The following is a 57671-nucleotide window of genomic DNA, read 5'->3' as shown; positions in this document are numbered from 1 at the left end:
TCAGGGCCGGGTATGCAAGGTTAAGGTCGAAACCCTGAAGTTGGGCGAACCCGATGCCTCCGGTCGTCGTCGTCCCGAGTCAACCGGCGAGTTTCAGTGGATGGAGTTTGATACCGTCATTGCCGCGGTGTCACAAAAACCGGATGCCGAACTGCTGGCCTCCGATGCCGCCAAGCTGGGTGGGGAAGCCTTGCCGTTGACCCGCTGGACCACCGCCGATGCGGATCCATCCACCATGCACGCCGGCATTGGCAACCTGTTTGCCATCGGTGATTTTCGCCTGGGGCCGGCAACGGCCGTTGAGGCGATTGGCGATGGCAAAAAGGCCGCCATTGCCATTGACCGCTTCTTGCAAAGTGGCCTGGTTCAGGCCCCGAAAGCCCAGTTTAACTCCCAGAAAGCCAAATCACTGAAAGAGGTGGAAGCGCGTTTTCTGGATCATTGGCCTAAGCAGGCCCGCCTGGCGATGCCTGAATTGACCAGTGCTCAGCGTCAGGGCAGTTTTGACGAAGTGGAGCTCGGGTTTGACGCCGAGGCGGCCATTGCCGAAGCGGCCCGTTGTCTGGAGTGTGGCTGTCAGGTCAATACCCAGTGCGGACTGAGAGATTACGCCACCGAATATCGCATCAGCGATGCCGATCTGGACTACAGCAAGGCCCAGCAGAAACGCATCGACAGCAGCGCGCCGTTTATTAACCTGGATCCTAACCGCTGCATCAGTTGTGGTCAGTGTGTGGTGGCCTGTAATGAACGCGGCGTTCACGGGGTACTGGGCTTTAAAGACGACCAGCTCAGTCAACGGGTGTGCTTCGATGGCGGCGAGTTGATGGCCAACTCCAACTGCTCCCAGTGTGGTGCCTGCATTCAGGCCTGCCCGGTGGGGGCGCTCACCGATGCCCGCGATCGCAGTCAGGGACGCCAGCAAACCCTGAAAACCGTAGATACCATCTGTACCTACTGTGGTGTGGGCTGTGGCATTCGTTTGCACGTGGATGAAGACAGCAACCGCATCATCAAGGTGACCGGGGTCGACGAGTCGCCGGTCAACGAAGGCATGCTGTGCGTCAAAGGTCGTTTCGGTTTTGACTTCATTCAGTCCAAGGAACGATTGACTCAGCCTCTGATCCGCAAAGACGGTGAACTGGTGCCCACCACCTGGGCCAATGCCATCGGCTATGTGGCCGCCAGAATCGAAGAGATTACCGATGCCAAGGGGGGCAACGCCATGGCCGGTTTTGCTTCTGCCAAGGCCACCAACGAAGATAACTTCCTGTTCCAAAAGTTGTTTAGAAGTGTGATTGGTACCAATAACATCGATCACTGTGCGCGTTTGTGTCACTCCACCACGGTATCCGGATTGCGTGCGGCCGTGGGCAGTGGTGCCATGACCAACGACATTCCGTCGATTAAGGAATCGGACCTGATCTTTGTTATCGGTTCCGACACCACCGCTGCTCACCCGGTTATCGCCTCTCACATTAAGCAGGCGGTTCGTCACCATGGCGCCCGTTTGATTGTGGCCGACCCTAAGCGGATTGGCCTGTCTGAGCATGCTCAACTGTACGCCTGCCATCGTCCCGGTACCGATGTGATGCTGTTGAACGGCATTGCTCGAGAGATTCTGGTGAATGGCTGGCAGGACGACGACTACGTCGCTCGCCGTACCGAAGGCTTTGAGGCATTCAAAGCCGAGGTGATGAAGCCTGATTATACCCCGGAGCAAGTGGAACTGGTCAGTGGGGTTCCGGCGTCGCAGGTGCGTGAGATCGCCAGATTGATGGGGACGGCCACCAAGACGGCGGTGTATTACGCCATGGGCATCACGCAGCACACCACAGGTCACGATAATGTGCGGGCCATTGCCAACCTGCAGTTGCTGTGTGGCAACATCGGGGTAGAAGGGGCGGGCATCAACCCGCTGCGGGGCCAATCCAACGTACAGGGCGCCTGCGACATGGGGGCGTTACCAAACTACCTGCCGGGGTATCAGAACATCGAAGAGCCGGCCATTCGCGAACGTTTCGAAGCGCTGTGGCACACCGACTTGTCCCCGGTCAATGGCTTGGCGGTGACCGAGGTGATGGACGCCATTCTGGAGGATCAGGTTGACGGCCTGTACGTGATGGGAGAAAACCCGGTTCTGTCTGATCCGGATCAGAAGCACGTCATTAAAGCGCTGCAGGCACTGGATCTGCTGGTGGTGCAGGACATCTTCCTGACGGAAACCGCACAGATGGCCGATGTGGTGTTGCCGGCCTTTGCGTTTGCAGAAAAGCAGGGCCATTTCACCAATACCGAACGTCGGGTACAGCGACTCAACGCGGCAGTCAATGCACCAGGGCAGGCTCGTAATGATTGGGAGATCATTCAGTTGCTGGCCCAAGCGCTGGGTGCAAACTGGCGCTATCGCAATGAAAAGGCGATCTGCAACGAGATCAACCTGGCGGTGCCGCAGTACGCCGGTATTCGCTGGGAGCGTGTGGGCACCAATGGCATTCAGTGGCCTTGTGTCGATGATCAGTGTGACGGCATGCCGGTGATGCACGTAGATAAATTTGCCATTGGTGAACGTGCCTATATGGAACCGATTCCATTTAAGTACGCCGCCGAGCTGCCGTGTGAAGAGTACCCGCTGGTGCTGACCACCGGTCGACTGCTGGAGCAGTTCCACACCGGCACCATGACCCGTAAGACCAAAGGCCTGAATGATTTGGCCGGCCCGACGGCCATGTTGTCGGTGGCCGATGCCGAGCGCTTGGGGATTGGCAATGGTGATCCGATTCGCCTGACCACGCGTCGCGGTGACATTGAACTCAATGCCTTTGTGACCAAGCGGATTCAGAAAGGGGTGGTGTTCACGGCGTTCCACTTCGAGGAAGCGCCGGCCAACCGGCTAACTAACCCGGCCCTGGATCCCCACGCTAAGATCCCCGAGTTCAAGGTGTGCGCCGTGAAGGTTGAAAAGCGGGTGACCAGTGAAGTGATTGCCTGATCCACATCGGTTGATTACCATTAAAAGCCCGCCCCTGGCGGGCTTTTTGATGCCAGGGTGTTGCGTGGGCCTGGTTTTAGACCGTAGAAATGAGGAGTGGCAATGAGAAAGGCCATACTGTGGCTGTGTGTGCTGTTAGGCTGGTCGACAATGGTATCCGCGGTGGTCTACCCCTTGCCCGAGCCGGGTCATCGGCTGGTGGGATTTTCCGTGACTCATGTGGTCAAGACCGGTGAGCACCTGGCGCCGATTGCTAAGCGATACGGTGTCGGCCTGTTGGCTCTGATGGAGCTCAACCCCGGAGTGGATCCGTTTTTACCTGAACCGGGGACCGAATTGGAGATCCCCTCCTACATGTTGCTACCAGACGTGCCTCGTAAAGGGGTGGTGATTAACCTGGCTGAATTGCGCCTGTATTATTTTGATGATCACTTCGTCCATGTTTATCCCATAGGCATTGGCCGCATTGGCCACGACACCCCGCTGGGAGACACTGTCATCACCCATAAGCATCCCAACCCCAGTTGGACGCCTACCGCCAGTACCCGCGAGGAATACCTGGAGCAGGGCATCGAGTTGCCCAGAGTGGTGCCTCCGGGGCCGGATAATCCTCTGGGTCTGTTTGCGTTGCGGCTGGGGTTTGCCCAGGGACAGTATCTGATTCATGGCACCAACAAGGAGTTTGGGATCGGCCTGCGGGTCAGCGCCGGATGCATTCGGTTGTGGCCCAAGGACATCGAGGAGTTGTTTTCCATGGTGCCGGTTAAAACGCCGGTTCGGGTTATCAACCAACCTCTGAAGGTGGCTCGGGGACGGCAGGGGGAGATTTTGCTGGAGGTTCACGACCCGCTGAGCGTGGAGGCTCAGACCGATAAGCCGCTTAAGTTCAGTGATGACCAACTGAGGCTGATCCAACTGAATCATGTCAATCAGGAATGGGTGACCCGAATGTTGAACGAGCGTTCTGGGGTGCCTAAAGTAGTGGGCTGGCCGTAAACCAGCCCACTCGGAGCTTACTTCTTGTAAGAAGTCGCAATGTTGTCAATGCGCTGGTTGGCTCGCATCGCTTCTGCTGCGGCGTCATCGGCGGCCGCTTTGGCGGCACTGATGTCGCGATCCTGACGTTGCTGATCAGCCTGAACGTCAGCCTGTAAGGAGTCCACCTTATTGGATAAAGCAGATACCTGCGCGGCCAGGTCGTCGTTGTTGGCACAGCCAGCAAGAAACAATGCCGAGGCAGCGGTTGCTACCAGTAATACCTTGGATTTCATATCCTCTCCTATAATATTCAGCACATCAGAGTGTGCCGGTGACAGTTTGGCACATTTTTCAGCATTTGCATGCAGCTGCGATCATTTATAACTCAAACAAGGCCGTTGTTATTCCTCGTTAATCGTTATTTTTGCGTCTGTGTCGTGTGATGCTTTTGCCCGCGGCGTCACCCGGAGTCGGATGCGCTCAGTGGGCAATCTACACTTATTTGTGTGAGTCTGGGTTCGGGGAAGAGTATGCGTTTGATCCTGTTGCGGCACGCCAAGTCCTGCTGGAAGCAGGCCGGATTGGCGGATTGGCAGCGGCCATTAAGCCCTCGAGGTGTGAAAACCTTGCCGCAGATCATTGCCCAACTGATGCGCTGGCGAGTGGTGCCGGATCGGATTTTGAGCAGCGATGCGGTGCGTACCCGGTTAACCACAAGTGCCATCAGTGAGGCTTTTGAGGATGTGCAGGTCAGCTTTAAGCCGTCATTGTACCTGGCCAGTGAAGCACAGATCCTGGCGATGATGGCGCGCAAGTTTTGTGCCGGACAGACGCAGATATGGGTGGGGCATAATCCAGGGATACATCAGGTTGTCGAACACTTAGGTGGCGTCCAATTGGATAAGTTTGCCACGGGTTCGATGGCGATGATGAAGGTCAACAGCGATCTGCGGCTCACCTCAGAACTGAGGTTGTGGAGCCCGAAAGGGGGAGAAAAACGTCTAAGTTAAGCGGCTCGCTTTTGCTTTTTGATGGCGCAGGCACACAAGCCTCCCGTCAGTGCCGGGCAACGTTTGCAGGGGGTCTTCTTGTAAGGGCGACGGGCAAAGCTCATGGCGTCTTGAGTCAGCGGTCGAATCGCCACGACTTTAGGCTGCGGAGGCTGCTCACTCACCATCTCCTGCACCAGTTTGTCGGCCATCGCCTTTAGTTGCTTTTTGTCGAGTTCGATGACGCCGTTGGCGGCACTTTTCTTAACCTGTTTCAAGGAGTGCTTTAGGGCTTTTTTCAATGCTTTCGACTGGCGTTTCAGCTGCTTTTTTGTGCGCTTATCCATCATCGGTTCCTCATCGGTTTGCACCGATTCTAAATGATAACAATTCGCAGTCAATAGCTTTTCGAAAAGATGTGAACTGGAGAGGGATTGGGTTTGATCGCGTCTCCAGCCCTTGAAGGCAAAGCGTTTGGCGGAAATGGTTGTCCGGGTTTGAAAGGGGCTGATAAATCAAATAGTTTCGTCAGCCATTAGCGGAACCAGGTGCAGGCAGCCATTGAGAACGCCACTTTCACTGAGCTGAATGTTGGCAAACTGCTGCAGTTGCTCGGCGGTGCCTTCCAGGGCGATGGATTCCATTCGAAAATGCTCATCCAGGCACACCAGCATGGTCGAGCGGACAATGCGATTGAACATATGTTGGTTGTCCATCAACCGTGTCACCAGCGTGCGTTTGCGCGTATCAAACACGTAGCTTAACGTGGCAATGCAGGGCGTGCCGGGATCCGTCTCCAGCAGCTTGTCTTTGCGTTTTTCCCGAATCATATCCCGAAACAGCTCACTGCGGTTGCGATAGCCGCCGTCATCGGCCAGTTGGTCCAGTTCTGTCAGCAACTCAGTGTCCAGTGACACTGTAATTCGCTCTGTTCCCATGGTTTTTCTCCCCAAGTCTGCCGACATACTAATTTTAAATTCTTCACATTTTGTTGATTTTGATCATATCGTCAAGTTATGAACTTTATAAAGATCGTCATACTTTTTGGCGGGGCGATTTGATGCAGCATAAATACCTGATAACGTTATTTTTATTTTTTACCTCCTTAGCCGCGCAGGGCGAAGTGTCTTGGCAAAACTGTGGCCAACCGATGGACCAGCATCGGCCTGCCGAGCGAATCATTGCGCTGAACCAGCATGCCACCGAAGCGCTGCTGACCCTGGGACTGGGGCCTAAGCTGATTGGGACCGCCTACCTGGATGAAGCGGTAAAGCCGGAACTACAGCACGCCTATGAGGGCATTCCCGTGCTCAGTCGGGAGTACCCCAGTGCCGAGCAGGTGTTGTTGTCCGGGGCTGACTTGCTGGTGGCCGGGTTTGCCAGTGCCTACCGAGACATGGGCATTGGCCCCAGGCAGCGCTGGCAGCAAAGAGGCATGCAAACCTACCTGTTTGAATCGGTGTGTGCGCCGGAGGCGGTGGGCGTTGATTCTGTGTTTACCGATATGCGGCAGTTGGGTCGTCTCACTGGTACTGAAGATGTGGCCGAAGCCTGGATCGCCAGCCAGCGTCAGCGCCTGGCCGAGATTGCCACCACCCCACCGGCTCGGGCGCCGCGGATGCTGGTGTGGTTAAGAGAGTATGAACTGCCTTATGTGGCCGGCTGTTGCGGCATCGGCAATCTGCTCATTGAGGCCGCCGGCGGCGTTAATGTCGGTGCCGGTATCGGCCGTGCCTGGGGTCATCTCTCCTGGGAGGCGGTATTGGCCGCCCGGCCGGAGATCATCTTGATGGTGGACTCCAACTGGTCACCGCAACTCAAAAAACGCCAGTTTCTTCATCAATCTCCCTATCTGAAAAGTCTGTACGACTCTGGCCATCTGCACCTGGACACCCTGTCGTTCTCCGAGACGGTGGGGGGAGTGAGGATGATCGATGGCATCGACAAGGCTCACCGGGCCGTCATGGCGTGGCAGTCATGAGTACGGGTATTGGCGTGCATTGTCTGTGGTTGGTGCTGGGATTGTTGCTGGTGTCGCTGTGGGCCCTGACTCAAGGCGCAGTCTCCGTTCCTGTGGCACAGGCGTGGGAGGCAGTCTGGTCCGGCAGCGGCGATCCCTTGATTCGAGTCGTCATTGTCGAGATGCGTCTGCCGCGAGTGTTGCTGGCGGCATTGGTGGGGGCGGCGTTGTCGGTGGCTGGCGCGCTTACCCAGACGCTGGTTCGAAACCCGCTGGCGGATCCCTATCTGTTGGGGATTGCCAACGGTGCGGCCCTGGCGGCAGTCACCGGTCTGACCTTGGCCTGGTCATTGCCCACTCCGGTGCTGGCGACGTTGGGGGCCCTGGCGGCGTTTGTCATGGTGATGTCGGTGGCCAGTTATGGCCGTTTATCCCTGTCCCCCTATGCGCTGATCCTGTGTGGAGTGGCCATCAGCGCCCTGGGGTCGTCGCTCACCACCCTGATGATGCTGCTGGGAGACGATCGTGCCCTGGGGCAGATCCTGCGCTGGTTAATGGGCTCCATGGCTGGCGCCGACCTAGAGCGATCGTTGCCGCTGCTGCTGGCCTTGCCGCTGGCGATGATCTGGCTGAGATGGCGAACGGTAAAACTCGACTTGATGTTGCTGGGGCAGGACAAAGCCCGTTCCTTGGGTCTGCATCCCCTGTTTGAGCGCCGGGCGGTGGCGGTGGTGATTCTGGTATTGACCGCGCTGTCGGTGGCGGCCGCCGGTGCGGTCAGCTTCGTGGGGCTGTTGGTGCCGCACCTGGCCCGCATGTGGGTGGGCGGCTTGCACCGACGTTGGTTGCCTGTGGTGGCGCTGCTCGGAGCGATGGTGACGGTTGGGGTCGACGGCTTGTGTCGTTTGCTGCTGGCGCCGGAAGAGTTGCCGTTGTCCGTCCCCATGGCGGTACTGACAGTGCCATTGATTTTACTACTGATTCGCAGGCAGGCCGATGCTGGAGCTTAATACCCTGGAGTTAAAGCGTGGTCACCGCCAACTGGTGACGGATCTGAGTCTGCAGCTGCCCTCGGGGCAGTGGCTGGGGCTGCTCGGGGCCAATGGCTGTGGCAAAACCTCGCTGCTGAAGAGCATTGCCGGCTTGTGGCCGCTGAGCCGTGGCCGAGTCTGTTTCGCCGGCGCCTCTCTGGCAGAGATGGCCCCGCTGGATCGGGCCGAGCAGGTGTCGATTCTGGTGCAGCACAATCAGCCCAGCGGCGGACTGACGGTCGAGCAGACCGTGGCGCTGGGCGCCAGTCCGGCCAGGGGATGCAACCGGGGCACCTTGGAGCAGGTGCTGCACGAGTGCGAACTGCTGGCCCTGCGACAACGGCCGCTGGACAGCCTCTCTGGCGGCCAGGTGCAGCGCACCATGATTGCTCAGGCGCTGCTGCAGGATACGCCGCTGCTGCTACTGGACGAGCCCGCTAACCACCTGGATGTGTATCACCTCTATACCACGCTGGCGCGCATTCGCCAGCGGCCAATGTCGGTGGTCGCCAGTTTTCACGACATGAACCTGGCGGCCCAGTGGTGCGACCGCTTGCTGCTGCTGGGAGAGGGCCGAGTGCTGGCCTACGGCACACAGGAGCAGGTGCTGACGCCGCCCCTGTTGCGACAGGCATTTCGTGTCGACACCGAGATTCATACCGGCACCGACGGACAACGTCAGGTGCGCATTCTGGGCGCTGCCCGATAACTAACCCCTGGAGAAAACATGTTAACCCCCCTGTTGTTGGCTGCCTCGTCGGTGGCCATGGAAGTGGACGAAGTGGTCACCGTAGAGTATCGGTCGTTAGAGGAAAACCTGGCCTGGGATCAGGCCGCACTGGGTGCGGAGTTGGTAGTCATCGATCGCGACCAGTTTGAGTCCATCGGTGAGGGCGACATCAATACCCTGCTGAATCAGTTTGTTCCCGGCCTGTTTGCGGTCGGGGCCAGAGGGCGTTACGACGCCGGTTATGCCTCGCTGCAGGGTTCGCGCAAGCAGGACATTTTGTGGTTGATTGACGGTAACCGCATCAATAACCGCCTCTATGGTGGCATCTACCTGGACAGCCTCAACCCCAACATCATCGAGCGCATCGAAGTGCTCAAGGGGGGCCAGGGGGTGGTGTTCGGCACCGAAGCCATTGCCGGGGTGATCAACATCGTAACCCGAAACTACCAGGGCGAAACCGAAGGCACTGTCTCCGTGGGTGGCGATACCCTGGAGACCGCCAGCGGCTCGCTGTTCTACACCACCGCCGTGGATGCCCTGAAGTGGTCGGTGTTTGGTTCGGCCACCACCAGTGAGGGCTTCCAGTTGTGGCGGGACGAGGACATTCACTGGACCGCCGCGGGAGATAAAAAACGCGGCTACACCGTCGCCAATGCCGGGACCAAGTTGCGCTGGGTCATCAGCGATGCCAGCCAGTTGACGGTATTGGCCCAGTATAACCATGGCGACCTAGAGCGTTTGCGCACCTACGGCACCATCGACAGCAACAACGAGCGCCGGGAGCAGATCTACACCGCCGAGTATCAGTACCTGGCCAGCGATCAACTGCAACTGTTGCTCAAAGGCTATTACCACGGTTGGGACAGTTACTACACTCGCATCGACCAAGATGAAGCAGGCAAAGTGACTGTGGTGGACGACAACAGCTACTGGGGGTTCGAGGACTATGGTCTGAAGTTATCGGCCAAGCTGACCCAGGACAACGGTGACAGCTGGTTGATGGGCACCGAGTTTCAAAGTTACCGAGGCGAGGACGAGGTGATGGAGTTTGTCAGCGATACCGAGGTGGTGCGGTCGCTGTTTGCCCAATATCGGCCGCAATTTAAGGCCCTTGCCGACACGTCGATGGCTGTGGGGCTGCGCTACAGCGACATCGAGTCCGCCGGTGACAGCCTCAACTGGAGCCTGGGCGGCGAACATCGGGTCAATGCCCACTGGTTGCTGCGGGCATCGGCCGGCACCGGTTTTCGCCTGCCCAGCGCCGAAGAGCTGTACTCGGTGGAGCGGGAGGGGGGCTTGATTGGAAACCCGAATCTGGATCCGGAGCAGAGCCTGAACCTCAACCTGGGCCTGAGCTGGCAGCAGGATGCCTGGCTGCTGGAACCGACCCTGTTCTGGCGCCGGGTCGACGATCTTATCGGCGTTAAGGGCAATAAGTACGACAACCTGGATAACCAAGTTGAGACCCAAGGGGCGGAGCTTAACCTGGCCTGGCAGGGCAGCGACCTGTGGCATTGGCAGGGGCATGTGACCTACGCCGACAGTCGTGAGAAAGGCAGCAGCGAGCAGATTGAAGAGGTGCCGAAGTGGCTGGCCTCGACCCGGCTGGAGCACACCCCCATCGACGCTCTGTCCCTGTACCTGTTTGTCTCCTACACCGGCGAATTTACCGACTATGCCACCGATGCCGGCGACTATTGGTTGCTGGAGTTGGGAGGCAGTTACCGCTGGGGCCAGCACCACACCCTGAAGCTGAGGCTGGAAAATGCCTTGGATGAGGAGTACGCCGCCGCCGTGTTTAATCCCGGCAAGTCGGTGCCGGATTCGGAGCAGTCGCCGAAACAGACGCTGGGGATCCCCAGAAACCTGCAACTGAACTACCAATACCAATTTTAGGAGAGTGTCATGAGTCAACGAATCTTGCTGCTGGGCGTCTACGGCATGGAGATGGTGGAGTGCGGCGGGGCGCTGGCCATCAACGCCGCCAATGGAGGCCACTCGTTTGCGTCCATCATGCTGGCCCGGCCGGAGATGCAGCGCGACCTGCACCAGGCGGCGGAGGTGCTCGGCGTCGAGCGGCTTTTCTTTAATGGCTTTGAGCGCGGTGGAGTCGATCTTCGGCGCGACTACAAACTGGCGCTGTGCCGGGTGATTAGGGAGACCCGCCCGGACATCATCATTACCCAGGACCCGCAGCACAGCTTTGAGGACCTTGATCCGGATCGGCGTCCGGCCATGGGGTTGATTCTGGAGGCCATTGCGCTGGCCGGACGGGACTATGGGTTGGAGGCGATGCCGGAACTGTCTCCACACCCGGTGGCCACCCTGTACTACATGTCGCCGTCTCGCCCCAATTGCAGCGTGTCGCTGGCGACCGTGTGGCAGAAAAAAGAGCAGGCGATGGACTGTCTGACCAGCCAGATGACGTTCTCCGGTCAGCATTTCAGCCAGCGTCTGTCCGAACAGGAACAGCAGGCTTTATGCCCAGGGTTTGCCGAGCTGCCATCCGATTACCACAAGGGCAGGGAGGTTCAACGAGCCATGGACAAGGCCTTGCACCTGCACACCGGCCTGGGCAGTCACAGCCGTTTTGCCTTGGCGGAACCCTATCGCCGCCAGGGGTTGTTTGAACTTAACGAACTGATGGCGTGAGGTTGAGCGGCGCCACTGAACGCGGTGGTGCCGCCTGTCGCATTTTGCGGTGACTCTGTGATCTTGATTGCTGCTAAGGTGCGATTCAAACAAATCTTTACTATGTTGCAACTTGGTATTGAATGCCGTTTGAATCCACCTCGAGGCTCGTCTTTTCTCACCTTCTGTTAACAATTAATCAAAGGCATTTACTGGAATCGTTCTGTTTTCAATCAATAAAACCCCACCTATATCATGGTATTAGCCTGATCTGACCTGGCCTCTTCATGGTGCAAATTGAAATGGTAATGAGAGTTGTTACCATTCGCGCCAAATCAAGAAGAGGTTAGTGATGAAACAGTTTCGTTATTCAGTTTTGGCCGTTGCCTGTGCCTCGGCCCTGGCCGCCCCGGTAGCGATGGCACAAGAGGCCGCGACGGCCGAAGGTACAGAGACCATTACCGTGTATGGCCGTCAAAATCAGGTAGTGATGAACTCGGGTCTGGCCACCAAATCGGACATGTCGTTGATGGAAACCCCCGCCGCGGTGGTGGTGGTGGATCAGGAGCTGATTCAGGCTCAGGGGGCCGACAACCTTCAGGACCTGGTGCGTAACATCAGTGGCGTGACCCAGGCCGGTAACAACTATGGCATCGGCGACAACCTGGTGATTCGAGGCCTGGGGGCCAACTACACCTACGATGGCATGTACGGCGGTGCTGGGTTGGGCAACACTTTCAACCCGACTCGCTCTATGACCAACGTCGAGTCCATCGAGGTGCTCAAGGGCCCGGCAACCGGCTTGTACGGCATGGGCAGCGCCGGCGGCGTCATCAACCTGATTGAGAAGAAACCGGAGTTTGAGTCTGGCCACGAAGTAACCGTGGAAGCGGGGCAGTGGGACACCTATTCCCTGGCGCTGGACAGCACCGCCGGCATTACCGACAACCTGGCCTATCGGGTAGTGGCGAAAACCGCCCGCAGCGATGGCTATCGCGGCGTCGGAACCGACCGGGATGAAATCTACTCCTCGTTGAAATACCTGCTCAGTGATAATCAGGATCTGATGTTGTCAGTGGCCTACATCAAAGACGCCATTGCCGTGGATTCTATCGGGCATCCGATCCGCATCTACAACGCCGAGTCCGTCGGCGGCAAGGGTGCCGGAGAGGTCAGCTGGGAAGATCTGATTAACGATCCCGACGGCACCGGCCTGCAACTGACCGACGAACAGCGGCAGCAGTTGGCCGACTCGCTGGCGGCCACCGATGGTCTGGAACCCTTTAACCTGGGGGATGCCGATCTGATCTCGCCCATGGCCAAGGACAACGAAGGGGAAGAGATTCGCTTCAAACTGACCCATAACATCGATTTCACGCCGAATCTGTTTTTGAACCAGCAGTTGCAATACCGCAACTACGACTCCGGTTTTGCCCGCCAGACCGGTGCCTACAACTACGTCTATTGGGACCGTCGCGGCACCATCAACGCCGACCCTCGGGCGCCTTTGGTGGAAGACGGGGTGTTGTATCCCTACGCTGCCCGTCGCCAGGAATACCGCAAAGTGGAAGCGGATGAGTCATCCTGGCAGTATTTCGCCGACCTTCGCTATGACTTTGAGTTGGGTGGCATCGACAACGAATTGTTGGTCAACGCCAACTACGAAGATCGTGACATCCGATTTAAGCAGTACTCCATCTACGATGCCGACAAGAAGAATTACGATAAAGAGGGCAACCTCATCTATCAGGGCAGCCTGCCGTACATCTACGACATTCGTAACCCCAACTGGGGCAGCGGCAGTTTCGAAGATTACGATCCGCTGCTGACCGCCAACTACAACAAGACCGTCAGCGCCTGGGGCGTGGGTCTGCAGCATGTGGCCTATCTGGAGTATGGTTTTACCACCCGCATCGGCGTGGCGTTCAACGAGATTAAGCAAAGCTACGAGCATTTTGGGGTGGACCCGAGGTACAGCGCCAGCCGCGCCGCCGCTACGGCCGAGAAGGACACCACCGACAACGGCGTCACCTATAACCTCGGCATTACCTACATGCCGACGGACAACCTGTCGTTGTTCCTGAACCACTCCAAGGGCCGCACCGCCTACAGCATTTTGGGCAGTATCGCCGGTGATGAGTCTGACCGACAAGATTCCGAGTCCATCAGCAATGACTTTGGTATTCGCCTGAAGGCGTTTGATGACCAGATGCTGGCCTCTTTGGTGGTGTTTGAGAGTGCTCGAACCAATCTGGAGTACACCAACCCGCTGTACGATGAGGACAACCCTCAGCCCGGCGTGCCCGATACTCTGTATGACGGTGAAGAGGAAACCAAGGGGGTGGAGCTGGACCTGAATGCCCACCTCAACGAGCAGTGGATGATCAACCTCAACGGTGTCTATCAGGACGCCCGCGACAAAAAAGATCCTAACCGCGACAGCTTCGATACGCCTCAGAAAGGGATTCCAAAGATCACCGGCAGCGCTTGGGTTACCTATGCGGCGCAGTGGTTGGATCTGGCCAGCCCGCTGAAGCTGAGCCTGGGTGCCACTTACGTGGATGAGCGCAGCACCCACTCCAGCTCATTTGGTATTCCCGATGGCCACGTGCCGGCCTACACCGTGGTAGACACTGCCCTGAGCTACGATGCCCAGGACTGGAAACTGCAGGTGAACGTCAACAATCTGTTCAACGAAGCCTACTACAGCAAGGCGATGTTCCTCGGCGGCATGCCCGGCGAAGAGCGTAACGTTACCGTTAGCCTCAGCTACCGGCTGTAACTGAACGCAATTGGGTTTAAGGGGAGCGCGAGCTCCCCTTTTGGGTGTGAGAGAGCCATAAAAGAAAGCCCCGTCTAAAGACGGGGCTGGCGGATGGAATTAACGTTTAGGCGTTCACCTTTTCGATGCGCACCGGAATGCCGTGACGGCAGTTAGTGCCAGCATAATAGTCGTTGAGCATGCTGACTTCTCCGGGGCGGGTCGGATCGTGCGGCACCATCTGGTTAACCGCGGTACCGCCGCCACGATGGGGTAGCCCCTCGAGAACCTGGCCGTCGATGCTGCGGCTATCGGCGCCATAGGCCTGCTTGTGACCAAAGGTATGGGATACGCACACGGCACCCTTGGCGACGCCACTGTCCGCCTGTACCACCCCTTCAGCCGGGGTGCCATTACCACTGATCACTCGAACCGTATCACCGTTTTTCAGCCCCTGAGCCGCAGCGGTTTCACTGTGCAGGTAGACGAAGTTGGTCGGCGTTAGCTCGGCACAGCGATCAAAAGCGGCGGAGTAGTTGGAACGCAGTGTTGGCTTGTAACTTGAGAACAGCAACGGGTAGTCGCTGGCTGGCCAGTGCTGCTCCCAGCTGTCACCGTTCCAGAACCGGTTTGGTTGGTATACCGGGGTGCCAGGATAGTACTCGCCAGAGTGACAATGACGCAACTGAGCCATATCGGCGTTGTAGATCTGCAGCAGTTTGCCGCCACCGCCATTAATGAAGTCACCGTCGTAGCGTTCGCCACTTTCGTAGTACCCGCCCCGGGATAGCAAGGCTTCTACCTGGGAGGCTTCTACATCGTTCAGGCGTGAACGCAGCGGCGTCATGGAGTAGTCCAGCGCAGCCCACTGACGATCTTCATCGCTGACCGCCGGCAGGGTGCTGCACTGGGCGGCAACGTTGGCCAGATAGCGGGCATGCCAGTCTTCAAATGCAAGCAGGTCGACCTTACGGCCGTCGGCGGCCGCAATGGCGCCTTTACCGAAGCCGGGCAGTGACATGGCCATGGCCAGGTCGATCACAAATTGCTCCATGCACACGTGGTGGCCAGCGGCATTCTTCACGGTTCTTGGGGTGACCAGCGGCGCTCCGGCGACCACGCCCAGATTGAAGGCGCCCCACATGCGATCGGCGGCGTACTCCTCAAACATCACTCGATCAGGAATGAAATAATCGGCGTAGCGGTTGGTTTCATTCATGTAGCAGTCGATGGCAACGAACAGCGGCAGTCGAGCCGGATCCGCCAGCGTCTGTTCCACCTTGTGATTGATGGAGGAGGCGCTGTACAGCGCATTGCTGCGCCAGTTCACCAAAGCCTTGGCACTGTAAGGATTGCCGTTGGTGTGGGCGGTCAGGGCTTCGGCGGCATTGCCGGCGGCGTAGCCGGGGACTAGGTTGTGCCACATGTCGCTGGCGGGGTAGGGGCTGTCGCCGCGAGCCAGCTTCTGTTGGTACTCGGTTGAGCCCTCGTAGGCGCCGGCACGACAGACGTTGATCACCTCGCTGGTGTCCACTTCACCATCAAAGCCACCGAGGTTGTAGTTGCCTTCAAAGCCCCAGTAGGCGCCGTTGCCGTAGATGGCGCCGCCCTTGGCGTCGTGGGCACCAATCAGGGTATTGAGGGTGGCAATCAGCCAGCCCATGATGATGGCATCGCCACTGTTGGCGCCGGTGTTGGTGGCCACACAGGCGCGGCGGCCATGATGGCTCAGATCTTTGGCCACCTGGCGGATTTCGGTTTCACTGATGCCACAGGCGTTAGCGTATTCGCTCAGAGAGGTGCGATCCGCTTCCTGTTTCAGCAGCGCCAGGGACGCGGCCAGTCGTACCGGTTGGCCATTGGCGTCGGTAAAGCTGGCGTCGGTGAACAGCTCCCCTTTCTGGGCTTTGTCTGCGGACACCAGCTGACCGTCGCTTATGACCACGGGCTCTTCGCCGCCGAGACCAAAGTCACTGGCCTTGGCCAGTTTTCGGTAGTCAGGGTGGGATTTCTCCATCACCACCAGGTGACAGGCGTTGGCGCGGTTAACTTCGCCCTTGGCTTTGGCCACACCGGCGTTGGGGATCGACAGGAATTCGGCATCAAACCAGCCTTCGCTGAGCATGATCTGAATCAGGGCGAAGGCAAAGGCGCTGTCACGACCCGGTTTGATCGGCAGCCAATGGCCTCGCGTATCGTTGGCGACGGTGGTGCGCAGCAGCGGATCGACGCAGGTGTATTTGAGTTTGCGGTCGGTGCGGGCATCCGCCAGGCCGCGGCCAAGGCGGTTGAGGCTGGCGCCGGAGGCCCCTGGGGCGGTTCCCAGGAACAGGGCGTACTCGACGCTGTCCCAGTCAATGTCACTGAGTCCGGGTTCCAGCCCAGGGTTAAGGCCAATGCCGAAGCCGATGCCGGTGGGGGCGCCGCAATAGGCGTGCTTGGTGACCAGGTTGGCGGTGCCGTAGGCCTGGCGCATAAAGCGGGCGTACAGGCTGCCGCGCAGGGTATCTTCTTCATTGAAGGTGGCAAACAGGCGGTTGGCCGCCGAGCCAAACTCCGGCTGACCAGGTACCGCTGGCTTGTCCAACTGGCGAATGGCCCTGAGGCCGTCCACCTGACCTTCGCCAAACAGGTCACCGCCGTCGAGGATCTCCTTTAGTGCCTGCTCGTAGCTGATGCTGATCCATTTGCCTTCACCGCGTTTACCGGCACGTTTCAACACCTGAGTCACCCGGCGTGGGTCGTCGACGCAGTTAACGCCACTGGCGCCTTTACCGCAGGTGGTGGCGCGGTTTTCCAGCCCTTGGTTGCCCGCCAGGGCTACGTAGCTGTCGCGCACCGGCATGCTCAGGGGGAATGGCGAGCCCGAGTTGACCTCACAATAGGGATTGCCACCGACCTTGAGAACGGTATCGCTGGCTTCATCAATGCGTACCCGCAGGCCACACATGTTGTTGCAGGTAAAGCAGCGGGTGTACATGGTGCGGATGCCGGCGGTTTTGCTGAGGCTGCCGTCGGCGCCCAACTGGGCTTCGGTTGGCAGAGGATTGCCAAAACGCTTGTTGGTCTTACTGACCTTGAGGGCCGCAGGAGCGGTGTGGCTGCTGCAGGCGGTGCCGGTTGCGGCGGCGGCGGACACCAGTCCGGCGCGGGTGATAAAGGTTCTTCTGTCCATCTTCAGGTCCTATCGTTGCCAGTCCAGGTGATTGAGAGTGAGGATGCCCTTGTCATCGCTGGGCTGAGGCAGGCCGATGTAGAGAATATTGGGCAGATTGCCGGAGTCGGGCAGCATGCCATACACCGAATTGTCACGAACCAGCTTGGCAATGTCGCTGTTTGGATCATTCAGATCACCAAACACACGAGCCTCACCGATGCAAGTTTCCACACAGGCTGGCAGCAGCCCCTGTTGCAGGCGGTGGATACAGAAATTGCATTTTTCCGGCGGCGTTTTGAATTTGGTGTCTTTGCGGCGAGCGCCGTAGGGACAGGCTTTAACACAGCGCTGACAGTGAATGCACTTGTCGTAGTCAATCACCACAATGCCGTCTTCCTCGCGCTTGTAGGTGGCTTGTTTGGGGCAGACTTCGACACAGGAGGGGTGCTCGCAATGGTTGCACTGATTGGGCACCGACAGGGTGGTGGTGCCATTGGCGCCGGTGATGGCGGCCTGGGTAACCCGGGTGCGGGCACGGCCGGGAGCGACCTGGTTTTCGATGGAGCAGGAGACACTGCAGGAGAGGCAGCCGGTGCAGCGGCGTACATCGAACACCATTGCCAGCCGTTTGCCTGCGGTTTTAGCCAGCAAGGTGGCGCTGGGAATGAGGGTCAGGGCAGCACTTCCTGCCGCCATTTTTAATAATGAACGTCTGTCTAACATGAGAGGTCCTTGAATATGCATTGCAGAATACGCAATGCGGAATTAAGGGTTTTGCTGGCAGAGAAAATAGATGAAAAATGTTCGATTTGGGAGACAAAAAAGAGTTGGCGTTGTTGATTTGTCGTCGGCCTCCCAACTTTTCGGAATCGAAAAAAGGCAGTTGCGAGATCTGCAAATCACATTGCTGTGTTAGACCGGTACAGCTTGCCTGCCGGCCTTGTTGGTGTCAATGAGGTGGCAATGGCGGCGTGATGTGGCGCAGTTCGCCGGTGATGGAGGTCGCGGAGAAGCGGCTTGGTTAAGGGAGTTTTGACCGATCTTTCCGTGAGCCTTTAAATACCAACCCTGGCTTTTTGGTATCGGGTCGTAAGTGTAAATGTCATAGGGTAAATAGGGGTTGGAATTTCAATAAATGGAAAATGCTATCGCCATTTAAAATAGAGAGAACAGCATGGGTAAATAAGGTGTGGAAGTGTGTTTGTATTGCGATGGTTGTTATTTGATTGGCGGTGTTTTTGACCATCTAGTGCCGCACTTTTTTCTGCTTGACTCTCAGTTGACACTGAACTCTGATTATCGATGACGCAGTCAGGCCCGCCATGGGCGGGCGAGCGGGCGGATTGCTGTCCTTTAAGGCTGTAGTGCTTGCAGCATTTCGCAGATGGTTAAAGGATCATCGGATTGACAATGTTGATGATAGAGTTCCGGTGATATTTGCACGTTGCTGAAGCACTGCTCAACCAGATTGTTCATCCACCGTTCGAGAGAGGCCTCATTGTCTTTAATGGCCTGTTTTTGCTGTGCCGTGCGGGCTTCTATTCGGGTGAGCAATCGTGGTAGCAACTCTGAAGTGACGCCCAACTCTTGGTATTCCCGCGCCTGGTAGGCGGCATCCACCAGAGAGCGCAGCTCTTCAATACGCTGGCTGTGATCACCGGAGGAGTCGACGAGCTCTTCGAGTTCCATTTCATAGTACACCGTGTGCTCGGAGCGGTAATCCATCATCTCGTCTTTAACCGCATTGATGACGGTATGGATCGCGGCTTCGGTCTCCTGCAGCCGGTACAGGGGGTTGACGAAGTCTGGCTGATGGTATTTATGCGCATCGCGCAGGGAAGTGGCACCGGTCTCGCAGTTGAGGATGGCTTCGCTGGTTAATTGGCGCGGCTCGGCGTTGACACTGGGGCACGACGCCAGCAATGGGCCAAGCAGTAACAGGGCGAATGGTCTGGTCATCAGGGTGTCCTTTTCCTGGGGTTCGTGGCGAGGCGGTGCTCAGGCGATGAAAGCCGAGATGCCGCCATTATCGATCTGCCATTGGCGAATGGTGGTCAGTATCTCCTGGTGAATCTTCGGCGCCTGGTCGAGGCCAAACAGGGTTCCGCTGACGACGACACTGCGACCCTGGCGATTGTGAATGCGGTAGCTGAAGCAGAGTTTATCGAGCCAGCTGCGGCGGTAGGAGCGATCGATGTCGATCTCCTTTAAACTCAATGACAACCGACCGCGCTCGTTGCTGTCGCCCAGTTCGCCCATCATGCCGCTGATCTCGTTGTCGCCAAAGCGAATGCTGTGATCGCCCTTATCCCGAACCTGAAAGAACACACTGATGCTGCCAGCCACCACCAGGCCGGCCATCATAACTCCGGACACCGCAAGAGACAGCAGGGTGGCCACCACGAACAGCAGAGTTACGACCAGGCCGTGTCCTTTAAGGAAACCGTTGCTGTCAGGGGCGTATTCCGTGGAGTAGGAGGTGTTCAACTGGGCCTCATTAATCAGTACTTTCAATCAATACTCTCATCCTAAATCCGCTGAAATCGCGATTCCACAGGCTTTATCACGAATTTCTAATTAACATTGCTGTGGATGTATTTTAAGCACAGGTGCAGGCGCTGGTTTGCGGAACCCGCCTGAGCCTATACTGGCACTCATCTCCCTTTTGGCAGACAACAAGGATCGCCATGGACGTGTATCAGGAAACCGTCGGTACTTTCGATAAGCTGGCCAGCCAGTATCAGGACAAGTACATGGCGATGGAGCAGTACCGGGACACTTACCTGGCCTTCTGTCAGGCGTTGGCGGTGGCGTCACCGAGGGTGCTTGAGTTGGGGTGTGGGCCCGGTAATGTTTCTCGTCATCTGATGGCGCAGTGTCCCGACATGCAGTTGCTGGGCACAGATCTGGCGCCCAACATGGTGTCTCTGGCGCGCCAGAATGTGCCTGGTGCCCGATTCGAAATCATGGATGCCCGAGACCTTGGCAGGGTGGAGCCGGGCCTTGATGGCATCATGGCGGCGTTTTGCCTGCCTTACCTGTCTCCGTTGGATGCTCAGGCGTTGATTGCCGCTGCCGCCGCCACGCTGCGTGAGCGTGGGGTGCTTTACCTCAGCACCATGGAGGGGCTGGCATCCCAGTCTGGGTTTCAAACGTCGTCCGCCGGTGACCGAGTCTTCACCCATTACCACCAGGGACAACAACTGCAGCAATGGCTGGCCCCACGCTTTGAACTGTTGGATCTGCAGCGGCGGCAGTACGATGATGGCAGCCATCGGGCCACCGATCTGTTTATTCTGGCTCGCAAACGCTTAGCCTGACGGCGTCGAATCTGCGGCTGTGGTCCCAGACCAGCCAAACAGACGAAACGTCAGGTTCAATCTGGGCTGGTGGCAACCGGGACGCGGCAGCAGCGCATGCTCATACCGTTGTTGACAACCCGGCCCCATCCACAACAGGTCGCCGGATTGCAGAGTCAGTGTCAGGGCATCGTCGGCATTGCTGAGGCTGCGAAACTCAAATGAACGGGAAGCACCGAGACTTAGAGAGGCGATGCTGTCGGTATCTCCCAGGGCGGGCGGATCGGTGTGGTAGGCCATGGCTTCATCTCCATTGGCGTAGTAGACGCAGCGGGCCAGGGAAAAGCGACAGCGGAACAGCGATGATAATTGGTCGCGAATCAGGGCTAGCGTTTCCGGCCAGGGGGCCCGAGGTCCCCATACCGGCGGCAGCGCACCGCTGTTGATAAGCTCGGCATCGGCAAATAAAAATTGACCGGTACTGGCCCGATGGTAGCCCCCAGCTGCCATCGGTATTTGGCGTTGATTCAGATCGTAGCTGCGGGTCAATGTCTGAAACAGCGCGTCGGCCTGGATTGGACTCAAAAATGCGGGCCAGTATTGGGCCTGGGCATCAATGGCCACAGAGTGCATCCGTGCAGAGTGGGGCATGGCAACATCCAATTAAATTCTGAAACACTTTAATAACACGACTCGAAGGCTGGATCAGTATACTTGGCCGAAAACTTCAGGGTCGAAGTATGAATCTCTCCCGCTCTTCATTGAAAAATCCCGCCGCCGTCCTGGTTATTGTGGCGTTGATCTTTCTGTTTGGCGTCCTCAGTATGCTGAAGCTGCCAATACAGCTCACTCCGGACATCGAGCAGCCGCAAATTACCATCTCTACCGGCTGGCGCAGTGCCGCTCCGGAAGAGTTGGAATCGGTGATCATCGAACCTCAGGAAAATGTGGTGAAAAACACGCGCGGGGTGACCGAAGTGACCACCTCCATCAACAGCGGGTTTGGTAACATCACCCTGACTTTTGATGTTGGCACCGACATGCAACAGGCGATGCTGGATGTGATCAACAATCTCAACCAAGCGCCGCCGCTGCCGCTGGATGCCTTTGAACCTGTGGTGGCCGTCGGTGGCGGTCGAGACGGCCCTAATGCCGCATCCCTGCTGGTGCGGGTTTTGCCTGACAACCCTCAGCAGGACATCGCTCAGTATCAGAAGCTCATCGACGACGTGATTGAACCCAGGTTGGCGCGGATACAGGGAATTGGCCAGGTTAATCTCAACTCCCGTCGACCCAGGGAGTTACGCATCAGCTTCGATCCCTTTACCGCTGCCGCCATGGGCATTCAGGTCAGCCAGATCGGCAGCACCATCGCTCGGGCGGCGGACGTCTCCGGTGGCTTTGCCGATGTCGGTCGTCGCCAGTATACGGTGCGCTTTGTCGGTCAGTACGACATCGAGAACATTACCGAGATGATTGTCGGTTATCAGAATGACCGCCCCATCTATTTGCAGGACATCGCCACGGTAGAAGACACCCTGGTGGACAGGTTTGGCTTTACCCTAAGAAACGGAGCGCCCGCCTACTACATCACCCTGACCCGAGGTGCCGATGCCAATACCGTCACCGTATTGGATGAGGTCAACCTGGCCATCGATGAGCTCAATGCCGGCCCCCTCGCCGATGCCGGACTGGTGATTGATCTCAGCTTCGATTCGTCGGTACACATTCGTAATGCCCTGACACTGGTAAAGAGCAACCTCGGCCTGGGCGTCGCGCTGGCATTGGGCATCCTATGGTTATTCCTGCGGGGCTGGCGTACCACCATGATCATCGCCACCACCATTCCCATCTCTATCATGGTGGCGTTTCTGGGCCTGAGCCTGTTTGAGCGCAGCCTCAACGTGATTTCGTTGGCGGGGTTGGCATTCTCGGTGGGCCTGGTACTGGATGCGGCCATCATTGTGCAGGAGAACATCGTCAGGCTCAGAGGCCTTGGCATCGATAGCAGTAAGGCGGTACTTAAAGGGGCGGTGGAGGTGACCGGGGCGCTGTTTGCCTCCACCGCAACCAGTGTGGCCATCTTCCTGCCGATTCTGTTTATGCAGGGGATTGAGGGGCAACTGTTTTCTGATCTGGCTTTGACCCTGTCCATTGCGGTGATCGCCTCGCTGGTAACCGCCATTACCGTGTTGCCCATCGCCAGTAAGTACTGGCTGGCCGGGGTGTCTGATCGGGATCCGTTTGAGCGCTACTGGCAACGACTGACCCTCGGCGTGATGTGGCTGACCGCCAGCCCGCTGAGGCGGGCCGGTTGGATTGGCGGGCTTCTCGGGGGAGCAATCGCCATCACCCTGTTGCTGCTGCCCAAGACCGACTTTATGCCTCGGGCACCCATCGATGGTTTCTTTTTTAACATCAGCCTGCCGCCGGGGGGCAACCTGGAGTTCGTGGACAAGGAGATGGCTCAGTTGGTGCGGGAGCGGATTCAGCCTCACCTGACAGGTGACACACTGCCCAAAATCAAAAGCTATAACTTCTATTCCTTTGGTGCCGGCTTCAGTGGCGGCTTTATCTATGCCGATGACCCCACCGAGGTGGAAGCCTTGATGGACGTGGTACAGGCCGACATTCTGGCTGGATTGCCAGACACTCAGGTGTTTCTGTTCCGGGGCTCGATGATCAATGTTACCGGGGGCGGCAATGGTCGCTCCATCAGCATTAACCTGCAGGGGCCTGAACTGGAGGGGTTGATCGATGCGGCTCAGGCTGGGCTCAACGCCATCCAGACCCATTTGCCCGGTGTTAGCGCTCGGCCAATCCCCGGGCTGGCCATTGCCGAGCCAGAACTGCAGCTGGTGCCTGATGATCGTCGCATTACCCAGGCTGGACTCAGCCGTAGTGACGTCGCCAATACCGTGCGGGCCTATACCGACGGGCTGTTCATCAGCGAGTATTTTGATGGTAACGATCGCATGAATGTCATCCTTAGGGGCAGTGACTGGCGTACCCCGGAGGAGCTGGCGTCGCTGCCGGTGTACACCCCGCTGGCGGGAATTCAGACCTTGGGTGAGCTGGCCACCATTCGCCGAACCGTGGGTCCCACACAGCTGAGGCGAGTGGATGGTAAGCGCACCATCAGCCTGGAGTTGTCACCGCCCGAGGAGATGTCGATGGAGGAGGCGCTGACGGCGCTGAACGAGACCATTCTGCCGGCGATGCAGGCACAACTGCCGCCGTCGGCCAGCATTAAACTCAGTGGCAACGCCAACAAGATGGCGTCCGCCATTGAGGAGATGATGCTGAACTTTGCCCTGGCGCTGCTGATTTTGTTCTTGTTGATGACGGCGTTGTTTAAATCGGCCCGCGACAGTTTTTTAGTGTTGCTGGTAATGCCGTTGGCGGTCGGCGGCGGAGTGCTGTCGCTGTGGTTGTTGAATCTGGTGAGTTTTCAATCACTGGATTTGCTGACCATGATCGGGTTCATCATCCTGCTGGGGCTGGTGGTCAACAACGCCATTTTGTTGGTGGATCAGACTCGCCGGGCTGAGCGTCAGGGCTGTCATCGTGCCGAAGCCGTGGCGCAGGCGGTTCGCATCCGCGCCCGACCGGTGTACATGAGCACCCTGACCAGCCTGTTCGGCATGTTGCCACTGATGCTGATGCCCGGAGTCGGCTCTGAGATCTATCGGGGGCTGGCGACGGTGATTGTCGGCGGCATGGGGATCAGTGCCTTGTTTACCCTGATTCTGCTGCCAAGCCTGTTGCGCCTGGGGGAAACTCTGGCGACGCAGCGCAGCTCCTGTTCACAGACCGTAGCGGCGTCTAACGCGCCCCTGCAAGCCAGCCAAACACAGGTGGAATGACTATGATGCGACTCTCTTTTCTTTTGATCCTTAGCGGCTTCTGGGCATTGACCCCCCAGGCTTTGGCGGAGCCTCAGACACCGGCCAGTCCGGTGAAAGTGGCCCAGGTCAAGCAAACGGATCTGGCGCCGACGGCCAGACTGCTGGGCACGGTATACAGTCGCAATAATGTGATGGTCACCGCCGGTGTTGACGGTCAGCTGACCTGGATAGTGGAACCGGGAACCCTGGTGAGCAAAGGGGATACTCTGGTGACCATGGACACCTTTCCCCTGGAGCTGGCGCAACTGGAGCAGCAGGCGCAGATTAAGCGGGCTGAAATTAATCTTCGTTACCTGAAACGGGAGCTGGAGCGTCTGGTGACCCTGCAGGCGCACAACAACGCCGCCGAGTACCAGCTGGATGAGAACCGCTCTAAATACGAATTGGCCAATGCCGATCTGGAGATCGCCCGGCTGAAGCTCAAACAGATAAATGACCAATTGGATCGGGCTCAGATTGAAGCGCCATTCGACGGAGTGATCACCGAGCGCCTGGTGCGTGAAGGCACCGACGTCAATCGTTCTGACACCTTGCTGCGCATGATGGACACCGAGCATCTGGAGGTGCACCTGCACGTGCCGGTAAAATACCTGAGTAAAATCAGTCGGGGTAAGCCCCTGACCATCAGCAGTGAGCACTACCTGACCCAGGCCACCATCCGCTCGGTGATTCCGGCGGCGGATCCCCGCAGTCAAACCTTTGAGCTTAGAATGACGCTGCCGGCGGAGAGCGTGCAGTACCTGACTGCCGGCGAGCTGGTGAAGGTGGCGATTCCGGTGCAGCAGCCCAGGCAGACCCTGGCCGTTCATCGCGATGCCTTGATTCTGCGCCGTCAGGGCTCCTACGTGATGAAGATTGATGACGACAACGTGGCCCACAAAACCCAGGTGGTGGTGGGCGACGGTCAGGGCGACTGGGTGGCCATCGAGGGTGAGTTGGCGGCGGGAGACCGGGTGGCGATTCGCGGGGCAGAGCGGCTGCGAGAGGGCCAGAAAGTCAGCATTCAGGGCGCCTCGGCCGGCTAGGCTGAAGGTCTAATGGCAATTGCTCAGGGTTTCGGTAGACTGGGTGGTTGTTTGTAGTCGGTGGAATAGAATCAAGGGGTTGATTTTGTGGTTTCCGCCATCAGGGCTGAACCGACGCAGTAAGCGTCGGCAGCGCTGTTTTGATGACAGAGGTCGTTGACAAGGAAGCCACCATGCAGCTGATAGATAAAATAATAATTGCTGATGATCACCCGTTGTTCCGCCAAGCCCTGACATCGGTGCTGGGCGCCCGCTTTGAGGGGGTGTCGCTGTTTGAAGCCGACAGCATCGATGAGCTCGACAAGCTGTTAGACAGCCATTCGGATGCCGAGCTGTTGCTGCTCGATCTCAACATTCCCAATGCCCATGGTTTTAACACCTTGATTCGAATCCGCAGCCAGCGACCTGAGCTGGCGGTGATCGTCATCTCCGGCCAGGAAGACCATCAGACCATAGCCCAGAGCATGCGCTGCGGCGCCGCCGGTTTTGTGCCGAAATCGCAGCCGGTGGCCCTGATGCTGGAAGCGGTAGAAGCGGTGGTCATGGGGCAGCAGTGGTGGCCTCAGGGGGTCGACCTCAGCGGCGATGGCGACGATGACATGGCCCGGCGCATTGCCAGCCTGTCGCCCCGGCAACACCGAATTCTGTTGATGTTTGCCGATGGATTGCTTAACAAGCAGATTGCTAACGAGCTGGGGTTGTCCGAAGCCACCATTAAGGCCCACGCCAGCGCCATTTTCCTGAAACTGGGCGTGCGTACCCGCACCCAGGCGGTGATTGCCATGAAGCAGTTGCAGCCCAGTGTCGCGAGTTAGATCGCTACAGCCGGATCACTGGTTAAGCTTCAGCACCCTGGCCAGGGGCTCCAGGGCGATGCTCTGCACCACCAGCGAGATCACCACAATAAAGAACACCATGTGCACCATCTGCTGTGCCCCCTCCATTCCGGCGGCGGCTGGAATCAGCGCAAACACGATGGGGGTGGCACCCTTAAGACCGATGGCGGAGATAAACAGTTTCTTCCTGTTGCTGGCGCGACGAAACGGCAGATAGCTTAAAAAGACCGCCAGTGGCCGTGCCACCAGCATCAGTGCCAGGGCCGGCACAATGGCACTGAGGGCATCGTCAAGCAGCGAACGGGGAAAGAACTGCAAACCGAGAATAATAAACATCAGCGCCTGGGCCAGCCAGGACAGGCTGTTGAAGAAGTGTTTGCTGACCTGCCGCCCTCGCTGCAGTTGATTGCCAAACATCACTCCGGCCACATAAGAAGCCACCAGGATATTCCCACCCAGTAACTCGGCGCCGTAGCTGGCCATCAGGAAGCAGGCCAGGATAAACACCGGGATCAGGCCATACTCCTCCAGCTTGATGGCATTGAGAGCCTGGACCCCGATCCAGCTGACGCCCAGGCCGACACCGATGCCAACGCCGATTTGTTGCAGCAGTGAGGTGGTGACGGTCAGGGCATCGGGTAGGGCACCCTGGGCAACAATAATGGCCGTCAACAGAGTGACCATCAGCAGCGCCACTGGATCGTTGGTGGCCGACTCAAACTCAAGCACAGTATCGGTGTTGTGCTTCAGCGTGAGCTTTTTCGATTCCAGTATCGAGAACACCGCGGCCGCGTCGGTGGAGGAGACCACGGCCGCAAACAGCAGGCAGTGCAGGGGAGGAAAGTCGGTGATGATCAGCAGTAGCGCCGCCAGAATCAGGGTGGTGAACAGTACCCCGAAGCTCGACAGCATCCCCCCTTCGCGCCAGGCGATGCGAATGTTGCTGAACGGGGTATTGAGGCCGCCCACAAAGACGATGACGTTTAGCGCCATGGCACCGATGAACGAGGTCAGGGCCAGGTTGTCGTAGACAAAGTTGAACTCACCGTTGCCAAAGGCCAGGCCGACGCCGATGAAGATCAGCAGCGACGGGATCCCCAGGGTGGAGGAGGGCTTATGCAGTAATATGCCCATTGCGACCAGGGCGGCGATCACCACCAGTGCCAGTTCAAACGTCATCGGCTCTCCTTTTTATTCACTCGAGTTGAAAAAGCCTAACACAGGAGGGCTGAACCCGGACTTTTCAATGGCCTGTCATTGCGGCACCGATTACTGAACCTCCGTTTCCTGGGCGTAGTTTTGCTGCAGACTCTTCACCAACATGGCACTCATCAGGGCTCGCAGCGCCATGGGCTTAATCAGCTTTCTCAGATACCCAAATCCGGCGGCTCGGGCCTGATCCTGCAGCGGCGCGTCGGTGGTGGCGGTGATCAGTATTCCTGGCAATGGGCGCCGGGCCCGGCGTTGCAGCTCGGTCATCAGAGTCAGGCCGTCTTCGCCATTGTCCAGTTGATAATCCACCAGCATGATGTCGATATCGTATTGGCGGCTGGCCACCAGTTGCAGCGCCTGTTGCGGGCTGCGGGCGGGAAAGGCGCGGCAGTCCCAGCTTTCCAGCAGCTCCACCATGCCTGCCAGGACACTGGGGTCGTTATCGACGCAGAGCACCTTGATGCCGTGCAGGGTCACGGTATCGGTATTTACCGCTGCCACTTGTGGGCGGCAGGGGGCCGGGTTGACCGCCAGTGAAAAGGCGCAGCCATGGCCCGGGCGGCTGTGCAGGGTCAGGGTATGCCCCATAAGATCCGACAGGCTTTTGGCGATGCTCAGTCCCAGCCCCAGGCCATTGGGGCCCAAACCCTGGCTGTTTTCCAGCCGGGTGAATTGCTCAAACACCCACTGCTGTTTGTCTTCCGGGATGCCGGGGCCGGTGTCCAGCACCTGAATCTCCAATTGCTCGCCATGGCGGCAACCCAGCAGTACTTTGCCGCCATGGGCATAGCGAAAGGCGTTGCTGAGCAGGTTTTGCAGGATGCGTCTGAGCAGTTGACGGTCGCTTCGAATCCAGGCTTTGCAGGGAACCATTCGCAGCGTTACCTGATGTTGGTCGGCAATGGCGTCAAATTCGCCGTGCAGGCAGTCCAGCAACTCCTGCAGGGGGAAGGGTTCCATTTTGGGCACGACCGTGCCGCTGTCGATGCGGGAGACCTCGTTGAGATCCAGCAGCAGATCATTGGCCACCTTGAGAGAGTGATCAATCTGTTGCAGCTGGCCTCGGGCGCGCTCAGGTAACTGATTGTCTTCCATTAACGTGGAGGAGAATAACCGTGCCGCCGACAGCGGTTGTAGCAGATCGTGACTACAAGCCTTCAGGTACTGGCTCTTTTTGTGATGAGCCAGCTCCGCCTGTTCTCTGGCGTTGGCCAATTTGGCGTTGGATCGGGCCAGCTGCTCGTTGGCCATTGCCAGTTTGTTGGTGCGCTCCGACACCAGAGACTCCAGGTCCAGATTCTTCTCGGTCAGCAGTGCCTCTGCTTGGCGGTAGACGGTGATGTCGGAGAACAGCATGACAAAGCCGCCACCGGGCATGGGGTTGCCTTCAATGCGAATGACCGTGCCGTCCGGCAGTTGTCGCTCCGAGCTGTGACGGCTGCCCTGGCGCAGGAATCGCAGTCGCTTGTTGACCTGCTGGCGCACAATTGCCGGGTCGTCGATGCTTTGGCTGAGGTTGTACTCAATCAGGTCCGCCACCGGGCAACCGGGGTAGATCAGCGCCTTGGGGTAATGAAACAGGCTCAGATAACGCTCGTTCCAGGCCACCAACTTGAGGTTGTGATCGGTCACCGAGATCCCTTCCGAGGCGTTTTCAATTGCGCGTCTTAGCACCTCCTGACTTTCGGCGTTGCGCTGGCTGGTGGCTTCCTCCATCAGCTGCGCCACTTCGTTGAGGGCGATGTCCCGTCCCTGCAGGGCGCAGGAGATCACCAGTCGCGCCGACGCCGAACCCATCACCGTAGCCAGCAGGTTTTCGGTATACAGCACCAGATCTGGATTGCTGCTGATCTTACGGGCGTCGCTGTGGGGGTGACGGCTGAAATAGCGCTCAAATCCCTGCCTGGCCTTATCGTCGCCGATGAACCGGGCGACCAGCAACTGCAACTCTCTGGGATCGATCTTGCCTGGATTCAGTGGGCTGCGGTCATGAATGCCGGGGCGCTCGAAAAAGTGTTCCAGCTGCATCTGCTCTTTCACTGTCTGGCGGCTGAACAGCGACACCAGCACTATCAGGGTGACGTTGATGCCGAGCCCCATCAAGGTCGCCATGGTGGTGAAGGAGTAGTCACTGCCAGCGAAGGGATGGGGGTACAGCCCCAGTTGAGGCAGCAGGTTGCAGCTAAGCCAGATGGCAAAGCCGCCACTGATCCCGGCCATGACGCCGTTCAGGCTGACTTTTCGCCAGAAAAACGCCGCGAATAGCGGTGGCCCAATTTGAGCGATGGCGCCAAAGGCCACTTCACCCAGTGAGGCCAGGGTGTGCGGCGGAGCCACCAGGAACATGGTGTAGCTGAGAGCGATGACCAGAATCACCAGCAACTTGCGAACCCTCAGTAGCCGGGCGCGAAAACGCAGGAAGTCGGTGTTTTCCACGTCGCTGCGACGGAACAGAGTCGGGAATACCACTTCGTTGCTGAGCATGGTACTCAGGGCGATGGTGGAGATGATCACCATGGCGCTGGCGGCGGAGATGGCGCCCAAAAAGCTCAGCAGACTCAGCCAGGATTGACCATGGTAGGCGGGCAGAAACAGCACATAGGAGTCCCGCTGCAGTGAGTCGCCATACAGCAGGCTGCCCGCTTGACCCAGGGGGGCGGCAAAGAACGCAAACACCAGCACGTACAGGGGAAACATCCAGCGGCTCCAGCGGGTGTGGTCGATGTCCTTGAGCTCGGCCATGGTGACCTGAAACTGGCGAGGCAGGCACAAAAATGCGCACAGCACGATCACCGTTAATCCGGTTAGAGACACCAGTTGGCTGCCGTCAAACTCAAACGCATCAGGCATCGCCTGTACCGATTGTTGCCAGATCTGCCCCGGGGAGTCGAAAGCCACGTAGGAGACAAACAGGCCAACAATCAGGAAGGCCACCAGCTTGATAAAGGACTCAAAGGCGATGGCCACCATGACGCCGGGGTGACGCTCGGTCACGTCGATGGCGCGGACTCCGAAGATGATGGTAAAGCCCGCCAGTACTGAGCTGACCACCAGCCCCAGTTGCCACGAGGCCAGGGTTTGGGTCTGGCGCAGAATCTCATAAGAGTTGATGATCGCTTTCAGTTGCAGGGCGATGTAGGGCAGAGTGCCGATGAGGGCCACCAGAGTCACCAGTACTGCCAGGCGCTGTGACTTGCCAAAGCGGGCCGCCAGCAGATCGGCGATGGAGGTAATGTTCAGACGCAGGCTGACTCGAATCAGTCGTTGAATAAAGGGCCAGCCAAATACAAACAGCAGAATGGGAGCCAGGTACACCGGCAGATAGGAGAAATCCCCCACCGAAGCCTGACCGGCGGTGCCTAAAAAGCCCCAGGAGGTGCAGTACACTCCCAGAGACAGGGCGTAGATCAGTCGCTGCTGCCGTGCCACCAGTCGATGTCGGTAGCGATCGCCCATAAAGGCGATGAAAAACAGCAGGCCGATGTAGCCCACGCTGATCACCACCAGCAGCCAATTTGGAAACATGCGTCCTTTCCCCGAGTTCATACTTTGGTGTCGGCCAACTCCCTGGGCCGACTTTGTTCTGTTACCAGTAATACCACAGATTGGCGATTGCACCGGCATGGATGGGCCTCGACTTAAGTCGTAAGACCTGCGTATTAAGACGGATTCACTAATACCTATTCCCAATTGTGACGGGCTCTGCTTTTCCCGATGTTGAGGGCACTACTTAACAGGGGACTTACCATGCTCGCTTCACACGCTAAATCATTCGCCCTCGCCGGAACTCTACTGGCATTTTCCGGCTCGGCACTGTCCGGCTATGAGATCGACCTCGGTAACGATAAAAAACTGATCTTCGGCGGGTACATCAAGGTTGATGCCCGTTACGTCGACGGCGATATCGCCTATCGCGATTTCTGGATCGGTACCGGTAAGCCTCTGGAAGAGGACGCCTCGCAGTTTCGCATCTTTGCCAACGAAACCCGTTTTAACACCAAGTACATCCATGGTGATTTGACCGGTTTCATCGAGATGGATTTTTACGGTGGTGGCGGCAATGAAGTGATCTCCAACTCGGCCAACCCCCGAATTCGTCACGCTTTCATCAATTATAAAGGGGTGACTGCCGGCCAGACCTGGTCGACTCTGATGAACACCAGTGCCATTCCCGAAACCGCCGATTTTGCCGGCGCTACTGTTGGCCTGGCATTTATTCGTCAGGGGCAGGTGCGCTACAAGACTGGCGGCTTTGAGGTGTCGGTGGAAAACCCCGAGTCTTTCGGCGGTGATACCAGCAATGACAGCCTGCCTGACGTTATCGGTAAATACACCCTAAAAGGGGACTGGGGTAACGTCTCTCTGGCCGCCATTGGCCGTGAGCTGAACACCAACGGCGGTAACAGCGAAACCGCCTTCGGCGCCTCGATTGCCGGTCGCATTAATCTGTTTGATAAAGACGACTTCCGCTTCCAGGTACACCAGGGAGAGTTGGGCCGTTATGTGGGAGTGGCCGCCGCCACGGATCTGGTAGGAGAAAAGGTGGAAACCACCACCGGTTATCTGGCGGCCTATCGCCACTTCTGGACCGAAACCTGGCGTAGCACTTTTCTCTATGGCCGGGTGGAAACCGACGAGTCCGACGTGGACAACAGTCAGTGGAGCGTCAACATATTCAATAACCTGACTAAGGAACTGGCGGTGGGCTTTGAGTTTGGCAACTTTGAGATGCATAACTCTGGTGCCAACTCCTACTACGGTCAGCTATCCGCTCGATACGCCCTGTAATCACACTCAGGCTCCTCGCAAGATGGCGAGGGGCTAACGTCACAGGTCGCGCCGTCGGCCTGCTCGGGCAGCAATGCCCACTCGTCCCAAATATCAGGAGTCCGGGTATGACCGATTCAATACTCAAGGTTGATAACATCTCACTGGCCTTTGGTGGGGTGAAGGCACTGACCGACGTCAGTTTTGAGGTGCCCCGCGGGGCGGTATTTTCCATCATCGGCCCCAATGGCGCCGGTAAAACCTCCATGCTGAACTGCATCTCCGGTCGCTACCGGCCGAATAGCGGCAAGATTCAATTCGGCGACCGCGATGTCACCCATCTCAAGCCCAACGACCGTGCCGACATGGGCATTGGTCGCACCTTCCAGAACCTGGCGCTGTTCGGCCATATGTCGGTGCTGGACAACATCATGGTGGGCCGCCATCACCTGATGAAGAACAACTGGCTCACCGGCCCACTGTACTGGGCGTCACCGGCGCAAAAAGAGGAGTTGGCTCACCGCCGCGAAGTGGAGGAGATCATCGATTTTCTCGACATCACCCATGTGCGTAAGGCGGTGGCGGGGACGCTCTCCTACGGCCTGCGTAAGCGGGTCGAACTGGCCCGGGCGATGGCGCTGAAGCCTAAATTGATCCTGCTGGATGAGCCCATGGCGGGCATGAACCTGGAGGAGAAGGAGGACATGGCTCGCTACATCCTCGATCTCAACGAGGAGTTTGGCATCACCGTGGTGATGATCGAGCACGACATGGGTGTGGTCATGGACATCTCCCACGAGGTGATGGTGCTGGATTTTGGCAAGAAACTGATCAGTGGCTTGCCGCTCGACGTGATGAACGACGAGCACGTGAAGCGGGCCTATCTGGGTCTGGAAGAGGACGAAGTGATGCAGGAGGCAGGTTAATGAGCCAGGCAATCAATGCGGCCGATAACGGCTTTGAGATGGGCAGTCTCAATACCTTTCCCAAGATTTTGCGCCATAACGCCAATCACTGGCCCGAGGACGTGGCCATGCGGGAAAAGGAGTTTGGCATCTGGAATGAGTTCAGCTGGCTGGATTACCACAACCGGGTGAAATGGATGGCGTTGGCGCTGGATCATCTGGGCATCGGCGCGACCGATACCGTGGCCCTGCTGGGAGACAACCGTCCTGAGTGGGTGTGGGGAGAGGTGGCCGCCCATGCCATGGGCTGTTACTCCCTCGGGGTGTATCAGGACTCGCTGCACGAAGAGGTGGCCTACCTGCTTAACTTGAGCGGGGCCTCGGTGGTGATTGCCGAAGATGAGGAGCAGTGTGACAAGCTGTTGGAGTTGGGCGATGCCATTCCTGGGGTAAAGCACATCGTCTATTGCGATCCCAGAGGCATGCGTAAGTACGACGATCCCCGCCTGTTGGACGTGGAAGTGCTGTATCAGCTGGGCCGTGACCAGGATCATCAGGACCCGGGCCGCTACGACGCCATGGTGGATCGCACCGACCCCGACAGCATCGCCATCTATTGCACCACCTCGGGCACCACCTCCAAACCCAAAATTGTGCTGCTCAAGGGCGGTAACTTTGTTAAGCACTGCAGCTCTTATCTGCGCGCCGACCCCCGCAGCCCGGGTGACAACTACGTCTCGGTGCTGCCACTGCCGTGGATCATGGAGCAGGTGTACGCCGTCGGTCAGGCGTTGATCGCCCGTCAGGTAGTCAACTTTGTCGAGGAGCAGGAGACCATGATGGCCGACCTGCGGGAGATCGGCCCCAGCTTCGTGCTGCTGGCCCCGCGGGTGTGGGAGGGGATTTTGGCCGACGTTCAGGCGCGGATGATGGACTCCTCGCCGCTGAAGCAGAGGCTGTTTGATTTTGCCATGACCCGGGCCCAGCAGGCGCTGGATCAAGGCAAGCGCTCGACCCTGGCGGAGTGGTTGCTGATGAAGGCGCTGCGGGATCGTCTCGGCTTCTCCTTCCTCAAGTCTGCTGCCACCGGCGGCGCCGCCATGGGCCCGGATACTTTCCGCTTTTTCCAGGCCATCGGCGTACCGTTGCGGCAACTGTATGGCCAGACCGAGATGTGCGGCGCCTACACCATTCACGACGCCAATGACGTGGATTACGACAGCGTCGGCGTGGCGTTCGACAACGCCAGCGTCAAGGTGATCAACGCCGACTCCGAAGGCTTGGGCGAAGTGGTGGCCCAGACCGAAGGGATGTTCTGCGGCTATCTGGGCGATGCCGATGCCTTCAATGAAGACGTCAAAGAGGGGTGGATGCACACCGGCGACGCCGGTTACTTCAAGCCGTCCGGTCACCTGGTGGTGATCGACCGCATCAAGGACCTGGCCCATACCAGTGGCGGCATCCAGTATTCACCCCAGTACATTGAGAACAAACTGAAGTTCTCCTCCTTCATCGGCGAGGCGGTGATTCTGGGTAAGAACCGCCCCTATCTGTCGGCCATTTTGTGCATCCGCTTCAGCATCGTCTCCAAGTGGGCGGAGCAGCGCGGGCTGGCGTTCACCAACTACACCAATCTGGCCACCTTGCCCGAGGTGTATCAGAAGCTGTCTGAGGAGGTGGAGAAGGTCAATGCCACCCTGCCTGAGGCGCAGAAAATCCACAAATTTGTGTTGCTGTACAAGGAGCTGGACGCCGATGACGGCGAACTGACACGAACCCGGAAGGTGCGCCGAGGGGTGATCGCCGAGAAGTATGGCGACATCATCGACGCCATCTACGGCGGCAGCGACCACGTCGACATCGATACGGTGATCACCTTCCAGGATGGCACCAAGACCCGAGTGGAAACCCAGCTGCAGGTGGCCACGCTGGTGGAGTCCCTGGAGCACACTGAGCAAAGGAGAGCCTCATGAATTTCGAGCTGCTGCTGCAACTGATCGTCAATGGCCTGATTGTGGGCCTGCTTTACGGGGTGGTCGGCATGTGCTTCGTGCTGGTGTACAAATCCACTCAGATCGTCAACTTTGCCCAGGGCGAGTTCCTGCTGGTGGGGGCCTGGGTATGTTGGGCACTGCTGGTGTACCTGCAACTGCCGTTTTTCATCGGCTTTCTGATGAGTCTGGCGTTCATGGCCCTATTCGGGGTGGCGTTGCAGATGATTGTGCTGCGGCCGATGATCGGCGAGCCCATCATCTCGGTGATCATGGTAACCATCGGCCTGTCGATCTTCTTCCAGTCACTGACCAAGTGGATTTTCGGGGTGGCACCGGAAAGCTACCCGCAGGTGTTTGAGACCCAAAGCATCAGTGTGTTTGGCCTTAACGTCGAGCTGGCCTACCTGATGAGCACCGTGATTGCGCTGATGATCATGGTCGGTTTCTACCTGTTCTTTAAACACTCCAAGCACGGCCTGGCGATGCGGGCCACCGCCTTCGATCAGCAGGTGGCACAAAGCCTGGGCATCTCGGTGAAGCAGGTGTTTGCCATGAGTTGGGGCATTGCCGCCACCGTATCCGCAACGGCGGGGGTGGTGATTGGCATGGTCAACGGCGTTTCCGACTCGTTGTCAGCCATTGGCATCAAGGTGTTCCCGGCGGTGATTCTGGGTGGCCTGGACTCCATTGTCGGCGCCATCGTCGGCGGCATCACCATCGGTGTGTTGGAGAACCTGGCGGAGTTCTTCGACAGCCAGTACCTGCACTTTGGCAACATGTACGACATTGCGCCTTTCTACGTGCTGCTGCTGATCCTCTGGTTTAAGCCCTACGGCTTTTTCGGCACCCGTGACATCGAGCGGATCTAAGGAGCAGACCATGACACTGACAATGATTACCCCAATCCAGACACTACAAGGAGTGCGTTATGTCTAGTCTGGCCATGCGTCCCTGCGGCGATTTTCGCACCAGCTACAAGCAGGACAACACCATTTTTGAAACCCGCACCATCCGCTGGTTTACCGCGCTGGTCATCGCCTTGGCTTGCCTGGCACCCTTCGTGCTGGATGCCTACTATCTGACGCTGTTTATTCAGATCTCCTACCTGGGCATTGCCGCCCTGGGCCTGAACATTCTGGTGGGCTTTACCGGCCAGATCTCACTGGGCCATGGTGCCTTCTTTGGCTTCGGCGCCTTTGCCTCGGCCTGGATGAACACCAGCTTCGGCATTCCGGTGTTCCTGTGCATTCCGCTGGCGGGGTTTCTGACCATGGCGGTGGGGATGATGTTCGGCATGCCAGCGGCGCGGATTAAGGGGTTGTATCTGGCCATCGCCACCCTGGCGGCTCAGTTCATCATCGAAGATTTCTTCGGCCGCGCCGAGTGGTTCTCCGGCGGCAGCGCCGGCTCCATGGCCGAGCCCATCAACCTGTTCGGCGTGGTGTTTGATACCGACGAGAAGTTCTATTACATCGCCCTGTTTGCGCTGGTGTTTATGTTCATCTGGGGCTGCAACCTGATGCGCTCCCGCGATGGCCGAGCCTTTGTTGCGGTGCGGGATCATTACCTGTCGGCGGAGATCATGGGGGTCAAACTCAACAAGTATCGCCTGTTGTCGTTCGGTATCTCCTCGTTCTACGCCGGTATCGGCGGTGCCTTGTACGCTCACTACCTGGGCTACGTGTCGGCGGAAGGGTTCACCATCTTCATGTCGGTGCAGTTCCTGGCGATGGTGATCATCGGCGGCCTCGGTTCCATCAAGGGCACCCTGATGGGGGTGGTGTTTATGGTGCTGCTGCCGGAAGCGCTGGAGGGCGGTGTTGGCCTGATGAAGATGACCGACTGGGGCAACATCCCCATGGTGGTGGACGGTCTGGCCTACATCAAAGAGATGGCCATCGGCCTGGTGATCATCCTGTTCCTGATTTTTGAGCCGGAAGGGCTGGCTCACCGTTGGCAGCAGATCAAAAACTACTGGAAGTTTTATCCCTTCTCTTACTGAGGCGGTGGACAGTAAGCACGCTTGCCCGAACCCCGGTGTGGCCGCGTTCGGGCGTCTAAGGACAGCCAGGCCTTTGGCCTGAACTTAAAGGATACTCACATGCACAAGACTCTGTTTGTTTCATCCGCCGTGGCCATGGCCATGATGGCCGCATCGGCCCAGGCACAGGACTCGGTATTTGTCGGTCATCTGGCCGACATGTCCGGCCCCACGGCCTTTGTGGGCAAGGTGTATGCCGATGGCGTGCGCGACTCTCTGGCCTACATCAACGCCAACGGCGGCATCAACGGCACCCAGTTGGAGTTTGAAACCATCGACTACGCCTACAAGGTGCCTCAGGCCATCGCCTCGTACAAAAAATGGAAGTCCCGCAAAGGAATGGTGGCGATGCAGGGCTGGGGCACCGCCGATACCGAGGCGCTGATCTCCTTCGTGGCCAAGGACAAGATTCCGGTCTATTCGGCGTCTTACTCCGGTCACCTGACCGATCCCATGGGCAAAAATCCCAACACCAAGAAGCCAGCCCCCTACAACTTCTTCTATGGCGCGTCTTACTCCGATTCCTGTCGCGGCTTGGTGCAGTGGGCCGCAGAAGACTGGAAAAGCAAAGGCAAGTCTGGCAAGCCGAAATTTACTCACATCGGGGCTAACCACCCCTACCCGAATGCGCCTAAGGCGGCCTGTGCTGCCTACGCCACCGAACTGGGCTTTGAGGTTCAGCCACCGGTCGTCATCTCCATGAAACCCGGCGACTTCAAGGCCCAGTGCCTGAGCCTGAAAAGCTCTGGCACCAACTACGGCTACATCGGCAACCTCGGCGGCTCGGTACTGTCGCTGGTGAAGTCGTGCAATACCGTTGGCACCGACATTCAGTTTATGTCCAACATCTGGGGCGGTGACCGCAAGGTGTTTGAGGCCGCGGGTGAGGGGATTAAAGATTATATCTTCCCCACCATGAACCCGTTCTGGAGCGACCAAGTACCGGGCATGAAGCTGGTGCGTGAAGTCTCCAAGATGTCCGATCCTTCCGGTGAGCAGCCGCGCTTGCACCACTACATTCGTGGCGTGTGCTCGGCGTTCTTTATGAAAGAAGCGATGGAGTGGGCCAAGGACAATGGCGGCATCACCGGCGAGAACATCAAAAAGGGCATGTACGTGCGTGAAAACTGGGTGCCTCAAGGGTTGGATGGAGTCTGCCTGGCAGCCAACTGGACCAACGAGGACCACCGCGGCGTCAACCAGGTCAACATCTACAAAGGCAACTACAACAACGGTGACGTTCAGATTGAGCGCGTCAGCCAGATGACTCTGGAGCGCCGTGACGACTGGCTGGGCTTCTGATCCCGGTTGCTGGGGCGATCAGACCGATCGTCCCGGCAGTTTTCCCACATCGTATTTGGAGTATTTATGAGCCAAGCAGCAGTACAAACCCAGGTGGCGGAGCCGGTCCTGTGCATCAACAACATCGAAGTGGTGTACGACGAGGTGATTCAGGTGCTCAGAGGGGTCAGCATTGATGTGCCTAAGGGCCAGATTGTGACCCTGCTGGGCCCTAACGGCGCCGGCAAGTCCACCACCCTGAAGGCGATATCCGGGCTGCTGAAGTCGGAAGATGGTGAAGTGACCCGCGGCGACATTCGTTTCATGGGGCAGCGCATCGACCGTCAGTCGCCGGAAGCCATCGTGCGCGATGGCATTTTCCAGGTGATGGAGGGGCGGCGCATCGTCGAGGACATGACGGTGATTGAAAACCTCAAGCTCGGGGCCTATACCCGCAGCGACAACGAGGTGGCGGCAGACATCGAAATGGTGTTTGAGTATTTCCCTCGCCTGAAAGAGCGCACCGGTCTGGCGGGTTACCTGTCTGGCGGTGAGCAGCAGATGCTGGCCATCGGTCGGGCGCTGATGGCCAGGCCGAAGATGATCTGCCTGGATGAGCCCTCCATGGGGTTGTCGCCGCTGTTGGTTAAAGAGGTGTTTGGCATCATCGAGAAGATCAACAAGGAGCAGGGCATTACCATGCTGCTGGTGGAGCAGAATGCCAACTATGCCCTTAAGGCAGCGGACTACGGCTACATCATGGAGTCCGGTAAGATTGTGCTGGATGGCACCCGCGAGCAGTTGCTCAACAACGAAGACGTGAAAGAGTTCTACCTGGGCGGCGGTAACGAAGAGCGTAAGAGCTTTAAGAACCTGAAATCCTACAAGCGCCGTAAGCGCTGGTTGTAAGGGGAGCGCCATGAACGGATTTTTTGATCCCAAAGAGTGCCAGGACGCCGACAATCGTGAGCAGCACCTGTTGTCGCAACTGCCAGAATTTTTGGGCCACCTCCGTGAACACAGCAGTTACTACCGGCGCTTGCTTTCGAACATCGCCGTGGATGAGGTCAGCAGTCGTCAGGCGCTGGCGACGTTGCCCATTACCCGTAAGTCGGACTTAATCGACCTGCAGCAGGCCCAGCCGCCGTTGGCAGGAATGGAGACCGAAGGCGTCGCCTTGGATCGATTGTTCCTGTCGCCGGGCCCCATCTGCGAGCCGGAATGCAACCAGCCAGACTGGTGGCGCATGGGGCGGGCGTTTTATGCCGCCGGATTTCGACCAGGCGACCGGGTGCAGAACTGCCTCTCTTATCACCTCAGTCCCGGCGGTTTTATCCTCGACTCCGGCGCCCGCGCCTGTGGCTGCGTGGTGATTCCGGCGGGACCGGGTCAGACCGAACAGCAGTTGGCCATCAATGCCCGGCTGCAACCGCAAGGGTATTGTGGCACGCCCTCGTTTCTGAAGATTCTGCTGGATAAGGCGCAACAGGCGGGTCAGCGGTTGTCATTTCGAATGGCGTTGGTGACCGGCGAGGCGCTGCCCGAATCGCTACGGGCCGACTTTGCAGAAGCTGGGATCACGGTGTTGCAGGCCTATGCCACTGCCGACATTGGTTTGATCGCCTATGAGACTCGGCCTGGAGAAGGTTTGGTGCTGGCGGAGGATCTGTTGGTGGAGATCGTTCGCCCCGGTACCGAGCAGCCTGTCGCAGCCGGCGAGGTGGGGGAGGTGGTAGTGACCAGTTTTAACGGTGATTATCCGCTGCTGCGCTTTGCCACCGGCGATTTGTCGTCGATGCTGGCCGCACCCAGCCCGTGCGGGCGCACCAATGGCCGAATTCGAGGCTGGCAGGGGCGAGCGGATCAAACCACCAAGGTCAAAGGGATGTTTGTTCATCCTCGTCAACTGGAGCAACTGCGCAGCCAGGTTGGCGGCATGACTCGCATTCGAGCGTTGGTAGAGCGCCAGGGCCACAACGATCAGTTGACCCTGTTGTGCGAACCGGCGGCCGAGGTGCCATTGCCGCAGTCCGAGGTGGCCGAGTTGGCGCGGACGATGCTCAAATTGGGCGCCGATGTTGCCTGGGTGGCACCGGGCAGTTTGCCGGCCGATGGCATTGTCATCGAGGATCGCCGCCCGATTCCCTCCTAGCTTTCAAAGCGCTCTCTGCCTGTTTGCCGGTGCATCTGCACCGGCTTTTTTGTGGTGTTTGGTGACATCGAATTGAGCGACCGGGAAAGGATCTATCTCAGTTATCTCGGCACTCAGAAGTGACGGCAATCGACCCAACGCCTATCGGACTGAGTGACTAAGCCATTAAGCATGGGGAGATTGTTTTGTGCACGACTATGAATGTCGTGATACAGAATGATGCCTCGGCGCCAGAGTAACATTAAGGTAATGACACGATCGGCAACTTGTTGCTCAGATAGTTTTTTGTTCCAATCCTGGCTGTCTATATTCCAAAGCATCACTGTTTCATTGTGGTGCTGTAAATCGGTTAGCAGTGCTTGGTGGCGTTGACCATAGGGAGGCCGAAACCAATAAGGGCCAGGCTGATAGGCAGCCAGTTCAACTCGAGTATCAGCCAGTGACTGTTGCCAATCCTGCCATTTGGCGTGGCTTTGGTGTTGATAACCATGGGATGCCAAACATTGATCCTGATAGGCATCCGCGGCCGGTTTAATCCTATCGAGGCTCTCTCCAAGCACAAAGAAAAAAGCATGGATATCGTATTTTTTTAGTGCACGGATCAACGGTGCAGTGCGATGAGGTGACGGACCATCATCATAGGTTAATAAGAAATCACCGTCTTTTAGCTCGAAGCCATTTACCTCTTGACTCGATAGCCGATCGATTTCACTGGTGATGCGGGGGAATAAGGCCGCTAGGCGAACCTGTTCGTACAGGTAACGTTGATGGAACTTCTGGCTCTGTTGTGCCCAGATTTTCCAGCGTGCTTCCAGATCGTGCTCGAGATTACCCTTGCTTAATTGCTGCAATTCTCGCCAGTTTCGAGCGCATTTAGGGCCATTGCCACAGGCGTGTTGATGGTTCTCAAGTAATCTGGTTTGGGTTCGAGTAAGCCACTCTTTTACCCCGGTAACATTGACCGTCTTCAGCCCTGTGAATGCTTTGATGTCCGCTTCTGTGAGTAACGACGTAGTGCTTATTACCCGTGTTTGCATCTGTATCTCGGCATTCGAGGCTTTATCAAACTGTGCGGGGGTATCAATAGCATAAGGCCAAAGATCACGATCAAGCGTTGCCACTTTTTCCGGGCCTGCGGCAAGCAAGGTGACAGGAAAAATCAATAAACAGACCAATAAGCTACGTAACTTCATTACAACGTCCTGCCAATTAAACAATGCGTTGAGAGATGCTCCCGACATCATGGATTTGATGTCGGGAACGCTTGCGGGTTACTGCAATTTTTCCTGCATACGGGCAATGCCGTTGTCATAAGCACTGTGCTGACGCAGCGATTTAGCCTTGCGGAAGTTTTCCAGTGCGGCACGCCACTGCTCTTTGGCCTCATAGATGCGCGCAATGTTGTAGTAGCTGCTCGCTTGAACGCGGTTTTTGTGTTTGCCGCTGGCCAATTCGATGGCTTTACGGTTCGCCCACAGAGCTTCTGCGGTACGGTTCAGTTTTTGGTAGGTCAGCCCGAGATTACTGTATGCCTGGCCATAAGAGGGATACAGGTTGATGGCATCTTGGAAGGTGTACATGGCATCTTCTAAGCGCTTGTCATGGTAAAGAGACTCGCCACGCGTATTGATTCGTTTGGCTTCCTTCTTAATGGCAGGCGTGATCAGCGAGTGATCCTCAAAAGAGTCGGCGGCAATCAAGCTGTGTAAGTGCTGTTGCATCCCTTTCCGGCTCAGGCTTAGGTATTGGTTGATGTCATGAAAGGCCCCTCCTTCATCAATACCAAATACCACCCAACTGGTCGCTGTCGTATCAGGCTTCACGCGATAAGTGCGAATCAGTGTTTGGCCCACATACACTTCAACACGTGCGTTACTAAAACTCATTGCTGTGGAGTTTTTCTTGGAGCCATTGGAGTAATCATGAACCGCATAAACGTAACGCTGGCCATCGTATTTTTGCTCGATGGTAATGGTTTCTGGTCCATAACTTGTGGTGTCATCTACGTCCAAATTGACCGCGTCACCTGTCTTATTAGAAAAGTAGACATGGTTACCCGGAAAGGCCAGATGCGAGTCCAGATCGCGAGGGCTCGCCCCCCATGTTAAAACAGCACGCAGACCGTCTAAGCTCTGCATTACCGGCGACAGAGCATAGGTAAAGTTATCACAAGGACACTTAACGACGAGAGTGGAATACCCTGGCTTGTTGATGATCATGGTCGTGTCGGCATCATCCACAACCGCGTCGGGTACATGGGCTGTGCCTCTGGATGATGTTATCGCTTGTTGGGAGCTGGAACCATTACGTTGCCAGGTGATGTGTGCATCGCCAATATTCTTATCTTTTACAACGGCGCTGAGCACCTTAATGTCACCAGCCTGTGCTTGCATGGCGAAGGTGGCCGAAGCACAAAGCAGAGCGATGTTGAGCAGGTTGCGCATTAATTATCCTTTAATCAAACAGTCTTATCTAGCCGAAAAAAGGCGACATTATCATTGGGTTTATTAATATTAATCAATAACTTTCGCTAAAACTGATGGGTTATGGAAACCACCGCACAAAAACAATTACTGGTGAATAAGACTCACGTTTTCTGAATGCGTTGGTGTTGATGAAGATGTCACCATTCCAGTATGCGTGCCCGCCTAATTAGAGTTTTTCAGTAAGGTTGAGTTAGCCTGGTCTTGCCGCAGACTCAGATTTTATATTGAGTCTTTCGGTCGGTTTTGGTTGTATCCCGGGATCCTGTGATTCGCTAAGGTGGCAAGCGGGCAGGTACGGTGAGACTTTAACGCTTAAGTGGGTCAAGTGGGCTCTGTGCAGAGCGTGTCGTGGACTCATTCTAAACTCATCTGGACACCTTGCTTATGGCCGTTGATGACGTTGTGATTCAAATGAAAAAGCCAGCGACTGGTCGGTCGCTGGCTTTGGGCTATGTGTCGCTATCGTGACAGATTACTTGTGAACCTTGCCGAGTCGGCTGGCTCGATCATCGTAATCCTCTGGGTGACAGCCTTGACAGGATTGCACCGGCCGCAGCCAGGGCTGACGGGTCTTGCCATCTTCACCGTAGTGGTACGGGTCCTCTGATGGCGCCGACAGGTCAATCCGGAACAGGTGGGAGTTCTTAGGCATGTGGCAATCGGTACAGTCTGCCATTGCGCCATGCATGGCACCGAGGCCATCGTTGAACTTCACGCTCGGGTGACAGTCCTGGCATTCCGTTGTCAGCGCTTCCTCGTGTCCGGGCTTGTCGCGGAAGTTGGTCGACAGGTGAGGGTTGTGGCAGTGAATGCACTGGAACATCCGTTTCTTGCCGGTAGCCACACCGGTGTCTGGATCGTAGCCCAGCAGCGCATCCCCGGCATTGCGACCCTCTTCGAAGTAGTCCTTAACGAAGCCACCGATGGTGTCGCCGCCAAACTTTTCGTCATAGGGGGTCATGTAACCGTCTTTGTACCAACGCTCACCGGATTTGGTGTGGCATTCGCCGCAGGCGATCGGCTCGCCGTAGGCTTGGTTCATGGCAGTCAGGTCGGCGCGAAGACGACCTTTGGCCACCCGGACGATGTTGTCTTTGCTCGGGCTCTTGGCGTGATCGCCACCGGCGCCGTGACAGGCTTCGCACTGCACGCCAGCCTGGGCAAAGGTTCCCTCCATGCCAATCAGGCCATCCTGGCGGTTGTGGTTACGATCGTCACCAGGCTCCGAGGTGTAGTCGCGCCAGCCAGTGTTGTGGCAGTGGCCGCAGGTGTAGGGCATGCCGTCTCCACCTGCACCCGGCGCGAACGGAACCACTCGAGACTCGTCCAGGGTTTCCCCTTTTGGCAACACATCAAACATCGCCTTGGTGCCGTTGATCATATAGCCATTGTTATCGACTAGAATCGCCTGACGTTGGAAGCCTCCCAGCAGGTAACTGACGTCGCTCCAGCTCTCGGGCACACCGGCGCTGTTTTCGACCCCTTCATACAGATCGAAGGCCCCGTCCAGAGAGGTAAAGGGCAGGTCCGGTGCCTGTCCGTTTTCAATCTTGGTGAACTTCCAGTTATGTCCGGTTTCCTTGAAGCTGGCCTTGTCCTGGTGGCAGCGTAGGCAGGTTTCGGTACCGGCGTAATCCTGGATACTGGCTTTTACCTCCACATCCACCACGGCAACGGTTTTACCGCCGTTACCGTCGCTGATGGTGTACTCCACCTGCGCCAGACCATAGTCACTGGAGACAAACCAGAGTAGGTCGTCTTTCACCCGTACTTCGCCGGCGCCCTGAACCACTTTGGCATCAGTCAGGGAGAGGGAGTCGCCCTCCGGATCACTGGCTTCGGCCAGGACGTCAATGGAAGTGTCTTCGCCGATAACGGCAATCGCCGATATGGCTCCGAGGCCCGGTGGCAGGTTGGGATCCGAACTGTTGGTATTGTCGCTGTCACTGCCACATCCGGTCAGGATCAGAATCAGCGCACTGGCACACAGTGTTAGCGAATTTCGTTGTGTTAGTTGTTGTTTCATCATCATTTCCTCTGCGATTTGAACATTTCGCAAAAGAAAATTTAATCAATACTTGATCGCTCAGGGAGGTCGATTCAAGGCCCGAAATAGTCGATTCCGTACCACCAGGCCAGTTTGTGAACTGGATCGTTGGCGTAATGGACGATGGTCAGATGATGGTTATTTAGTGGGCCTAGGCATAGGCAGGCCGGAAAGAAAATAGCCCCATTACCAAAGCAACACTGGAGTCCTGGTCTGGCTGGGGCCCAAGTTCTTAGAGGTGGTTGAAGGGTGGAGGGTAGATTCACCAATTTCAGGTGGTGGGAAGAGCCTACAATTGTGCTCCGGAGCAGCTGCTGTCCGATCCCGGGCTACGCAATGAGCTGTTGACGCCTGCTCAAAGGGACTTGTTGGAGCGTCAACTGGGGCGCGCCCCGATACAAACCACAGAGGCTGCGGCTGGCAGCCCAGAGCCTAGGAGGTAACCATGAAAGAAATCGACTTCACCGCTGTTGTTGAGGGTCTGGTGGCTCGAAACCAGAAGCTAAAGGCCGATGTAGAGAGCCATTTAGTAGCTGATCAGCCAGTGCCGGCGGCGGTTCAGACCCAGACTGAGCAGGCCCTGAAATTCACCATGGGTTTGTTGGAATTGAAGGGCGTTGCTTAGGCATTTGATTGCAGTCCGGTAGTGTGGAGGGCTGAAATCGTCCTTCTGGTGTATGAATTGGACGCATGGCTAAAAACACTGGAGTAGCTTCCTAATGGAATTAGAGACTGTATATGGTGGGTTGTCGTAATCGTATAGGGCGGGTAATAATGGAGTGTGCTGTATTTTCATATGAGGGACAAAGCTACAAATTTATCTGAGCCGATAATCTTTGAATGTGGAACAGAGAAAGCAGTTCAATTTAAACAAATATTATAGTGTTTAGGCTGTTTCATGTCTGATTGTGGGGGATGGCGTGGTGCGCATATAAACAGATCTGCATATTCCCAGCGGCGAATTTAATTGGCTCGATAATAGGCTGTAAAAGAGATCTGCAAGCTATTGTAAATTTGCTCTATTGACTTTGCTTGTCATTGAGGCTTGTAATTTTGCCTTACTGTGGTTGTTGAGCAATGTCCTGCAGATAAGAAGGGGGGGAATATGGAGAAGGCGAAGAAGTTGCTAGGCCTATAATTGCCTTTGTGGGTCGGGATGCGAGGTTTTCTAAGGGATTAAAACTTTGTGATCTAAATCATAAAGGAATTTTAAAGGTGATTAAAATCATATTGATAACGCAGGCGTTTCTATGTCGCTTGTGTGTTCGCTGGTGCTTTGATAATGTCTCAAGGTGCTGCGAAAAATCGCAAGAGAACCTATAGAAATAATAACAGAATGAAATCTAATAATCGCAATATCTTACTTGGCACTATCTTAGCAACGGTATTCCTATCTAGTTATCTGCATGCGGAAGACAAAAGACTCATTCTGTTTGCATCAAAAACTCACAAAGTAACAGAGGCCGTGCTCTGGAAGAATATGGACTCATTCAAATATGGTGATAAATATAGTGCAGGGATCATTGATGAAAGAGAGCTATTCATAAAGGTTGATGACGTTTCACAAATTTCGTATTTAGCTACCATAACAGAATGTGTCGGCGGAGAGTGTGGAGAATTTCATAAAATATGTTCTAAAGCTCTAAAGTGCACAATAGACTTACCTGAAGCAACCTTAACAAGTAGTGTTATCCTTATTGATATAAATCAAGATAATGGAGGTGATGTTAAAGCTTTAACGGATAAATATGGATACGCATGCCATAATGATATACGTGCTGGCTTATATGGCTATCAACCAGAAATATACGAATTGTTATATGACTACGGCGCAGGATCTAGCGAATTTATTAATTACAGTCTATCTCAATCTGAGTGCGCATCAATAACGAAGTCTATCTACGATGATTCATTTTATACGTGGCCACTACATTACGCTCCATTAGTTTCTTCTACTGTAGGTCGGTTTAATTTTGCAATCGCCAAAAGAAAATACAATTACTTTTTGGGCAGTGGCAAATATTCTGAGTCTTTAGTTTCCGTTGATGACTATCTAGATTATATGAATCATCTAAGAGAATCAGTCGGGTACCCATTGCCCATGATAATCGAAGAAATTGAGGGTTCGCTGTTAAGGCTGAATCTTCTATCAAAAGCAGTTAACGCACAAAATGAGATTGATAAGAGTATTAAGATCATTGATTCCCTGATGAAAACTCTATTGCAACAACAGCAATTGTTACAGGATAAAAGCTATATTAAAAGACTGGATTTTCTTTCTCAAAACCTAAATGGTATAGGCCGGCAATTTGATCGTCCTGAACAAGAAGCGATTAGGGAAAAGTTAATTTTTTATTCTGATGAGCTAGTTAAGATTTTTCCATAATGGAAAGGAATTAGCTGAGAATAGGTATGATGGATAATCATTTTGTGTAAAAGAATAATTTATTAAAGAGACGGCATGAAGTTTTGTAAAAGGTCAAATGAGCTTGTTAATATTTACAGGTTGTTTGTGAAGGAGGTTGCAATCGTCCTTTGTATGATAACAGGCTTGGTTCATAACCCTGCTTTTGGTAAAGAGGTGACAAATGAACATATTAACCTGGTACCAGTGATTAACATTTTCTATTCTTACAGCCCGAGCAAGAGTAATTCTTGGAAATCACATTCAGCAATTGTCGATATAAATAAAAAGATGGAGGTTGAGCTAAGCTCAGAAAGACAGATGAAGCTCAGTTTCTTTCAGTCCGATGCAAACGAGGCAATTGTTGTTGGTGGAATCTACAAAAATAATAGTTTGGTAGACAAATTTAAAAAAATAATCGGATTAAAGACAGTAAATGAAATACTCCTGTCAGAGTATCATATTTTCATTGACTTCGACTATATGATGCCCAAGGCCACACAAGAAGAAGATGCTATTAATGTAGGCGTAAAAAGTGGGGGGATGCTGGATGCAACCAATAAATCCTGCATGAGCATTGCTTTGCTGAATGGGATGCATTCTGTGGAGTATCTTGAGTGCAGTCTTATGGAAAGTGATAGGCTAGTATCTATAGGGCGTCATAAATCTGCGCTCGCGATGTTGGAGCAGACCTTGGGGTACTACAGTGGGAATGGTAAAGACTATTTGTATAACAGGGCAGTACTGCTATCAAAAATATACGATATCTCAGGTGTTATGCAGATCAGTGACAACTACAAATTTTTTCGTATGGAGTCAGAGCGAATCTTTAAAAAGATTTGCAATGAAGGCGGATTGTCATCTCCAAAAAACTGCAAAAAATGACGGGAAGATCGTAATAATAAATGCGTTCTTGAATGTGATTCTAAATTTAGAAGTGATCGAGAAGAAATCGGCATAATGAGTCACATCCATCAACTAAGAAATGAAATATTGACCTCTTGTATTACTTTTGGGTGGGTCATCAATTGAATCTCTGTAATTTCACTTAATGATATATTCTATATTTTTGTGCGTGGCGCCTTGGGTAAAAAAAACTAATTTAATTGACACTCCAGCAATGTGAATAGCCGCAGAAAATTTCGAAATTGATTATGAACTGAAAACGCTCAAATAAAATGAATCGCGATGCCGAGAAGCAGGTGGAAGCGATGAATGCCGCGTTGGCAGTGATCGTCAATCACATCGGCCACATCACGGATAACGGCGCCATGATCGCCAACCTGGCGGCAGAGCAAAGTAGCGTCGCCAATGAGATTAGCCTCAATGTCGCTAACATTCGTGAAGCCAGCCGTAGCATCACCGAGGAGGCGGAGTCGTCGGCAGCGCTGAGCGAGGAACTGCAGCAGCTGTCTGAGCAGCAGCGTCAGATTGTCACCCAGTTTAAGGTGTAGCCGGCACCGGCAACAGAAAAGGCCAGCAGTCGCTGGCTTTTTTGCTACGTGGCATTCGGCGCGTTTAGTCGATCAGGCCATACTGGCTGCGCAGAATGTCGATGATCTCCGCCTTGGGGTTAGCAGACAGTGTCAGCGGTTCACCGATCAGTACCGATTCTGGCAGGGCATTGTCCCTGGCTAGGGCGCTGCGCTCCTCCATCCGATCTTTGTTAAGCAGAATGTCCGGATCCGGGAAGTGGTTCAGCAACATCTGACGGAAGCCCTCTTTGGGTTTTTCCACCACCACGCCATCGCGGTACTGGGCCCCATCCCAGATGCGGGAAGAGTCCGGTGTGCCTACCTCATCCATGTAGATCAGCTTCTCCTGACCCTGGCTGTCGGTAACGTAGCCAAACTCGAACTTGGTGTCGACAAACACCTGGTCCATCTCAGTTACATAGACATCCATCTTATAGCCCTTGTAAAAAAATGCTTTACCGATGCTGTAGGCGTGGGGGTCTTGATAGGGTTTTAGATTTGGTTCATGCCTGTGCGCAAGCGCAACCTCCTAGTTAACAGGTTGCGCGCGCCAGATTGCAGTCGTCCAGACATCGACACTCCATGATGCCACCTTTAACATGGCTGTCCTTGTAGCACTGTCTTCGCGCTGTGGCACGTGGCGTAGTTGAATGGCTGCTCTCGCCACATTGCGGTCATAGGAGGCTGAGAAAGTCCCTCTTTTGAAGACAACTGGTTTTCTGGTCATGGAACACCTCTTCTTACGGAAGATGACTCTACCACCTTTATGGGGGGACGGGGTCGTTAGAACACTACACTTTCTATCCACCGGGTTTCAGGTGACAGTGGCTTGAAGCCGGTGAGCTATGTTCCCAAACTCCGTCACAAATATGTTGAGTAATGGGAAGCACCTCAAACTGACGGCGAAATAAATGGAATTTCCTGCTCTGTTGTGCTTTTATTTTTTTGCTGTCATGGTGGGCGATAAAGTAAAGCAACTTACTTTTTAAGTTACGGCGCCATATTTTGCATATGGTTTCTCTAGTTTAGAGGCTGCACTTTGTATATTTTTGAGAATACAGAGATCAATAACAAAAAAGCATCTGATTTTGAAACGAAATCGATGCTCTATCTTCTTGGGATGAGAGAGGATAGTGCCGAAGTTGATATAATTACTGTTGACTGTTTTAACGATGTCACTGCGGCAAATGAAAGCTTCTCGAAAATGTGGGATGTTCAAAGTAAAAACCATAAGAGCCTCTACCCTAGGAAAATTGGCGAAAGCTTAATTACCCTATACGACAACTACGTATCAATTTTTAATTTTTTTGATTACATTCTATTTGTTCCCAAGCTAACTAGAACTTATCTGAATGATGAGTCTCTCCATGTCTATGGATATGAGAACATCGCTGATAGTACGGCGCAGTTAATTGAGCAAAGCTTGGCTAAGAAAATTTGTAAAAAACATGGTACTGTAGACGAGAAAGTGCTTGGTAAGTTTCTGTCTACTGTAACTTTTGTTGAAGATACACATAGAAATAGCACGTACATTAAAAATCTATCCAGATTTAAAAACAAATCCGCTTTACCAGAAAAACTTTACTCGAGTATTTTTGATGAGTTGAGGGATATCCAGTCGGCTCTCAAAAACACCACTATCGAAGGAAGCTTGATTCATAGTCCAGCTGAAGTTCTTAAGTTTGAGCGTCACTTAAGAACGAGAGATATCTATACTTTATTGATAAGTAGGTTGATGGGGGCTGAATTATTCAGTAGCCGAGGTATACCAACTGCGCTGTTTAGCTATGTTAGTGGAAAGTTTGATAATGGTGAGGACATAGCAGACTTTCTTCAGGAATGTGAATCTAATTTATCCCGAGCATTCTTTGACAAGAACTCGGACAATCAGTTTTGGAAAGTTTGTGAATTCATCATTGACAATCTTAAGGTGGACTGCAAGGTGAGTGCGGAGAACCTGTATGGCAAGCTGGTATTTAATGTCAAAGTTACCTCGCATTACTTAAATCAAGATGCAATTATGTACTTGATAGCGCTAGCTAAAGATGGATTTAGTAATGAAAGTTAAAAAAATTGCATTGGGAAATGATCAAGGGGCTTTTATTGAAGAGCGCCTTACTGACGGTGTAAATGTAATCTTCAGCAATGATAATAACCGAGGAAAGACATTAGTTATGCAAGGACTCATGTTTTCCATGGGTTATGAGCCGACTTTTCCCGCGAGTTTTGATTATAAAAACAACTTCTTCTATTCTCATGTCGAAGTTGGAGGCACAGACTTTGAGTTCTTAAGACGCAATAATGCATTATCTGTCAGATATAATGAGCGAGTGCATTTCTTTAGAAGCATTACCGAGTTTAAATATTTCTTTGATGAGCATATTTTTCCATTACCTAAAATTATAAAAGATGGTCGGATCAGAACAGTTGATTTCCAGTTGTTTTATGAGATGTTTTTTATTGGTCAGGATAATCGACGCTCTTCGGGAGTAATAGCAAGAGGTCAGTTTAATAAAGCTGATTTTGAAAGTATGTTCTACTCACTTTGTGGATATGAGCCTACTTCTGTTGGTGAATTTGATGATCCCAAGGCTATTAAGGCGGAGATTAAGAAGCTCAAGTCTCAGCTTGCAAATATCAAGAGGAAGATGAAAATCTTGAAGGCACCAGACTTAGCTGAAATTGTTTCAAAGGTCGGTAATGCAGCGATCTATGAAAAGAGTAAAAAGGATCTCGATAGAGCAAATAAAATTGTTGCAGAACTAAACAAAACCCGGGCTAGAGAAACTAATAGAAAACTAAAGCTTGAAGGCCTATTGTCTGAGTTAAGATCTCTTAATTTGGATATCAATGTTGGTGAGATATCTTGTAAAGAATGTGGTAGCAAAGATCTCATCTATAAGTCAGAAGGCTTTAAATTTGAGGTGACCAATTCACAAGTTAGAAAACAAATTCTGTTTTCTATTCAGAAAGAGATCGAGAAGAAAGAACAAATTATTCTGGACATTTCTGAGGAAATTAACTTTGAGCAGTCAAAGTTGAATGAACTGATTAATACAGCCCCACCAAGGTTAGGCGATATTCTTCTGTACAAAGAAGAAATGGAAAGTGACTCCTCTCTAGATGCTGAAGCAGATATCATTATCCGTCAGATAGAGTCATTGGAAAGGGACTTACTAAATGCTGATGATAGAGCTGAGGGACATAGTCAAGCAAAAGCAGAGCTTCTAAAACAGTTGCTATGCGAGATGAATGTGGCATACAAAACAGTAGATCCAAATGGAAATATTGTTTTCTCTTCACTTTTCTCAAAGAATGACGCTGCATTCTCAGGTTGTGAAGAACAAGAATATTACTTCAGCCGACTTGTAGCTATGAATAAGCTCGTGGAGCATAAATTTCCCATCGTTATTGACTCGTTTAGAGATGGAGAGCTATCTACACCAAAAGAAAGGGAAATGCTTGATATATATAAGTCTCTTCCTAAGCAGGTCATTCTCACTGCAACGCTTAAGAAGCAAGAATACGATGATGAAAAATACTCATCTAATAAAGATGTGAATGCTATTGATTATAGTGGTCACGAAGATTGTCAGCTTCTTGATTCAAAGTATATAAAGTCATTTGAAAGTCTAGTCAACCGGTTTGCTGGAATGACTATTCACTGATATGTTACTGGTTGCGGCTTTCTGATGTAAGCAGGAAAGCTCTAGGAGCATTCAGGCACCAATGGGGCGAGCCACCACATTCAGGCGGTTCAGGGACTTGCCGTGTAATGCTCCACTTAGCATGATCAGCTTGCCTGGTTAAAATCTGCGAGTCACGAGCAGAGCCGGGCTGGCAGAAATCCGCCTACAGTTCTTTGTAATGAGTATTCCTATAAAAAGCACTGCGCTCGAACTTGTGAAGTATCGCAAATATTCTGAACAAAAACGTCAATGGAGCAATTTTGAGTGAGGTTTTTGAATTGTTCTCCACCCATCCTGTAGAAATCAGGATGATAAATAACATCTCCAGCTTCTGGTTCTGAAGAGTCAAGTAACTCAAAAATAACAAACTCTCCAGAGTCCTCGATATCAGCCGCATACATCCCCCGACTAATATTGCCCACCTTAACAATTGCTTTCATGACACCCCCCAATTAATACACATAACCCTTGGTTCAGGTGCGCCGTAGGCGTGATCCTGACCCGATAAAATGGACACGGGTTTGTTATGCTAACTCTCTATGACGCTGCTGCTGTCTCATACTATTTACAAGCAGAGTCGAATAGAATTGCAAAAATGGAAAAATTTCATTAGCACTGAATCGAGCATAGATTTGCTTGGTATCAGTGTCTTTGAAATTAACATAATTCACTAATCTGTGTTCATCTATTGATTCGACTTCAATATCAAAGTGAGCTATTGAGTGTCTAATTTTTATAATTAACTGTCGTAAGTTTGTTTGTGCATCAGGTAACTCTGAATGTTGCAACCCCATTCTTTGTTTGAAATCTAAAGTAAGTCGCTCTCTCGGAATACAATTGATTGCACGCTCTTTAGGCATAACAATTAATCCGAGTAAACAATTTAATGTTAGTGTGTAGTTGAACTGTCTTTCAAACGGTTCATTGGCAATAAGCCCGTTATATTGCTCAATAAGATCAATTGTACGAGTTACAAAATCTTGTTCAAAGTTTCGATAATTTCCCATTTTACCTTTGCTTGATGAGTTGGCATAACAGCTATTTTTATGCGGTAAATCGCCGCCTTTCACTCTGGACACCCTTGCCGCATATCTGCAAGCCGTAGCATTGAGCCGATGAGAGTATTTGTCCCAATGTATCAGTAGATTAGGTCAGGCTCAACGCCCTTAGATGCCTACTCATTAGCGCGAAAGGCGGATCGGCTCTGCAAATAAGCCGCAAAGTCGTGCGTGGTAGACGCTAATGACCGGTATTGGCGCCTTAGCGGTCATTGCCTAGTTGAAAGACTCTGCGGTCATAGCTCGGTGGCGTTGCTTAGCCCGGACGGGCAGGTTTCCGTCATTGTTGTCGATGGATTGAGCGGTCTTTCGTAGGCATGGGAGGTGGGAAAAACTGTAGCCGCTGACCGAGGTTTTTTCGGTTCTGTGAGCCAGTTGGTGTTCATGTAACGCGTTGTATTAGATTGCTTTAATGTACAGTGGCCTTGGCGTATGCTTCGCCGTTCATTGCAGGTGAGAGAGCAATAACAGGTAGGACAACAAGGGAGCGACCGGACCTTGTTGAATGAAGAATATCTCTATTCGTCATAAATTTTCCATCGTGGCTGGGGTGTGCCTGATCATCGCCCTGTCGGCCATGGTGGGTTTCTTTCTGTACGACAGTGGTCAGACCCAGACCCTGATTCGACAGCAGACCTCTGAAAATCTGCGGCAGTCCGCCCGGGCTCATGTGGAGGCGCTGGCATCCCAGCAGGCGCAGATGGTCAAAAGCGTCATCGAACGGCATCTGTTTCGCGGTGACATGCTGGTTCAGTCGCTGCAATTTATGCGTCAGCAGGCGCAGCAGCGCGGGCTGGCCGATGGCAGCCTGAGGCAGGACTTGAAGGCGTTCATCGCCGATCAGGTGGCTCTGCATCCGGATGTACGTGGCATCTATGTGGTGATGAACCCCGATGCGTTGAATGGCAGCGATGCCCCCTTTATCGGCCAGTCCGAGACCGCGTCTAATGAAGCCGGCCGTTTTGCGCCTTATTGGTATCGCGCCGACGGCGGTGAGTTGCAGTTGCAGATCGTCGATGAGGCCGCCATTCACAACCGTCAGCTCAATAAACAAGGGATGCCGGAGAACGAGTGGTTCGATTGTCCCGCCCGTACCGGCGATCTGTGTGTGCTCAACCCCTATGTGGATGAGGTGGGGGCCGGTGGCAACCTGATTACCTCGGTTACTTTGCCTCTGAAGGCCGATGGCAAGGTGATCGGGGTGATGGGCATCGACCTGTCGCTGGCCACCCTGCAGCCGCTGATTGAGTCGGTGGACGCCGAGTTTGTCGGTGGCAATGGCGAGGTGGCGCTGATCAGCCAGGACGGCTTTATTGTTGCCTGTGACGGCGATGCCAGCCGTTTGGGAGAATCGTCGCAGCAGCTGAGCGACGACCTGAAGTTTAGTTTGGCCGCCACCGGTTCTGCCATTGGCTGGAATCGCGACGACAGTCAGTTGTTCGCTCGAATCCCGGTGACCTTTGAGGGCAGCAGTACCTCGTGGACTCTGGTATTCAGTGCTCCGACCCAGCAGGTGTTGGCCAGTGCCCTGGCGCTGGACACTCAAGTGGATGAACATAACCGCAAGGCCATGTGGCAGATGTTATTGGCGGCTGCGGTGATCACCGTGCTGGCTTTAGGTCTGATTTGGTTGGCGTCGTACTACCTGGTGAATCCCATCTGGAACGTCACTAAGCGGCTGCAGGTGATCGCTTCGGGTGAGTGGGATCTGACTCAGCGGCTGGTGGTGGAAAGCAAAGATGAAGTCGGTGTGCTGGTGCATTGGTTTAATCAGTTTCTGGAGAAGTTGCACTCCACGGTGTCTCTGATCGACGAGTCGGTCAGTAACGGTCAGGCGACCTCCAATAGAGCCTCGGCCATCGCAGCCCGAACCAGTGGCAGCAGTCAGCAGCAGTTTCTGGAGGTGGAGCAGGTGGCCACCGCCTTGGAGCAGATGACCGCGACCGCCAACAGCGTGTCGGAAAACGCCGCCCAGGCCGCCACTGCCGCCGATGAAGCCAATGATGCGGCGCAGCAGGGCCGGGAGGTGGCCGAGCACACCAGCCTGGCGGTGCAGTCGCTGGTGGGCGATGTGTCGGCGGCCATGCCGATGGTGGATAAACTGGCCCAGGACAGTGAGAACATCGAGTCGATTCTTGGCGTCATTCAGGGCATTGCCGAGCAGACCAACTTGCTGGCGCTCAATGCCGCCATTGAAGCGGCTCGGGCCGGCGATCAGGGCCGGGGTTTCGCGGTGGTCGCCAGTGAGGTACGCGGGCTGGCAGAGCGGACTCAGGAGTCCATCGGCCAGATTCGAGAGCTGATCGAACTGCTGCAGTCAGAAACCCGGGACGTGGTGGTGGCCATCAGCAGCGGTAACGACAAGGCGCTGGATGCCGAGAAGCAGGTGGAAGCGATGAATGCCGCGTTGGCCGTGATCGTCAATCACATCGGTCACATCACGGATAACGGCGCCATGATCGCCAACCTGGCGGCAGAGCAAAGTAGCGTCGCCAATGAGATTAGCCTCAATGTCGCTAACATTCGTGAAGCCAGCCGTAGCATCACCGAGGAGGCGGAGTCGTCGGCGGCGCTGAGCGAGGAACTGCAGCAGCTGTCTGAGCAGCAGCGTCAGATCGTCACCCAGTTTAAGGTGTAGCCGGCACCGGCAACAGAAAAGGCCAGCAGTCGCTGGCCTTTGTGTTGCGTGGCATTCGGCGCGTTTAGTCGATCAGGCCATACTGGCTGCGCAGAATGTCGATGATCTCCGCCTTGGGGTTAGCAGACAGAGTCAGCGGTTCACCGGTGACCTTTTCGGCGATGTCGATGTAGGTTCTGGACACATCCATCAGTACCGATTCTGGCAGGGCATTGTCCCTGGCTAGGGCGCTGCGCTCCTCCATCCGATCTTTGTTAAGCAGAATGTCCGGATCCGGGAAGTGGTTCAGCAACATCTGACGGAAGCCCTCTTTGGATTTTTCCACCACCACGCCATCGCGGTACTGGGCCCCATCCCAGATGCGGGAAGAGTCTGGTGTGCCTACCTCATCCATGTAGATCAGCTTCTCCTGACCCTGGCTGTCGGTGACGTAGCCAAACTCGAATTTGGTGTCGACAAACACCTGGTCCAGCTCAGCCAGGGCGTTGCTGATCACATCGAAGCCCTCTTTGAGCAGACGCTCGTAGCGGTCGATGTCGTCCAGCTTGGTAAAGTTGAAGGCGGAGTAGTTGTTAACGATGTCAGAGCGGGTAATGTTGACGTCGTCCACCGCTGGCACGCCGGGAATGCCGGTCAGAATCCCTTTGGTTGACGGGGTGATCAGCAGTTCCGGCAGCTTCTGATCTTTCTCCAGGCCATCGGCAATCTCAATGCCGCAAAACTCGCGCTCGCCCTTGGCGTAGCTGCGCCACATGGAGCCGGTAATGTACTGGCGGCAGATCGCTTCGATCATCACCGGGCGAGCCTTCTGCACGATCCACACGAAGGGGTGGGGAATGTCCAGAATGTGGCTGTCGGCCAGCCCTTGCTCGCGGAACAGCTTGAACCAGTGATTGGAGATGGCATTGAGGGCGGCGCCTTTGCCGGGTACGCCGTTCAGGCCTTGCTCGCCATGCCAGATGCAGTCGAAGGCGCTAATGCGATCGCTGATGACCATGATCGCCAGCGGCGCATCGGCGGCGACGTCGTAGCCTTTTTCCTTGATCAGGCGGGCACTGTCGGCTTCGGTCAGCCAGTACACACTGCGGACTTTGCCGCTGTGGACCGGCTTATCGGTACGGATAGGAAGATCGTCGTTAACGGCCAATACGGTGTCAGCAAGACTCATTGCAACTGTCCTGTTGTTAGAGGTTGTAGGGTAGTACTGAAGCTCACCAAGTTTATT

At 55.0% G+C, this 57671-nt stretch carries 44 protein-coding genes and 1 pseudogene (1 of these 45 running past the window's edge); 28 read left to right on the top strand and 17 right to left on the bottom strand.

Annotated features, from left to right (window positions below; all coding sequences use genetic code 11):
* Together fdhF and H598_RS0121160 are read left to right on the top strand one after the other, a co-directional pair.
* Positions 1-2992, top strand: partial view of a formate dehydrogenase subunit alpha gene (gene fdhF, locus H598_RS0121165; protein ID WP_028114792.1) — the 3' portion only. Its footprint begins 1154 nt before the window's first position; the window shows 2992 of its 4146 coding nt (coding positions 1155-4146); its start codon lies off the left edge, out of view; the stop codon is at positions 2990-2992.
* 102 nt (positions 2993-3094) lie between these two features.
* A complete protein-coding gene (locus H598_RS0121160) occupies positions 3095-3988 on the top strand; it encodes a L,D-transpeptidase family protein (protein WP_035416390.1) in 894 nt (297 codons plus the stop codon).
* Between the two features lie 17 nt (positions 3989-4005).
* Here H598_RS0121160 and H598_RS0121155 read toward each other — a convergent pair whose 3' ends face one another.
* A complete protein-coding gene (locus H598_RS0121155) occupies positions 4006-4263 on the bottom strand; it encodes an Lpp/OprI family alanine-zipper lipoprotein (RefSeq protein ID WP_028114790.1) in 258 nt (85 codons plus the stop codon).
* Between the two features lie 237 nt (positions 4264-4500).
* Here H598_RS0121155 and H598_RS25190 point away from each other — a divergent pair, with 237 nt between their 5' ends.
* Positions 4501-4980, top strand: a complete 480-nt coding sequence (locus H598_RS25190) for a SixA phosphatase family protein (RefSeq protein WP_051252929.1) — start codon at positions 4501-4503, stop codon at positions 4978-4980.
* On the opposite strand, the gene H598_RS0121145 is transcribed toward H598_RS25190, so the two are convergent.
* Together H598_RS0121145 and nikR are read right to left on the bottom strand one after the other, a co-directional pair.
* Positions 4977-5306, bottom strand: coding sequence for a hypothetical protein (locus H598_RS0121145; protein ID WP_156897135.1), 330 nt, complete (start codon positions 5304-5306; stop codon positions 4977-4979). The genes H598_RS25190 and H598_RS0121145 overlap by 4 nt on opposite strands.
* Before the next feature lie 168 nt (positions 5307-5474).
* A complete protein-coding gene (gene nikR, locus H598_RS0121140; protein ID WP_169629329.1) occupies positions 5475-5897 on the bottom strand; it encodes a nickel-responsive transcriptional regulator NikR in 423 nt (140 codons plus the stop codon).
* Positions 5898-6109: 212 nt separating this feature from the next.
* Between nikR and H598_RS0121135 the strand changes: the two genes are divergently transcribed.
* The 6 genes from H598_RS0121135 (at position 6110) to H598_RS0121110 (ending at position 14093) form a co-directional block, all read left to right on the top strand.
* A complete protein-coding gene (locus tag H598_RS0121135; RefSeq protein WP_169629327.1) occupies positions 6110-6940 on the top strand; it encodes an ABC transporter substrate-binding protein in 831 nt (276 codons plus the stop codon).
* Complete coding sequence (locus H598_RS0121130) at positions 6937-7929, top strand: FecCD family ABC transporter permease (protein ID WP_028114786.1); 993 nt, start codon at positions 6937-6939, stop codon at positions 7927-7929. The genes H598_RS0121135 and H598_RS0121130 overlap by 4 nt, the downstream gene beginning before the upstream one ends.
* Positions 7916-8659, top strand: a complete 744-nt coding sequence (locus H598_RS25185; RefSeq protein WP_051252928.1) for an ABC transporter ATP-binding protein — start codon at positions 7916-7918, stop codon at positions 8657-8659. The genes H598_RS0121130 and H598_RS25185 overlap by 14 nt, the downstream gene beginning before the upstream one ends.
* An 18-nt stretch (positions 8660-8677) precedes the next feature.
* A complete protein-coding gene (locus H598_RS25180; protein ID WP_051252927.1) occupies positions 8678-10576 on the top strand; it encodes a TonB-dependent receptor plug domain-containing protein in 1899 nt (632 codons plus the stop codon).
* A 9-nt stretch (positions 10577-10585) separates the two neighbouring features.
* Positions 10586-11332, top strand: coding sequence for a PIG-L deacetylase family protein (locus H598_RS0121115; protein WP_028114785.1), 747 nt, complete (start codon positions 10586-10588; stop codon positions 11330-11332).
* A gap of 331 nt (positions 11333-11663) precedes the next feature.
* A complete protein-coding gene (locus H598_RS0121110; RefSeq protein ID WP_028114784.1) occupies positions 11664-14093 on the top strand; it encodes a TonB-dependent receptor in 2430 nt (809 codons plus the stop codon).
* 106 nt (positions 14094-14199) lie between these two features.
* Here the strand turns inward: H598_RS0121110 and H598_RS0121105 are convergent, their stop codons facing one another.
* The 4 genes from H598_RS0121105 to H598_RS0121090 form a co-directional block, all read right to left on the bottom strand.
* Complete coding sequence (locus H598_RS0121105; RefSeq protein WP_028114783.1) at positions 14200-17247, bottom strand: molybdopterin dinucleotide binding domain-containing protein; 3048 nt, start codon at positions 17245-17247, stop codon at positions 14200-14202.
* A gap of 9 nt (positions 17248-17256) precedes the next feature.
* Positions 17257-17952 (bottom strand): 4Fe-4S dicluster domain-containing protein, encoded by a 696-nt coding sequence (locus tag H598_RS0121100; protein WP_028114782.1) that lies wholly within the window; start codon positions 17950-17952, stop codon positions 17257-17259.
* Between the two features lie 630 nt (positions 17953-18582).
* On the bottom strand, positions 18583-19188 hold the full coding sequence (locus H598_RS0121095) for a hypothetical protein (protein ID WP_028114781.1): 606 nt from the start codon (positions 19186-19188) through the stop codon (positions 18583-18585).
* 39 nt (positions 19189-19227) lie between these two features.
* Entirely contained in the window at positions 19228-19743 is a 516-nt protein-coding gene (locus H598_RS0121090) for a hypothetical protein (protein ID WP_028114780.1), read from the bottom strand.
* A gap of 173 nt (positions 19744-19916) precedes the next feature.
* Here H598_RS0121090 and H598_RS0121085 point away from each other — a divergent pair, with 173 nt between their 5' ends.
* Positions 19917-20549 (top strand): class I SAM-dependent methyltransferase, encoded by a 633-nt coding sequence (locus H598_RS0121085; protein WP_028114779.1) that lies wholly within the window; start codon positions 19917-19919, stop codon positions 20547-20549.
* Here H598_RS0121085 and H598_RS25805 read toward each other — a convergent pair.
* Positions 20541-21179, bottom strand: a complete 639-nt coding sequence (locus H598_RS25805; protein ID WP_084144573.1) for an alpha-ketoglutarate-dependent dioxygenase AlkB — start codon at positions 21177-21179, stop codon at positions 20541-20543. The two genes, H598_RS0121085 and H598_RS25805, sit on opposite strands and share 9 nt — an antisense overlap.
* Before the next feature lie 89 nt (positions 21180-21268).
* On the opposite strand from H598_RS25805, the gene H598_RS0121075 reads away from it, so the two are divergent.
* The 3 genes from H598_RS0121075 to H598_RS0121065 all read left to right on the top strand — a co-directional run bounded on the left by H598_RS0121075 (position 21269) and on the right by H598_RS0121065 (position 26276).
* The gene (locus H598_RS0121075) at positions 21269-24394 is read left to right on the top strand and encodes an efflux RND transporter permease subunit (protein WP_028114778.1); all 3126 of its coding nucleotides are present in this window, start codon (positions 21269-21271) and stop codon (positions 24392-24394) included.
* A 2-nt stretch (positions 24395-24396) separates the two neighbouring features.
* A complete protein-coding gene (locus H598_RS0121070) occupies positions 24397-25461 on the top strand; it encodes an efflux RND transporter periplasmic adaptor subunit (RefSeq protein WP_169629325.1) in 1065 nt (354 codons plus the stop codon).
* A gap of 173 nt (positions 25462-25634) precedes the next feature.
* Positions 25635-26276: a response regulator transcription factor gene (locus tag H598_RS0121065; protein WP_028114776.1), complete on the top strand. Its 642-nt coding sequence runs from the start codon at positions 25635-25637 to the stop codon at positions 26274-26276.
* A gap of 15 nt (positions 26277-26291) precedes the next feature.
* Here H598_RS0121065 and H598_RS0121060 read toward each other — a convergent pair whose 3' ends face one another.
* Both H598_RS0121060 and H598_RS0121055 read right to left on the bottom strand, forming a co-directional pair.
* Positions 26292-27476, bottom strand: coding sequence for a potassium/proton antiporter (locus H598_RS0121060; RefSeq protein ID WP_028114775.1), 1185 nt, complete (start codon positions 27474-27476; stop codon positions 26292-26294).
* Positions 27477-27566: 90 nt separating this feature from the next.
* Positions 27567-31034 carry a PAS-domain containing protein gene (locus tag H598_RS0121055; protein WP_028114774.1) on the bottom strand — a complete coding sequence of 1156 codons (3468 nt, stop codon included), beginning with the start codon at positions 31032-31034 and terminating at the stop codon, positions 27567-27569.
* 222 nt (positions 31035-31256) lie between these two features.
* Here H598_RS0121055 and H598_RS0121050 point away from each other — a divergent pair, with 222 nt between their 5' ends.
* The 8 genes from H598_RS0121050 to H598_RS0121015 all read left to right on the top strand — a co-directional run bounded on the left by H598_RS0121050 (position 31257) and on the right by H598_RS0121015 (position 40649).
* Positions 31257-32297, top strand: a complete 1041-nt coding sequence (locus H598_RS0121050; protein ID WP_028114773.1) for a DcaP family trimeric outer membrane transporter — start codon at positions 31257-31259, stop codon at positions 32295-32297.
* 107 nt (positions 32298-32404) lie between these two features.
* Positions 32405-33202, top strand: a complete 798-nt coding sequence (locus H598_RS0121045; RefSeq protein ID WP_028114772.1) for an ABC transporter ATP-binding protein — start codon at positions 32405-32407, stop codon at positions 33200-33202.
* A complete protein-coding gene (locus tag H598_RS0121040) occupies positions 33202-35154 on the top strand; it encodes a long-chain fatty acid--CoA ligase (protein ID WP_028114771.1) in 1953 nt (650 codons plus the stop codon). Before H598_RS0121045 ends, H598_RS0121040 begins: the two co-directional genes overlap by 1 nt.
* Positions 35151-36044 (top strand): branched-chain amino acid ABC transporter permease, encoded by an 894-nt coding sequence (locus tag H598_RS0121035; protein ID WP_028114770.1) that lies wholly within the window; start codon positions 35151-35153, stop codon positions 36042-36044. The genes H598_RS0121040 and H598_RS0121035 overlap by 4 nt, the downstream gene beginning before the upstream one ends.
* Before the next feature lie 59 nt (positions 36045-36103).
* Positions 36104-37177 (top strand): branched-chain amino acid ABC transporter permease, encoded by a 1074-nt coding sequence (locus tag H598_RS0121030; RefSeq protein WP_028114769.1) that lies wholly within the window; start codon positions 36104-36106, stop codon positions 37175-37177.
* Between the two features lie 99 nt (positions 37178-37276).
* The gene (locus H598_RS0121025; protein WP_028114768.1) at positions 37277-38518 is read left to right on the top strand and encodes an ABC transporter substrate-binding protein; all 1242 of its coding nucleotides are present in this window, start codon (positions 37277-37279) and stop codon (positions 38516-38518) included.
* A 66-nt stretch (positions 38519-38584) separates the two neighbouring features.
* Positions 38585-39406 carry an ABC transporter ATP-binding protein gene (locus H598_RS0121020; protein WP_028114767.1) on the top strand — a complete coding sequence of 274 codons (822 nt, stop codon included), beginning with the start codon at positions 38585-38587 and terminating at the stop codon, positions 39404-39406.
* A 10-nt stretch (positions 39407-39416) separates the two neighbouring features.
* Entirely contained in the window at positions 39417-40649 is a 1233-nt protein-coding gene (locus tag H598_RS0121015) for a phenylacetate--CoA ligase family protein (protein ID WP_028114766.1), read from the top strand.
* 113 nt (positions 40650-40762) lie between these two features.
* Here H598_RS0121015 and H598_RS0121010 read toward each other — a convergent pair whose 3' ends face one another.
* The 3 genes from H598_RS0121010 to H598_RS0121000 all read right to left on the bottom strand — a co-directional run bounded on the left by H598_RS0121010 (position 40763) and on the right by H598_RS0121000 (position 45161).
* The gene (locus H598_RS0121010; protein WP_035416382.1) at positions 40763-41842 is read right to left on the bottom strand and encodes a polysaccharide deacetylase family protein; all 1080 of its coding nucleotides are present in this window, start codon (positions 41840-41842) and stop codon (positions 40763-40765) included.
* A gap of 78 nt (positions 41843-41920) precedes the next feature.
* Positions 41921-43093, bottom strand: a complete 1173-nt coding sequence (locus tag H598_RS0121005) for a tetratricopeptide repeat protein (protein ID WP_028114764.1) — start codon at positions 43091-43093, stop codon at positions 41921-41923.
* A gap of 514 nt (positions 43094-43607) precedes the next feature.
* Positions 43608-45161, bottom strand: coding sequence for an Ig-like domain-containing protein (locus H598_RS0121000; protein WP_028114763.1), 1554 nt, complete (start codon positions 45159-45161; stop codon positions 43608-43610).
* Between the two features lie 466 nt (positions 45162-45627).
* On the opposite strand from H598_RS0121000, the gene H598_RS0120995 reads away from it, so the two are divergent.
* The 4 genes from H598_RS0120995 to H598_RS0120975 all read left to right on the top strand — a co-directional run bounded on the left by H598_RS0120995 (position 45628) and on the right by H598_RS0120975 (position 49040).
* Positions 45628-45807, top strand: a complete 180-nt coding sequence (locus H598_RS0120995; RefSeq protein ID WP_028114762.1) for a hypothetical protein — start codon at positions 45628-45630, stop codon at positions 45805-45807.
* 657 nt (positions 45808-46464) lie between these two features.
* Positions 46465-47568, top strand: a complete 1104-nt coding sequence (locus H598_RS26665; protein WP_156897134.1) for a hypothetical protein — start codon at positions 46465-46467, stop codon at positions 47566-47568.
* A 75-nt stretch (positions 47569-47643) separates the two neighbouring features.
* On the top strand, positions 47644-48471 hold the full coding sequence (locus H598_RS0120980) for a hypothetical protein (protein WP_028114760.1): 828 nt from the start codon (positions 47644-47646) through the stop codon (positions 48469-48471).
* Positions 48472-48764: 293 nt separating this feature from the next.
* Entirely contained in the window at positions 48765-49040 is a 276-nt protein-coding gene (locus H598_RS0120975) for a methyl-accepting chemotaxis protein (protein WP_028114759.1), read from the top strand.
* Between the two features lie 64 nt (positions 49041-49104).
* Here the strand turns inward: H598_RS0120975 and H598_RS0120970 are convergent.
* Positions 49105-49479: pseudogene (locus tag H598_RS0120970) on the bottom strand (phosphoribosylaminoimidazolesuccinocarboxamide synthase); the annotation flags it as partial.
* A 621-nt stretch (positions 49480-50100) separates the two neighbouring features.
* Here H598_RS0120970 and H598_RS0120965 point away from each other — a divergent pair.
* Both H598_RS0120965 and H598_RS0120960 read left to right on the top strand, forming a co-directional pair.
* The gene (locus tag H598_RS0120965) at positions 50101-51129 is read left to right on the top strand and encodes a hypothetical protein (RefSeq protein ID WP_028114757.1); all 1029 of its coding nucleotides are present in this window, start codon (positions 50101-50103) and stop codon (positions 51127-51129) included.
* Positions 51119-52729, top strand: coding sequence for a hypothetical protein (locus H598_RS0120960; RefSeq protein ID WP_028114756.1), 1611 nt, complete (start codon positions 51119-51121; stop codon positions 52727-52729). The genes H598_RS0120965 and H598_RS0120960 overlap by 11 nt, the downstream gene beginning before the upstream one ends.
* 209 nt (positions 52730-52938) lie before the next feature.
* On the opposite strand, the gene H598_RS0120955 is transcribed toward H598_RS0120960, so the two are convergent.
* A complete protein-coding gene (locus H598_RS0120955; RefSeq protein WP_156897133.1) occupies positions 52939-53190 on the bottom strand; it encodes a hypothetical protein in 252 nt (83 codons plus the stop codon).
* An 84-nt stretch (positions 53191-53274) separates the two neighbouring features.
* Positions 53275-53820, bottom strand: coding sequence for a HEPN family nuclease (locus tag H598_RS26195; RefSeq protein ID WP_245595634.1), 546 nt, complete (start codon positions 53818-53820; stop codon positions 53275-53277).
* Between the two features lie 493 nt (positions 53821-54313).
* Here H598_RS26195 and H598_RS0120950 point away from each other — a divergent pair, with 493 nt between their 5' ends.
* Positions 54314-56446 (top strand): methyl-accepting chemotaxis protein, encoded by a 2133-nt coding sequence (locus H598_RS0120950; RefSeq protein ID WP_028114754.1) that lies wholly within the window; start codon positions 54314-54316, stop codon positions 56444-56446.
* A gap of 64 nt (positions 56447-56510) precedes the next feature.
* Here the strand turns inward: H598_RS0120950 and H598_RS0120945 are convergent, their stop codons facing one another.
* Positions 56511-57614 (bottom strand): phosphoribosylaminoimidazolesuccinocarboxamide synthase, encoded by a 1104-nt coding sequence (locus H598_RS0120945; RefSeq protein WP_028114753.1) that lies wholly within the window; start codon positions 57612-57614, stop codon positions 56511-56513.
* Positions 57615-57671 lie beyond the last annotated feature (57 nt).

The sequence above is a fragment of the Ferrimonas kyonanensis DSM 18153 genome (genome assembly GCF_000425405.1).
Taxonomy (GTDB): domain Bacteria; phylum Pseudomonadota; class Gammaproteobacteria; order Enterobacterales; family Shewanellaceae; genus Ferrimonas; species Ferrimonas kyonanensis.
Note: the sequence above shows the minus strand (reverse complement) of the source record. Positions and strands in the feature narration are given on the sequence as shown.

Bases quoted from the DNA above. Each gene is read 5' to 3' on its own strand.
- H598_RS0121160 (WP_035416390.1), top strand. From the start codon at position 3,095: ATGAGAAAGGCCATACTGTGGCTGTGTGTGCTGTTAGGCTGGTCGACA.
- H598_RS0121155 (WP_028114790.1), bottom strand. From the start codon at position 4,263: ATGAAATCCAAGGTATTACTGGTAGCAACCGCTGCCTCGGCATTGTTT.
- H598_RS25190 (WP_051252929.1), top strand. From the start codon at position 4,501: ATGCGTTTGATCCTGTTGCGGCACGCCAAGTCCTGCTGGAAGCAGGCC.
- H598_RS0121145 (WP_156897135.1), bottom strand. From the start codon at position 5,306: ATGGATAAGCGCACAAAAAAGCAGCTGAAACGCCAGTCGAAAGCATTG.
- nikR (WP_169629329.1), bottom strand. From the start codon at position 5,897: ATGGGAACAGAGCGAATTACAGTGTCACTGGACACTGAGTTGCTGACA.
- H598_RS0121135 (WP_169629327.1), top strand. From the start codon at position 6,110: ATGGACCAGCATCGGCCTGCCGAGCGAATCATTGCGCTGAACCAGCAT.
- H598_RS0121130 (WP_028114786.1), top strand. From the start codon at position 6,937: ATGAGTACGGGTATTGGCGTGCATTGTCTGTGGTTGGTGCTGGGATTG.
- H598_RS25185 (WP_051252928.1), top strand. From the start codon at position 7,916: ATGCTGGAGCTTAATACCCTGGAGTTAAAGCGTGGTCACCGCCAACTG.
- H598_RS25180 (WP_051252927.1), top strand. From the start codon at position 8,678: ATGTTAACCCCCCTGTTGTTGGCTGCCTCGTCGGTGGCCATGGAAGTG.
- H598_RS0121115 (WP_028114785.1), top strand. From the start codon at position 10,586: ATGAGTCAACGAATCTTGCTGCTGGGCGTCTACGGCATGGAGATGGTG.
- H598_RS0121110 (WP_028114784.1), top strand. From the start codon at position 11,664: ATGAAACAGTTTCGTTATTCAGTTTTGGCCGTTGCCTGTGCCTCGGCC.
- H598_RS0121105 (WP_028114783.1), bottom strand. From the start codon at position 17,247: ATGGACAGAAGAACCTTTATCACCCGCGCCGGACTGGTGTCCGCCGCC.
- H598_RS0121100 (WP_028114782.1), bottom strand. From the start codon at position 17,952: ATGTTAGACAGACGTTCATTATTAAAAATGGCGGCAGGAAGTGCTGCC.
- H598_RS0121095 (WP_028114781.1), bottom strand. From the start codon at position 19,188: ATGACCAGACCATTCGCCCTGTTACTGCTTGGCCCATTGCTGGCGTCG.
- H598_RS0121085 (WP_028114779.1), top strand. From the start codon at position 19,917: ATGGACGTGTATCAGGAAACCGTCGGTACTTTCGATAAGCTGGCCAGC.
- H598_RS25805 (WP_084144573.1), bottom strand. From the start codon at position 21,179: ATGCCCCACTCTGCACGGATGCACTCTGTGGCCATTGATGCCCAGGCC.
- H598_RS0121075 (WP_028114778.1), top strand. From the start codon at position 21,269: ATGAATCTCTCCCGCTCTTCATTGAAAAATCCCGCCGCCGTCCTGGTT.
- H598_RS0121070 (WP_169629325.1), top strand. From the start codon at position 24,397: ATGATGCGACTCTCTTTTCTTTTGATCCTTAGCGGCTTCTGGGCATTG.
- H598_RS0121065 (WP_028114776.1), top strand. From the start codon at position 25,635: ATGCAGCTGATAGATAAAATAATAATTGCTGATGATCACCCGTTGTTC.
- H598_RS0121060 (WP_028114775.1), bottom strand. From the start codon at position 27,476: ATGACGTTTGAACTGGCACTGGTGGTGATCGCCGCCCTGGTCGCAATG.
- H598_RS0121055 (WP_028114774.1), bottom strand. From the start codon at position 31,034: ATGTTTCCAAATTGGCTGCTGGTGGTGATCAGCGTGGGCTACATCGGC.
- H598_RS0121050 (WP_028114773.1), top strand. From the start codon at position 31,257: ATGCTCGCTTCACACGCTAAATCATTCGCCCTCGCCGGAACTCTACTG.
- H598_RS0121045 (WP_028114772.1), top strand. From the start codon at position 32,405: ATGACCGATTCAATACTCAAGGTTGATAACATCTCACTGGCCTTTGGT.
- H598_RS0121040 (WP_028114771.1), top strand. From the start codon at position 33,202: ATGAGCCAGGCAATCAATGCGGCCGATAACGGCTTTGAGATGGGCAGT.
- H598_RS0121035 (WP_028114770.1), top strand. From the start codon at position 35,151: ATGAATTTCGAGCTGCTGCTGCAACTGATCGTCAATGGCCTGATTGTG.
- H598_RS0121030 (WP_028114769.1), top strand. From the start codon at position 36,104: ATGTCTAGTCTGGCCATGCGTCCCTGCGGCGATTTTCGCACCAGCTAC.
- H598_RS0121025 (WP_028114768.1), top strand. From the start codon at position 37,277: ATGCACAAGACTCTGTTTGTTTCATCCGCCGTGGCCATGGCCATGATG.
- H598_RS0121020 (WP_028114767.1), top strand. From the start codon at position 38,585: ATGAGCCAAGCAGCAGTACAAACCCAGGTGGCGGAGCCGGTCCTGTGC.
- H598_RS0121015 (WP_028114766.1), top strand. From the start codon at position 39,417: ATGAACGGATTTTTTGATCCCAAAGAGTGCCAGGACGCCGACAATCGT.
- H598_RS0121010 (WP_035416382.1), bottom strand. From the start codon at position 41,842: ATGAAGTTACGTAGCTTATTGGTCTGTTTATTGATTTTTCCTGTCACC.
- H598_RS0121005 (WP_028114764.1), bottom strand. From the start codon at position 43,093: ATGCGCAACCTGCTCAACATCGCTCTGCTTTGTGCTTCGGCCACCTTC.
- H598_RS0121000 (WP_028114763.1), bottom strand. From the start codon at position 45,161: ATGAAACAACAACTAACACAACGAAATTCGCTAACACTGTGTGCCAGT.
- H598_RS0120995 (WP_028114762.1), top strand. From the start codon at position 45,628: ATGAAAGAAATCGACTTCACCGCTGTTGTTGAGGGTCTGGTGGCTCGA.
- H598_RS26665 (WP_156897134.1), top strand. From the start codon at position 46,465: ATGTCTCAAGGTGCTGCGAAAAATCGCAAGAGAACCTATAGAAATAAT.
- H598_RS0120980 (WP_028114760.1), top strand. From the start codon at position 47,644: ATGAAGTTTTGTAAAAGGTCAAATGAGCTTGTTAATATTTACAGGTTG.
- H598_RS0120975 (WP_028114759.1), top strand. From the start codon at position 48,765: ATGAATCGCGATGCCGAGAAGCAGGTGGAAGCGATGAATGCCGCGTTG.
- H598_RS0120960 (WP_028114756.1), top strand. From the start codon at position 51,119: ATGAAAGTTAAAAAAATTGCATTGGGAAATGATCAAGGGGCTTTTATT.
- H598_RS0120955 (WP_156897133.1), bottom strand. From the start codon at position 53,190: ATGAAAGCAATTGTTAAGGTGGGCAATATTAGTCGGGGGATGTATGCG.
- H598_RS0120950 (WP_028114754.1), top strand. From the start codon at position 54,314: ATGAAGAATATCTCTATTCGTCATAAATTTTCCATCGTGGCTGGGGTG.
- H598_RS0120945 (WP_028114753.1), bottom strand. From the start codon at position 57,614: ATGAGTCTTGCTGACACCGTATTGGCCGTTAACGACGATCTTCCTATC.